Genomic DNA, 56,334 nt, shown 5'->3' on the forward strand with positions numbered 1-56,334 from the left:
GCGCCTTCATGGAGGCCTTCGTTGCCTCCGAGGTGGTGCTGCTGACCGGCAGCCTGGTAACCCCCGACGGCAGCGGCTTCGACCCGTTGCTGTTCGACAAGCAGGGCACCCTGCACGTGGCAGTGTTCACCGACCCGTCGCGGGTCGGCATTTACAGCCAGCAGGTCCCCCACCAGATCCGCTGGCTGATGCTGGACGTGCTGCGCCGCGTACCGGGTGGCTACGGCGTGGTGATCAACCCCGGCACGTCGCTGGGCTTCGAGATCTCGCCCAGCGGTATCGGCGAAATCCTGAAGGACTTCGCCCAGGGCTGATTGTCCTGTAGAGCCGAGCCCATGCTCGGCTGCCTTCCGCGCAATGCCTGATCAGTCGAGCACGGCTCGACGCTACAGAAGGCTTCCTTTCGAACGCCGTCCGTGATCCCCTTGGGCGACATCGGGATCGAGGCTTCGCCATGGAACTCAGAGGACTACCCGCCGACGCGCCGGCACGATCACGCCATTCCCGCTCGGCCCTGATCTTCCTGATCGCGGCCATCGTTGCCGCCCTGGTGGCCATGCCGCTGCTGCGCGCGGTGGGCATGGTGCTGTGGCCGGTGTTCGTCATTGCCTGGCTGATCAACCTGGGCGCTGCCTGGCATCTGGCCCAGTGGGCGCGGCAGCAGGGGCGCTCGGCGTGGGCATTCGGATTGTTGGCGGCGCTGGGTACCGTCGCCTCGATCGTGGTGTACGTACTGCTGGCGTTGCTGGGACCGAAGGCCGCGCGCTGAATCCGCGCGGCCAGTCCGGGCCATGTGCCGAGCATGGCTCGGCACTACAGTAGAGCCGAACCATGCTCGCCTGCTTGGGGCCTCACATCGTCACCTTGCGCCGGTTGTCGTCGCTCACCCGGTCGATCAGCTTGTTGTACGGGTCGAAGCCTGCTTCGTCCGGCTTTTCATCCACGGTCACCGTAATCTTCGGCTCGGCGCTGGTGATGTGGTGGCGCTGCAGGTACAGCACTTTCTGGTCGCGTTCCTTGCCGGAAGGGCCGTTGGCGAACACGCCGATCTCGACCCAGTCATCCATCTTCCCGTCGCTTTCCTGGCCCTTGCCGTCGGCATACTGCTTGGCCGCGTGCAGGTCCACGGTCACGTCGTAGCGGCCGTCATCGCGCTTGCGGGCGCTGGCGGCCATCACCCGGTTGTCGTAGAAGCTGATCTTCTCGAACAGGTCGGTAACCAGCTGCTGGCGGTCGGCCGGGGTCTCGGCGCGGATGTAGCCCAGCAATTCGCGCGAGGTGGTGTAGGGCGGTTGCTGGTAACCCTTGTCCTGCAGGAAACGCTTCAATGCCCGGTTAAGCGCCTGCTCGCCGATCTCCTCGCGCAGCCGGTAGAACACCAGCGAACCCTTCTGGTAGTGGATGTACTGCTGGTTCTCCACACGTTCCAGCGGCTGTTCCTCGATGGCCTCGCCACCACGCCCGGACAGGTAGCCGTCCAGTTCGCGCTTGAGGAACTGGCGCATGTGCTGGCGGCCGTACTCCTGCTCCATCACCATCAGTGCCGAATACTGCGACAGCGATTCGGACAGCACCGTCGCGCCCTGCACGTTGGCACCGATTACCTGGTGCGCCCACCACTGGTGTGCGATCTCGTGCGCGGTCACGTAGAAAACGTAGTCCACCTTGTCCGGGTCACGCAGGTCGGCGATGAAACCGATGGCCTCGGAGTAGGGGATGGTGTTGGCGAACGACTGCGCGAAGCGCGCATAGCCCGGGAACTCGATGATGCGTACCTGGCGGTGCTGGTACGGGGTGAAGTTCGCTTCGTAGTAGGCCAGCGACTTCTGCACCGCCTCGATCATCCGGTCCACGTTGTAGCCGTGCGCCGGGTCGAAGTAGACCTCGATCGGGATGTCCTTGTACTTCGCCTTGCGCACGTCCCAACGCGCCGACAGGTAGGCATAGAAGTTCAGCATCGGCCGGTCCATGGCATAGCTGAAGCAACGCCGGCCTTTCACCGTGGTCTCGTGCTGCAGGTAGCCCGGGGCCAGCGCGACCTGGTCAGCCGCGGTGCAGACGGTGGTGCGGAAATCGAGCCAGTCAGCATCATTGGAAATGTAGGTGTTGGCGCGCGCCGCTTCGTCTTCCAGCTTGGGCATGCGCCGCGGCTCGCCGAGATCACGCTTGCGCCGCTCGTTGCGGTCGGTGATCTCCGCGCCTTCGTTGTAGCCGAATGACGGCAGCACGCGGCTGTTGAAGAACGTGCCGTTGTCCACAAGGTTGCTCGGCGCCTGGCCGGCGGTGATGCCATTGGGCTTCTGCACCACCCGGAAATGGACACGGCGGCTTTCGCCCGGTTGCAGGGGCTTGTCCAGCCGGTAGATGCGATACCCCAGGTCCTTGTCATGGAAGGCCATCGTCTGTCCGCCAAGATCGGCGGCTACCAGCTGTTTGTCATCACCCATCGAGACATGCAGTTCCGGGATCGGCTGCGCGTGCAGGTTGCGGATCGTCCAGTTCGCATCGATCACCATCGACTGCGATTCGGGGGACAGGTCCACGCGGTTGTCTACCGCCACGATGCGCGGCTGCGGCAGGTTGCGGTACTTCGACAGCTCGCGCTCGTAGCGGGCCTGCAGGTCCAGCTGTTGATCCGGGGAAAGGAACTCGTTGCGGATGTTGGTGCTCCAGTACAGCCAGCCGCCCACGCCGACAAAGGCCAGGGCGGCCACTGCGGCGAAGACACCGGTCGGACCCCACAGGCGACGCCGGGCCAGGGCCAGGCGCTGGCGCAGGCCCTGGCTGACACCACGCACCCAGAACGCGGAGGCCACGCACATCATCGCGAGCAGGAACAACGCCCAATAGCCCTGGAACGCCAGCTGTCCGGTGAGGAAGTGGCCGTAGCCGTTCATATCCGAATAGGGAGCGATCGGCCAGCTGCCGAAGTTGTAGATGTTCTGCGTGTAGTCGAGCATGCCCAGCACGCCCTGGCCGATCATCACCACGATCAGCAGCGCGTAACCGACGAACTTGTTGTTGGTGAGCACCTGCAGCACCAGCGCCAGGCCCCCCATCAGGATGTAGACCACCGAATCCAGCGCCAGGCTGCGCAGGTAGAGCAGCGGCTCCAGGTGCGTATAGCCCTTGGCCAGCTGCACGCTCATCGCGGCCAGCGCGCCGGCCGCCTGGAAACAGGCGATCACCGCCACCAGCGCGACGAACTTGGCCAGCAGCGGTACCCAGTTCGGCACCGGCATGGCGTCGGTCACTTCATTGATGCGCGCGCCGCGTTCCTTCCAGACCAGCTCGCCGGCGAAGAACAGCACGATGATGATCAGCAGCCAGCTGAAGGCGCCCTGCAGGCCCATGATCATCTGTGAGGTGACCGGCCAGATCGAGGTGCCATACAGCGTCTGCCGGAACAGGGCGCTGGGCAGGAAGTTGGCCAGCCCCAGCACCAGCAGCACGATGAACGGGACGCTGCGCAGCACGCCGCCGGTGTCGAAACGCACCTGGCGCAGGAACTGGTGCCATGCGGTGCTGCCAGTGAACGCCGGTACCACGCGGGGTAGGGCTGCGCGGGCAGGACGAACAGTCACCGTATCGGCGGCCGCCAGCGTGAGCTTGCGTCCCCAGCGCCGGCGGCCGCTGCCGCTGCGTTCGGTGCGGAACAGCGCGAACGTGGCGGCGAACAGCACCGCGGCCACGCCCAGCCACAGGGCGCGGTTGGCCAGCAGGTAACCGGCCAGCGCCGGAATGCCGCTGTTGCGTTCGGCGGTGGACCAGTAGCGGATGGTGCGGCCCAGTGCACGCATGCCGAGCGGCTCGCTCAGTACCGCGATCCAGGTGTTGTCGATGTCGCGCAGCAGGGCGGCACTGGCGCCGTACAGCACCAGGTAGGCCACCAGGCCGATGTAGACCCACAGGATCGAGCGGGTCACCGCGGCCAGCAGTGACAGCAGCGCGGTGGTGAACAGCAGGTTGGGAATGACGATGACCGCAAAGGTCCAGGCATAGCCCTGCCAACTGATCGGGCCCACGCGTTCGGGATCGACCCAGGGCATGAACGGCGCCAGCCACAGGCCGAACGCGATCACTACATAGACCAGCAGTCCAGCCGCCAGTGCTGCGGCGATGCGTCCGGCAAGATAGTCGCGGCGCTTCACCGGGCTGGCGAAGATCAGTTCGGCGGTGCCGAGCTCGAAGTCACGCAGCAGCGCATTGCTGACGAACAGCGCGGTGACAAGCATGCCAAGCAGGGTGAAGATGCCCAGCATCTGCGCGATCACCGTCGGCGCGTTGCTATGCACGTTGCCGGTGCCGCCACCGATCTGCACCGCATCGCTGGAGGCCGCGGCGAAGGCGAGCAGGGCGAACAGCCCGGCCAGCAGCCACAGCAGTGGGGAACGCAGCTGCTCGCGCAGCTCGAAGCGGAAGAAGTTGAAGATCATGGCGTGCTCCGCTCAGGCTGCCGCGCGGGCACGGGCCTGCAGGCGCAGGCGCTGGAAGTACACGTCCTCGAGATCGGGGGCCACGGCTGCGAAACCGTCGCCGGGGTCATTGGCGCTGTGTACGTGAATCACCGGGCGACCACCGACCAGGCGGGTGGACAGCACCACGTAGCGTGCCTCGTGGTCGGCCAGTTCCGAAGGATCGACCTGCTTGCGCCAGACCTGCTGCTGCAGCGCGTCGATGGCATCGGCCGGGCGCCCGGTCAGCAGCACCTGGCCCTTGTTCATGATCGCCATCGTCGGGCAGAGGTCGGTCACGTCCTCGACGATGTGGGTGGACAGGATCACCGCCACGTTCTCGCCGATGGCCGCCAACAGGTTGAGGAAGCGGTTGCGTTCCTCGGGATCGAGGCCGGCGGTGGGTTCGTCGACGATCACCAGCCGCGGGTCGCCGAGCAGTGCCTGGGCGATGCCGAAACGCTGACGCATGCCGCCGGAGTACGTGCCGAGCTTACGCTTGCGCGCGTCCCACAGATTCACCTGCTGCAGCAGACCATCGACCACTTCGCGGCGCTGGGCGCGCTGGGTCAGGCCCTTGAGCACCGCGAAATGCTCCAGCAGGTCCAGCGCACTGACCTTCGGGTACACGCCGAAATCCTGCGGCAGGTAGCCCAGCCGGCGGCGCACGGCGTCTTTGTCGCGCAGTACGTCGATCGGAGTTTCGCCGGGGATGCTGAGCACGGCCGAGCCGCTGTCGGCTTCCTGCAGGGTGGACAGGGTGCGCATCAACGAGGATTTGCCCGCGCCGTTCGGCCCGAGCAGGCCGAACATCCCGCGCGGGATGTCCAGGCTGACATTGTTGAGAGCATGCACGCCGTTGGCGTACGTCTTGGACAGCGAATCGATCTTCAGCATGCGACGTACACCTTTCCGTGGGCGATGTCTGCGCGTTATCCGCGCATCGGCTTCCGTGCGCATCCGCCGTTGGTCATGGGGGGAGAATTCCGCCGTCGCACGTTGAGGCGTGGCGGGAGGTCTGGTGGCGCTTACCGGCGCAGCGACGATTCCCGCACCACCAGCTTCACCGGGATGCTCTGGCTGTCCACCGGCTGCCGGCCGATCAGCGCCAGCAGGCGTTCCACCAGCAGCTGCCCGGCCTGCTTGGTGTCCTGCTGCACCGTGGTCAGCGCCGGGGATACCGAGGCGGCCAGCGGGATGTCGTCGAAACCGGTCACTGCCACGTCCTGCGGCACCCGCAGCCCGGCCTCGCGCAGGGCACGCATTGCGCCGATGGCGATCAGGTCGCTGGCCGCGCAGATCGCATCGATCGGCTCGCCGCGTGCCAGCAGCGCCTGGCAGGCCTCCTGGCCGGAGGCCTCGGTGGTGATCGCATCGTGCTGCAGCGCCGGTTCGGCGGCCAGGCCGTGTTCCTGCAACGCCGCCACATGGCCGCGGTAACGCTCCTGGAATTCCGGGTAGTGGCTGGATGCGTGGCCAAGGAAGGCGATGCGGCGGCAGCCCTGCTGCAGCAGGTGGGTGGTGATGTCGTGCCCGCCCTGGAAGTTGTCGCTGCCGATCGACACGCCGGGCTGGCCGGGCAGGGCGGCGCCCCAGCGCACGAAATGCGTGCCCTGTTCGACCAGCCGCTGCAGGCGGTCGCGCGACTCGTGGTAGTCGCCATAGCCGAGCAGGATGATGCCGTCGGCCTTGTTGCTGTCCTCGTAATCGGCCTGCCAGTCGGTGGACAGCTGCTGGAACGAGACCAGCAGGTCCTGCCCGTGCAGGGCGCAGGCGCGGGTGATCGAGCCGAGCATCGAATGGAAGAACGGGTTGATCAGTGAATCGTCGTTGGTTGGGTCTTCGAAGAACAGCAGGGCCAGGGTGCCGGCGTTGCGCAGGCGCAGGCTGGAAGCGTTCTTGTCGACCTTGTAGTTCAGCTCGCGGGCGATGCGCAGGATGCGCTCGCGGGTCTCGGCGTTGACCATCGGGCTGCCGCGCAGGGCCCGCGACACGGTCGGCTGGGAGACCCCGGCCAGGTGGGCGATGTCCAGGGAGGTGGCTTTGCCTTTGATGGTCATGTGCGAACGGCAGGGGGCAGGTGGAAGGTGCCCGGGCATGATGCCATGGGCAGACGCGAATGCCCTTGCAGGCGTCCGTCGGGGCGGCGCTAAGTCATTGCCGTACAAGGAAATCAGTCTGAGCCCTGGCTGCGGTCAGGGACTTCTGACCGGGCGGATGGCGGCGGCAATGCTAAGATGCATCGTTCTCGCATTCCCCCAAATTTCAACAGGGGCGGCCCAGCGTACTGCACCCCTGCCCGGGGCTGTGCTATCACTGGCGGTCTGCCCTTGGACAACGGACGAAGGTACCTATGGCGCGCGGCATCAACAAAGTCATCCTGGTCGGCAATCTCGGCAACGACCCGGACGTGAAGTACACCCAGGGCGGCATGGCGATCACCCGCATCAGCCTGGCCACCACCAGCGTCCGCAAGGACAAGGATGGCAATCAGCAGGAACGTACCGAATGGCACCGCGTGGTGTTCTTCGGCAAGCTCGGCGAGATCGCCGGCGAGTACCTGCGCAAGGGCAGCTCGGTCTACGTCGAAGGCAGCCTGCGCTACGACAAGTACACCGGCCAGGACGGCGTGGAGAAGTACTCCACCGATATCATCGCCGATGAAATGCAGATGCTGGGCGGCCGCGGTGAAGGCGGCGGTGGTGGCGGTGGCGGCAACTACGGCGGCGATCGCCCGCAGCGCCAGCAGGCCCCGCGCCAGGAGTACGGCGGCGGTGGCGGCGGCCAGCGTGGCGGCCAGGGCGGTGGTTATGGCAACCAGGGCGGCAACCAGGGCGGCAACCAGGGCGGTGGCTACGGCAACCAGGGTGGCAACCAGCGCCCGCAGCCGCAGCAGGCGCCGCCGATGGACGACTTCGCTGACGACGATATTCCGTTCTAAGGAACACGCGAGTCACAAAAAAAGCCCTGGCATCTGCCGGGGCTTTTTTTATTGAGCTTCGTGCCGCTAACGTAAACTGATGGAGGGCAAGCAATGACAGAATGGATCCAGCACCAGTTTGCAGTGCTCAAGGCGTTGCCCATGTGGATCAGTTTCACCGGGTGCGCGCTGATAGCGGCAGGGGGGAGTCTCGCAGCGTATGCGGTGGCCGAACGCCTGTGCAATGCCCGAACCTATGCAATCACGCCGACTCGAGCGATGGAGCTGCTCTTCGCTGGCGTCTTGATCTCGTTGTTCTCGCCGATTGCGATGCGGATCGTCAACGGTGCGATCTACTCGTATCAGTTTGATGTCGCGTTGCTGTTCTACTTCGGGCCACTGATCCCCCTGGGCGTATGGCTTGTGGGTGTAATCATTGTGGGACGGGTCATGGTAGCCTCGAAACCAGAGCTTGAGGGGGGCGAAGCTCGCGATCAGTACAGATACAACCTTGAAGAGATCGGCCGATCGCGATATGGCCTGCACATCACGCCTCGACATCACAAACGCTGCTGCCGAATTTTTCGCATGCAAGTGTTCTGGCGCAAACCCTCAATTTCGAACGTGGGTGTGATGGCGAGGAGCACGTTGAAGACCTGCCTAATCAGTGAGCTGCAGTCGGGGGACACGGTTGAGATCGTTACACCCAATCAAAAGCTGGCCAAGTTGGTTGAATGGATGGCGGCGACCGGCATGCCAGCCGGCTACACCATTGCATCCATAGAGCGCCGGCTCGGGCGCGTGACAATGATGCTGGGTTATCTCAGCGGTTGCGGTTGGTCGTGGAGAACTGCGCTGAAGAACCCTTTGGTCAGAGGTTTCGAGATCACGAGGTCATGAACGTTGGAACTGCACCAGCACATGTTGATGCAGTTGGTGATGCCTCTTGCCTGACACGGTATCGGGAAGCAGAAATGGGTGGAGGGACTGGCCAGAATGAGACTGATTGAGTTGAAATTTTCCACGGTCTACGCGTCGACAAGGAAGTGGGGGATCTACGGATTCCGTTTGGTCTGTTGAAGAAGGAACGGTCGACGTGCTCTTTAAGTGAATGATTCAGTGTTTTTACCGCTCGACGGGTTTGGAGCTGAGTCATCAAATGTGCACAACCGTTCTGATCGAAAGCTCGTTCGCAGCAGAAAAGTAAGCCCCGCTCATGCGGGGCTTTTCTTTTTGCGCGATGTCGACTGCGTTGTGCTTCGCAGCATCAGTTTTCGTGCACCGCGACTTGCAAACAGGCAAATTCCTCCCCTATGGTGCAATCGATTGCATCGCTGTGAATTGTTGCGTTTGATACCGGTTGGGAGGCCGGAAGGTGGATGACCATCCATTCGATCAGACCGGCTCCTCCGAGGGGGCTCACGCGGCGCGATGCGCTGCGCATCGCAGTTGCCGGCGGCATTGGCCTGGGGGCCGGGACGATCGCGGGGACATTGCCCGCATTCGCCGCCACTGCACCGCTGAAGGGTAACCTGAAGCACTCCGTCGCCCGCTGGACCTTCCCGCAGCTGTCCGTCGCCCAGCTCTGCGCGACGGTGAAGGACATCGGCTTCGCCGCGATCGACCTGGTCGGCCCGGAAGACTGGCCCACGCTGAAGGCGAATGGCGTGTACAGCTCGATGTGCAACGGCGCGGAGCTGGGCCTGACCAAGGGCTTTGCCGGCCGTGAGTTCCACGACCAGCTGGTGGAGCGCTACACGCGGCACATCGATCTGGTGGCCGATGCCGGTTACCGTAATCTCATCTGCTTCTCAGGCAACCGCAACGGTATGGATCCGCAGGAAGGCATGGCCAATGCGGAGGCTGGCCTCAAGCGCATCCTCGGGCATGCCGAGAAGCGCGGTGTGGTACTGGTGATGGAGCTGCTGAACTCCAGGGTCGACCACCGCGACTACCTGTGCGACCACTCTGCGTGGGGCGTAGAGCTGTGCCAGCGGCTGGGCTCGGACAACTTCGGCCTGCTCTACGACATCTATCACATGCAGATCATGGAAGGCGACATCATCGCTACCATTGGAAAACACCACGCCTGCTTCAAGCATTACCACACCGCAGGCGTGCCTGGCCGGAACGAGATCGGAGACCAGCAGGAGCTCCACTATCCGGCCATCTGTCGCGCGATCCGCGACACCGGTTTCAAGGGGTATCTGGCGCAGGAGTTCACGCCTGCCGCGCCCGATCCCGTTGCCTCATTGCGCGAGGCGATCCGCCTCTGCGACGTCTGAAACGATATCCACCCAGGTAAGAAACCCATGGCAGATAATCACTACGACGCCATTGTTGTTGGCTCGGGAATCAGTGGCGGTTGGGCGGCGAAGGAGCTGACCGAGAAGGGCCTGAAGGTCCTGATGCTGGAACGCGGACGCAACATCGAGCACGTCAAGGATTACGTCAACGCGATGAAGGAGGCGTGGGATTTCCCGCACCGCAACCGGCCAACGCAGGCGATGAAGGCCGCGTTCCCGGTGCTGATGCGCGACTACGGACTGGCCGAGAACCTGGATGGAATGTGGGCCAACGAACAGGACTCGCCCTACATCGAGACCAAGCGCTTCGACTGGTTCCGCGGCTACCACGTCGGCGGTCGCTCGCTGCTGTGGGGGCGGCAGAGTTATCGCTTCTCCGATCTGGATTTCGAGGCGAACCTCAAGGACGGTATCGCCGCTGACTGGCCGATCCGATACGCCGATATCGCGCCCTGGTATGACCATGTGGAAAAGTTCGCCGGCATCGCCGGTACGCGCGAGGGACTTGATGTGCTGCCGGACGGCGAGTTCCTGCCGCCGATCCCGTTGAACATCGTCGAGAAGGATGTGGCCGCACGTATCAAGAAGGCGTTCGGCGGAACGCGGCACATGATCCACTCGCGCACCGCCAACATCACCAAGCCGATGCCCGAGCAGGGCCGCGTCAACTGCCAGTACCGCAACAAGTGCATCCTTGGCTGTCCCTTCGGTGCCTATTTCTCGACCCAGGCGGCGACACTGCCGGCGGCGATGAAGACCGGCAACCTGACGCTGCGTCCGTTCTCGATCGTCAAGGAAGTGCTGTACGACAAGGATCGCAAGCGTGCGCGCGGCGTGGAGGTCATCGACGCCGAAACCGGCCAGACCTACCAGTACACGGCCAAGGTTATTTTCCTCAATGCGTCGTCGTTCAACTCGACGTGGCTGCTGATGAACTCGGCAACCGATATCTGGGACGGAGGGCTGGGTTCCTCGTCCGGCGAGCTCGGGCACAACGTGATGGACCACCACTTCGGTGCGGGTGCTTCGGGCCGGGTCGAGGGCTATGAGGACAAGTACTACTTCGGCCGCCGCCCCTGCGGTTTCTATATTCCGCGGTTCCGCAACGTCGCTGCCGACAAGCGCGCCTACCTGCGCGGGTTCGGCTACCAGGGCGGTGCCAGCCGTACTGGCTGGTCGCGCGAGATCGCCGAACTGAACATCGGCGCCGACCTGAAGGAAGCGCTGACCGTGCCCGGTGACTGGCGCATCGGCATGACCGGTTTCGGTGAGATGCTGCCGCACCACGACAATACGATCCGCCTGGACCGCGAGCGCAAGGACAAGTGGGGGTTGCCGGTGCTGGCGATGGACGTTGCGATGCGTGCCAACGAACTGGCCATGCGCAAGGACATGGCCGCAGATGCTGCCGAGATGCTGGAAGCGGCCGGCGTCAAGGACGTGAAGATGCACGACAACGATTACGCCCCGGGCAAGGGCATCCATGAAATGGGAACGGCGCGGATGGGACGTGACCGCAGGAGCTCCGTATTGAACGCACACAACCAGGTCTGGGATGCGCCCAACGTCTATGTGACCGACGGCGCCTGCATGACCTCCAGCGCCTGCGTGAATCCGTCGCTGACCTACATGGCGCTGACCGCGCGGGCCGCCGATCATGCCGTGCGCGAACTGAAAGCGGGGAACCTGTGATGGATCGTCGCGAACTGTTGAAGATGATCGTGGCCGCCACCGGTGCGGCGATGGTCGGGTTGCCGGCGCTGGTGCATGGCAAAGCGCCAGCGGCGGGCGCGATGGCCGCGTTCTCCGATGCCGAAATCGGCACGCTGGACGAGATCGCCGAGACCATCCTGCCGCGGACCAGGACACCCGGGGCGAAGGACGCGGGCGCCGGTGCGTTCATGGCGACGTTCGTCAGCGACTGCTACACCGCCCGGCAGCAGGCGACGTTCCGCGCCGGCCTGGCCGATATCGACAGACGCGCCGGCGGCCGCTTCGTATCGCTCACACCGGAAGCCCGCACCGGGTTGCTGCGAACGTTGGACGCCGAAGCCAAGGCACGCAACGCTGACGTGACCGAGACCGGCACTCCCGAGGAAGGCGAGGCCATGCCGCATTACTTCACGATGATCAAGCAGCTGGCCATCTTCGGCTTCTTCACCTCCAAGGTCGGCGCGACCGGGGTGCTGCAGTACGTCGCCGTGCCGGGTCGCTACGAAGGCGACCTGGCCTATGTCCCAGGTACGCCTGCGTGGGGTACCAGCTGATGGAGCGCACGATGATGACCAGGCCGCTGCTGATCGTGGCCGGCGTACTGGCCGCTGCACCAGCCCTCGCACAGGACGCTGCCGATCCTGCACGCGATCCGAAGAAGACCGAGGTATGGACCCCTGTGCCCGCGGTCGTGGCGACGCCCCCGGGCAGGGCACCATCCGACGCGATCGTGCTGTTCGATGGCAAGGATGCCTCCGCATGGGAGGCGGAGCAGGGTGGGCGTGTGCCCTGGAAGATCGCGGACGGCGCGATGACCGTGGTGCCGGGCAGCAAGGGCATCCGCACCCGGCAACGCTTCTGCGATGTCCAGCTGCATGTCGAATGGCTTACACCCACCGAAACAAAGGGTTTCGACGGCCAGAACCGGGGCAACAGCGGCATCTTCCTGCAGGAACTCTACGAGCTGCAGGTGCTCGACAGTTACAACAACCCCACCTATGCCAACGGCCAGGCCGGCTCCATCTACAAGCAGGCCATGCCGCTGGTGAACGCCTCGCGCGCGCCGGGCCAGTGGCAGGCCTACGACATCATCTGGAAGGCACCGCGCTTCTCGCCAGGCGGCGGGCTTGTCTCGCCTGCGCGCATCACGGTGCTGCACAACGGCGTGCTGGTGCAGGATGACACCGTGCTGGCGGGGAAGACCGAGTACATCGGCGCACCGTCGTACTCACCCCACGCGTGTGCGCCGCTCTATCTGCAGGAGCATGATTCCAGGGTCAGCTACCGCAACATCTGGGTGCGGGAACTCTGATCCCACCTGGCTACTTCGCCAGGTAACTGGCGATGTCGTCGATTTCCTGCTGCGAAAGCTGGGGAAAGGGCGGCATCAGTCCGCCGCCCTTCCTGATCTTGTCCTTGATCTGCGCGGGATCCAACCGCTTGCTGACGTCGGTAAGCGCCGGGAACGCACCCGGCATGCCGGCGCGATCAGCGCCGTGGCAGGCCATGCAGTTCGCGCTGTAGAGCTTGGCGCCGGCGGCAGGATCGTCCTTGCACCAGGCAGTGGTGGCAAGCGTCGCGCCACAGAGCATCACAGCCAGTTTCAGCATCGTCTTCAAGCGGGGCTCCTTCGCGGGCTAGCGTTGTGCGCTGGCGTGCGGGCTGACGGTCAGGTGTTCACGCAGGTAGTCCGCACCGGTCTGGATCACCTTGGCCGGATCACGCGGTTGGTCGTGTTCGAGGATGTACCAGTGCACGCCCGCGGCGGCCGCGGCTGGCAGGATCGCGTTCCAGTCCAGCACGCCCTGGCCGACGGCGGCGAATCCACCTTCGTCCTGGGCCTGGCCCTTGGGCGCATTGTCCTTGGCGTGCACCGCGAACAGGCGGTCACGGAACTTGCCCAGCATCACCGCCGGGTCGTGTCCGGAGCGCGCCACCCAGGCCAGGTCCAGTTCGGTCTGCAGGTCGGGGCCGGCAGCAGCGAACAGCAGTTCCAGGCCGGTCCTTCCGTTGAAGTCGACCAGCTCGAAGTCGTGGTTGTGGTAGGCCAGGCGCATGCCCTTGGCCCGAACCTGTTTGGAAAGCCGGCCCAGCTCCTGGCCCAGTGCGGTCCAGCCTGCGGCATCGGTGGGCCGGTCCTTCGCGTCCAGGTAGGGCACCACCAGCGTGGCGTTGCCGATCGATCGGTTGAAGGCCACCACGCCGTCCAGGTCTCTGCGCAGCTCGGCCAGCGCAACGTGCGAGGAGATCGCCCTGATCGAATACCTGTCCAGCAACTGCTTGAGTTCGCTGGCGCTGACGCCCTGGGTCCCCACCGTTTCCACCGCGTGCACGCCCGCGTCGCGAACGATCTTCAACTGCTGGTCGAGCGATCCGGCATTGCGCAGTGAGTACATCTGCACTGCGATGGGCTTCTGCGCGGCGACGGCTTCGCTGGCGAGGCCGGGCAGTGCCGTGAGCAGCAGGAGTGCGAGGGCTGCGGCTCTGCGGACAGGGGTTTTCATCAGGCGTTCCTCCCGGGATTCAATCGATGGTGGTCCAGGCACGCGTCCTGGCCGATGCGATGACGCGGTCGACGATCCGTGCCGAGCGCACGCCGTCGTTGAAAGTGGGCAGGCCCTCGGGCCGTTCGCCGTCGATGGCGCGATAGCTGTCGGCAATGAACGCCTCGAAGCACTGGCCGTAGCCCTGCGCGTGACCGGCCGGCAGCACCGACAGCCGCCGTTGTTCGACACCGCCTGCACCAGGACCGCGCACGAAGATCTCCTCGCGCTGGCCAGGTCTTCCGATCCACAGCCGCTCGGCATCCTCCTGGTTGAAGGCCACGCTGGCCCTGGCACCGTCGATCTCGAACCAGAGGCGGTTGTGGCGTCCTGCGGAGACCTGGCTGACCGTCAATGACGCCAGTGTGCCGGCACCGGTCCTGAACATCGCCGCGGCCACGTCTTCGCTGGTGACCGTCTGCATCGCGTCGCTGGCTGTGGGCGTGCTGAAGCTCTGACCGGTGATGGCGCCGCGTTCGGCGATCACCGTCTCGAACGCCGCGTTGACCTCGGCGAAGCGCTCGCCGCTGATCCATTCCACCAGGTCGCACCAGTGCGAGCCGATGTCGGCGAACACGCGCGACGTACCGCCCAGTGCCGGATCCACGCGCCAGTTGTTGCTGGCCGGGTCCAGCAGCCAGTCCTGCAGGTAGCTCCCGTGGATCAGGTGCAGAGGCCCCAGCTCGCCGTGTGCGATGCGTGCGCGCGCCTCGCGCACCACCGGGTGGTAGCGGTAGACGAAGGGGACCGTGGCCACAAGGCCGCGCGAGGCCGCCAGCGCAGCCAACGCCTGTGCATCTTCCAGCGAGGTGGCCAGCGGCTTCTCGCAGATGACGTGCTTGCCGGCTTCCAATGCGGCCTGTGCCATCGGCCGGTGCAGATGATTGGGCGTACAGACGTGCACGACCTGCACCTGCGGATCGGCGATGACCTCGTCGATGTCCCGATAGGCGCGCGGGACATTCCAGGACTGCGCGACCTCATGTGCACGCTGCGCGGACGAGGCGGCCACGCCGCGGATCTGCGCACCGGCCAACAGCGCCGCGCGACGATGCACGGCGCCAATCATACCGGTGCCGACGATGGCGATTCCAAGCGTCGCCATCTACTGGATTCCTCGGGACGCAGACGGTGCCGCTGCGACCAGCGGCCGGTCGCGGAACAGCAGCAGGAAGGCGATCAGCACGACCAGCGCGACACCGGCCGGGAACAGCCAGATCTGTTGCCAGTCAGGTCCCGCCGCCGTGGTGAAGTGCTCCACCACCGCACCGGACAGGAAGGTGCCGATCAGCATGCCCACGCCATAGGTCGCCAGGGTGATGAAGCCCTGCGCGCTGCTGCGCGCGTCGGGGCCGGCATGCGCATCGGTGTAGATCTGGCCGGTGACGAAGAAGAAGTCGTAGCAGATGCCGTGCAGCACGATGCCGATCACCAGCAGCGAGAAGCCGCTACCGGCATCACCGAAGGCGAACAGGGCATAGCGCAGCACCCACGCAGCCATGCCCACCGCCAGCATCGTCTTCACCCCCAGCCGCACGAACAGGAATGGCATCGCCAGCATCAGCAGCACTTCGGACACCTGGCCCAGCGACTGCAGGCCCGCAGCGCCGCGCACGCCCAGGTCATTGAGGTACGGGTTGGTGAAGTTGTAGTAGAACGACAGCGGGATGCAGATGGCGATGGAGGCCAGGAAGAACACCAGGTACGCGCGCGACTTCAGCAACCGCAGCGAATCCAGCCCCAGAATCTGCCCGAGGCCGGCATCGCGCTGCTTCGCCAGCGGCGGCGTGTGCGGCAGGGTGAACGCGTACAGCCCCAGCACCAGTGATGCCACCGCCGCCATCTGGAAGGTGAGTTCGAGCCGATGCGCCTGTTCCCAGCCCAGCCAGCCGATCAGCACACCGGCCACGATCCAGCCGACGCTGCCGGCCACGCGCACCAGCGGGAACTGCTTCTCCGGCGACTGCATGTGCCGCATTGCCACGCTGTTGGCCAGCGCCAGCGTCGGCATGAACAGCAGCATGTAGCCCATCACGCAGGCGGAGAACGTGCTGAAGCTGTCCGCTGTGGAGGCCATCCAAAGCAGTACTGCGCCGGCCAGGTGCAGGACCGCAAGGATGCGCTGCGCGGCGAAGTAGCGATCGGCAATCAGGCCAACCAGGAAGGGTGCGACGATGGCGCCGATGGACTGGCTGAGGAAGGCCGTCGCCACCTGGCTGGCGCTGGCCTGCAGCGGGCCCTGCACCAGGTAGGTGCCCAAGGTCACGAACCACGCTCCCCAGATGAAGAACTGCAGAAACATCATCGCGCCCAAGCGCGACATGGCGTGCGTCATGGCTTGCCCTCCCGGGGCGGTATCGGCTCAGAGTCCCAGCATGCGGTGCAGTGATGCAGCGTCGGTGCCGCTGTCGGCAAAGTCGTCGAAGGCGCGTTCGGTCACGCGGATGATGTGGTCGCGGATGAAGGCCGCGCCCTCGCGTGCGCCGTCCTCCGGGTGTTTCAGGCAGCACTCCCATTCCAGTACCGCCCAGCCGGGGAAGTCGTACTGCGCGAACTTCGAGAAGATCGACTTGAAGTCGATCTGGCCGTCGCCGAGTGAGCGGAACCTGCCCGGGCGATCGATCCAGTCCTGGTAGCCGCCATACACGCCACTGCTGGCGCTGGCGCGGTACTCCGCGTCCTTGACGTGGAAGATGCCGATGCGCGCGTGGTAGCGGTCGATGAAACCGAGGTAATCCATCTGCTGCAGCAGCAGGTGGCTGGGGTCGTACAGGATCTTCGCGCGCGGATGATGGTCGACCACGTCGAGGAAGCGCTCGAAGGTCGCGCCGTCGTGCAGGTCCTCGCCGGGGTGGATCTCGAAGCACAGGTCCACGCCGGAGTCATCGAAGGCATCGAGGATCGGGCGCCAGCGCCGGCCGAGTTCGGCGAAGGCCTCTTCCACCAGGCCGGGCGGGCGCTGCGGCCAGGGATAGAAGTACGGCCAGGCCAGTGCGCCGGAGAAGGTCGCGTGTGCGGTCAGTCCCAGCCTCTGGCTGGCCTTGGCTGCCAGCAGCAGCTGCTCCACTGCCCAGGCTTGGCGCGCGGCCGGGTCGCCGCGCTTGTCCGGCGGTGCGAATCCGTCGAACAGGCTGTCATAGGCGGGATGGACGGCGACCAGCTGCCCCTGCAGGTGGGTGGACAGTTCGGTGATCTGCACACCCTGCCCGGCCAGCATGCCGGCAAGGTCGTCGCAGTACGCCTGGCTGCGTGCGGCCTCGGCCAGGTCGAACAGGTGGGGCGCGCTGGTCGGCACTTGTACGCCAGAATAGCCCAGGCCCGCGGCCCAGCCGGCCAGCGTGTCCAGCCGATCAAAAGGAGCTGTGTCGCCGATGAACTGCGCCAGGAACAGCGCTGGACCCTTGAGCGTCTTCAACGTGATTCGCCCTCGATGCAATCGATTGCATTATCCTAGCAGGGGCTTACGCAGGACCTGTTGTGCACTGCACAGCGGGCAGGAGAACTAACGCCATGGCCACCATCTACGACATTGCAAAGCACGTCGGCGTCTCTGCCGGCACCGTGTCACGTGCACTTTCGCGGCCGGACAAGGTGCTGCCGGCGACGCGCGCACGCATCGAGCAGGCCGCCGCAGCGCTGGGCTACGTGCCCAATACGGTCGCGCGCACGCTCAAGACCCAGCGCAGCGGCAAGATCCTGGTCACGGTGCCGGATATCGCCAACCCGTTCTTCGCCCAGATCCTGCAGGGGGCGGAAGACGCCGCACAGGCTGTCGGCTATGCGGTGCTGCTGGGCGATACCCAGGACCAACCCGACCGCGAGGAGCGCTACGCGCAGATGCTCCGGCGCAACGAGGCCGACGGCATGATCGTGCTCGGCCATCGCCTGCCACCGACGGCGCGCGAGATTGTCCAGCAGAGGGGAGCTGCTGCGCCGGTGGTCAACGGATGCGAGTTCGACCCCGCGCTGGGCCTGCCCAGTGTGCACATCGACAATGTGGCCGCTGCACGCGCCGTCATGGAGCACTTGTACGCACTGGGCCATGAACGGATCGCCGTGGTCGGCGGGCCGCCGGACAATCCCCTGCACCAGCAACGCCTGGAAGGGGTGCGGGCGGCCGGCAAGGCGCGCGGACGCCTGCGCCAGCTGAGCGTGGTGCCGGGCGATTTCTCGGTGGAATCCGGGCATGCCGCGGCCGTGGCGCTGCTGGTCGATGCGTCGGCGCCGACCGCAGTCTTCTGCTTCAGCGACCAGATGGCGCTGGGTGCGCTGGCGGCCTGCCGCGATCGGGGCATCCGCGTGCCGGACGAGTTGTCCATCGTCGGTTTCGATGACCTGGCGTCTTCGCGTTACCTCACGCCGCCGCTGACGACCATCCGGCAGCCGATGCGGGAGATCGGCGCGCGCGCGGTCAACCTGCTGCTCGCCATCATCGAACAGGTGGACGTTCCGCTTCAACAGACGCTGGATTTCAGCCTGATGGTGCGGGGATCGACGGCGGCGCCTGGGCCCAGGTGAGGCCAGGGACGCTGCAGGTTCGAGTCCTTGATCCCGAATTGACGTAAAGCTGTCAGACTCACGACAGGCAGCCCGGCAGGGGCCGGGGTGGAACGTGCGATCGCGCAGGGGGGTCGGCAATGCCGTTCTTGACTGACTCGACGGAGGTCGCGGTCGAAGGCGTCGGCGCGGCACGGCGCATCGGCTGGATGCGCTTCGTGGGCAATGGCCTGGGCGCGATCCCCATCGCCTCGATCATGCTGGAGCGCCAGGATGGCGCGCTGCCCTGGGTCCTGCTGCTGCTCAATGCGCTGGCATGGCCTGCGCTGGCGCTGGTGCTGACCCAACGCTCGCGCAAGCCGGCTGCGGTCCAGTTCCGTTGCATGGTGGCCGATTCCTTGTTCGGCGGCGGCTGGATCGCGTTCATGGCCCTGAGCGCCGTACCCAGCGCGTTGTTCGCCGCACTGCTGGTGGCCGACAAGATCGCGGCCGGCGGCGTGCGCCTGGCGATGCGGGCCACGCTGGCGCTGGTGGTGGGCTTCGCGCTCACCTGGTGGGCGCTCGGGTTTCCTTACCAACCCGTGTCGTCGCAACGCACGATCGTGCTCAGCGTGCCGTTCCTGTTCGTCTATGGCATCGGGCTCAGCATCCTCAGCTGGCAGCTGGCGCGTCGGGTGAAGTCGCAGAACCGCCAGTTGAAGCGGCTGAGCCGGATGGACCCGCTGGTGGAGCTGGCCAACCGCGGCTTCCTGATCGTCCGTGCGCAGCAGGCCCTGGACAAGGCGCAGGGGCAGGGTGGTTTCGCCTGCCTGCTGATGCTTGATGTGGATGACTTCAAGCGCATCAATGACTCGCATGGTCATCGTGCCGGGGACGAAGTGCTGCGCCATATCGCCTCCACCTTGCGCGCCTTCGCCCGGCCCGGCGACACCCCGGCGCGACTGGGCGGCGATGAGTTCGTCGTGCTGCTGCACGACTGCGCGCCCGTGGATGCGATGCACGTAGCCGAGCGGGTCCGCCTGCACCTGCTGGAAGCGGCGCGGCAGGCTACGCCAGGGGTGGAGTTCAGCGTGAGCATCGGCATTGCCGCCACCCCGCGTGGTGGCAGCGTGGAGGACTGGCTGGCCTTGGCCGACCGCGCGCTCTACCACGCCAAGCGGCAGGGCAAGAACACCGCCAGCTACGGCGAGTGAAGATGACGAGTCGAGGCCGCAGGCGCCTGCACGCGCTGCCAGACAGCCGTTCATCCTGCGCGCGGAATCGTCGCCGCCAATCCTCTACCATGGGCCACCCCGCCCGGACGTGCCCCCATGCAAGACGCCCTCGTTGCCCAGTCCAAGCCCCCTGTTCCGAGGATCGCGGCCTGGTTGATGATGCTGCTGGGCATGTGGCTGGCGCTGAAGCTGGGCCTGGTGGTGACCCTGCTGTCGGGCCTGCTGGTGTTCCAGCTGACCCACGTGCTGGCGTCCACGGTGGAGGGCAAGCTGCCGCCGGGACGTGCGCGGGCGATCGCGGTCATCGTGCTGTCGGCGGTGATCATCAGTGCGCTGGTGATGGCCGGCATCGGCGTCGCCTCGTTCTTCCGTACCGAGACCGGTGGCCCGGATGCACTGCTGGGGCATCTGATGGATATCCTCAACAGCTCGCGTCATCAGGTGCCGGCGCTGCTGCAGCCCTACATTCCCGAGGACATGCCCGCGCTGCGCACGGCGCTGAACGACTGGGCGGCAGAGCACCAGCGCCAGCTGGGCGTGGCCGGTACCTCGGCGGTGCAGATTGGCGTACGGGTACTGATCGGCATGGTGCTGGGCGCGATGATCGCGCTGTACGACGAACTGCCGCTGCCACAGATGGGACCGCTGGCGCAGGAGCTGATCGGCCGCACCAGCCGCCTGGCCACCGCGTTCCGCCAGGTGGTGTTCGCACAGGTGAAGATCTCGCTGCTCAACACCGTGTTCACGGCGATCTTCCTGCTGGGCGTGCTGCCGCTGTTCGGCGTGCACCTGCCGCTGTCCAAGACGCTGGTGCTGATCACCTTCATTGCCGGCCTGCTGCCGGTGGTGGGCAACATCATTTCCAACACCATCATCACCATCGTCGCGCTGTCGGTCTCGTTCTACGTGGCCGTGGCCGCGCTGCTGTACCTGATCGTGATCCACAAGCTGGAATACTTCCTCAATGCACGCATCGTCGGCGGGGAAATCCAGGCCCGTGCCTGGGAGCTGCTGCTGGCCATGCTGGTGATGGAAGCGGCGTTTGGCCTGCCCGGCCTGGTGGCGGCGCCGGTATTCTATGCCTACGTGAAGCGCGAGCTGGTCGACCAGCGCTGGATCTGACGCGGCCTGATGTGACATTCCCGCTACGATGAGGCGGGCCCTCCCGTCTTGTCGGCGCGTTCGCGGTCGATGTGCCATATCCATCGCAACGGTTCGCACGGCGCTGGCTTGGCGCTGCCGGGACCGGTCGTTACAGTGAACTGCACGTCAGGGGAAAATTCGCATGGCCGGCAAGGCATCGCCCATCGGGTTGCGGACCTGGGTCTGGATCCTGACCGGGCTGTTCGTGGTCTGCACCTTGCCCTTGATGGCCATTGCCCTGGTGCAGGGCACGCTGCGCTACAGCGGTGCCGAGGACAACCTGGCCAGCCTGCGCCAGCTGCGACAGACCTTCGATCTGGCCAACTTGGTGTCGGCCGAGCGCGGCCCGGCCAACAGCCTGCTCGGCGCCGACCCCCACGATGCTGCCGAGCAGGCGCGGCTTGGCGCCCAGCTGGCAGCGGCGCGCAGACGCGTGGATGCCGCGATGCTGCAGCTGGACACGGTGTTCAAGGCTGGCCCGGGCGTGGTCGACGAGCAGGGGTTGCTGGCCGACGCACGACGCCGGTTGCACTCGGCACGTGCCGCTGTCGACCGGGTTGTGGCACGGCCGCATGATGCGCGCCAGGTGGAAGAGGTGGAGCGTGCGATCAACAGCATGTTCGCCGTGGTCGATCGCCTGCATCGGCTCACCTCGGCGCAGATCAATGTGCTGGTCAGCGCCGATCGCGAAGCGGCGATTCCGGCGATGCAGGGCCAGGTACTGATCGACCTGCGCGAACACGGTGGCCGCTTGGCCTCGAACGTGATGGCACCGGTTGCGGTTCCCGGGGCGTGGCGTGACGAGCAGGTGCGGGCCGCATCGCAGACGGAGGGACGCCTGCTGGAGCTCTGGCGCTTGGCGGGCAGCCATGAGTCGGTGTTCCGGAGTGACCCGGCGCTGTCCTGGCACTGGGACATGGCGCGCCGCCAGTTCTTCGGCGAATCGCTGCCGATGATCGAGCAACTGATCGAAGACGGTCGCCGCGGCCTGCCGCCGCCATGGACCGCCGCGGAGTTCACCCAGCGCTACGTGCCGACCCTGCAGTCGCTGGAAGCATTGCGCGATGGCTACCTGAGCGTGTCCATCGCCCGCTTCGAACGCACCCGCAACCGTGAAGCGACGCGCCTGGTAGTGCTGGTGGCGACGGTGCTGGGTACGCTGCTGGTGCTGGGCGTGGCCCTGCGCATTGCCCACCGGCAGATCCTGCGGCCGCTGCTGCAGGCGCAGAAGCAGGTGATCCAGCTCGCCACGGATGCACCTGGCCCGGAGCAGCATGTCACCCATCCGCTGGCCGAGATGCAGCGCCTGTTCGACGCCATCGAAGTACTGCGTGAGAAATCGCGCGAGCGCTCGGCACTGACCAGCGAGCTGCGCCAGCTCGCCGGCACCGACGAGCTGACCGGACTGTTGAACAGGCGCGCGCTGGATGAGGTGGTGCAGCAGAGACACGCCGGAGGCGATGCAAGCGCCGTGGTGATCCTGCTGGATGTGGATCGCTTCAAGGCGATCAACGATGGCCATGGCCATGAAGCCGGCGACGAAGTGCTGGTGCAGGTGGCGCAGTTGCTGCAGCACCACCTGCGCCGCAGCGACAGCATCGCCCGCTATGGTGGTGAGGAGTTCCTGGTGCTGCTGGCCGACGGTGATCTGGCCGGTGGCCGCCAGCTGGCCGAGTCATTGCGATTGGCCCTGCAGCAGATGGACTTCGCGCTGGCCGGTGGCACCGTGCTGCGGGTGACCGCCAGTTTCGGCGTGGCCGAGGGCGGCACCGACGCGCTGGGCTGGCGCACCCTGCTGCGTGCCGCCGATGCGGCCATGTACCGGGCCAAGGCGCAGGGGCGCGATCGGGTACGGGTCGCGGGTGGCGGTCGCATCACGCGCTGATGGCACGCGTCAGCCAATGCGTGCATGCACCCGTCGCAGCGTCTGCAGGATCGCCCGGCGCGCGATGGGGCGTGCAGCTGCTGCAAACGCAGGTGGGGTGGTGAGCAGCGCGTCACGCACGCGCCACGCGCCCTATCTCGCTTTCTGTGAAGAAGCCGACATTGACCTTCCACGCTTCGGTCACCACTCTGCGCAGACGCTGGGATTTAACTTGATGAAGGACGACACCATGACCCAGCTCACACTGCCCGAACTGGCCAAGAAGATGGCCGACATCGATTTCACCATGCTGCAGACCCGCGCCGGCGGAGAAATTGCCGGTCGTCCGATGAGCAACAACGGTGACGTGGACTACGACGGTGACAGCTGGTTCTTCACCACAGAAGACACCGACATGGTGCACGAGATTGAGGCTGACCCCGCCGTTGCGCTGGGTTTTTCCGGCAGCAGGTCACTGCTGGGCAAGCCGCCGTTGTTCGTGCACGTGCAGGGAAGGGCGGCGCTGGTTCGCGATCGCGCTGTGATGCGCGCGCACTGGGTGAAGGATCTTGAGCGCTGGTTCGAGCAGGGCGTGGATACACCGGGGCTGGTACTGATTCACGTGCGCGCCAGCCGCATCCACTATTGGGATGGCGAGGACCAGGGTGAAATGGCAGTCTGACCCGGCAGCGGGAGGCTGGTGGCCATCGCGGCCATTGCGCGGCGCGCCAGGCCTTTGCCATCCTCCCTGCTGTTTTCCGTAGCGTGGAATCCCGATGCGTCCTGCGTTCTTCTGGCTGGCTTTGGCCCTGCTGCCCACCCTGGCGGTGGCGCAACCCGCGCGTACGCCCAAGGCCAAGGCCCCGGCGCAGGATCCCTTCAGCGAGCTGTTCGACACCGCCTGCATGCAGCACATCGGTGCCCCGGCGCGGTTGCAGTCGCTGATGGAATCCAATGGGCTGTCGCCGCTGCAGCCCGCCGAAGCCGCCACGCTGTTGCAGGGGCAATCGGGCGTGGCGTGGATGGTGCCGCTGGCCAGTGGCCGTTATGCGGTCAGTTGGGCCGATGATGGCACCTGCACGGTCTACGCCGAAAAGGCCGATGCGGCGGTGGTGCAGAAGGGCTTCGCGCGGCTCGTGCAGGCAGCGCCGAAGCCGTTGCAGGTGCGGTCGCTGCCGGGACGTGGGCCGCTGTCGGCCGATCAGGTAGCCATCCAGTACGGCTGGGCCACGCCGGGGCAGGGCAAGCTGCAGGTGCGCTTCCGCCTGGTCACGCGGCAGGCCGCCGATGCGGGCGTGCAGGCGATGGCCTCGGCGACGCCAGGTGAAGCGATGCTGGAGCAGGGCGCACCCGGGTCCTGACAGGAACCGCGCCTGCGATTCAGCCTTTCACGCGGGATGTGGTATATCGTTTATCGATAAATCCACTCCGGGGCGGCGAGGCCACCCCAATGCCGGAGGCCGCTTGACCGCTCGTCCCGCCCGCGCCAGACCCGCGCGAGGCTTGTTCACCCTGGCCCAGGCCGCCGTACAGGCCGTCCGGGCGATGTGCTGGCTGGGCATCCTGGCCGCACTGCTGGCGGTGCCGCTGGTGGCCCACGACCGCCGCTGGCTGCTCGACAGCGTGCACGACAGCGCCGCCGCCGCCGCGCACGGCAACGACCTGTTCCTGCACTTCTGCCTCGGCCTGGGCGCGATCGTCGCGCTGCTGGTGCTGTGCCTGCTGTTCCTGCGCCATCTGCTGCGGCTGCTGAAGTCGGCGGAGCGCGAGCGGCCGTTCACCCACGCCAACGCGCAGCGCCTGCAACGCATGGCGTGGTTGATGCTGGCGATGGAGCTGCTGTCGATCCTGATCGGCGCTTACGCGGCCTGGATGGGGCCCGACTTCAGCTGGATGGAGGTGGGCGGCGGCATGTCGATCACCGGCCTGGTGGCGGTGCTGATGCTGTTCGTGCTGGCGCGCGTGTTCGCCGTGGGCGCAGCGATGCGCGATGACCTCGATGGTGTCATCTGATGGCGATTGTCATCACCCTGGACCGCATGCTGCAGGAACGGGGCATGACCCTGTCCGAGCTGGCCGGGCGCATCGACATCACCCTGGCCAACCTGTCGATCCTGAAAACCGGCAAGGCGCGTGCCATCCGCTTTTCCACCCTGGATGCGATCTGCCGTGAGCTGCAGTGCACGCCCGGTGATCTGCTCGGGCATGACCCGACGCAGGCGCAGGACGCTGACTGAGTGCTTTCCCTTTTTCCCTACCTACTGACGAAACGGACCTGAAATGGAATGGTTGGCTGACCCCTCGATATGGATGGGCCTTGCAACCCTGGTCGTGCTGGAGATCGTTCTCGGCATCGACAACCTGGTGTTCATCGCGATCCTTGCCGACAAGCTTCCGCCGCACCAGCGTGACCGCGCGCGGGTGATCGGCCTGGCGCTGGCCCTGCTGATGCGGCTGGTGCTGCTGGCCGCGCTGGCCTGGATCATGAAGCTGACCGAGCCGCTGTTGACGCTGTTCGACCACAGTTTCTCCGGACGCGACCTGATCCTGCTGGGTGGCGGCCTGTTCCTGCTGTTCAAGGGCACCATGGAACTGCATGAGCGGCTGGAAGGCCGCCAGCACGAGGACAATGGCAAGAAGGTCTACGCCAGCTTCGCGATGGTCGTGGCACAGATCGTGGTACTCGACGCGGTGTTCTCGCTGGACTCGGTGATCACTGCGGTCGGCATGGTCGACAACCTGGGCGTGATGTACGCCGCGGTGACCATCGCGATGGCATTGATGCTGGTGGCCAGCAAGCCGCTGACCCGCTTCGTCAACAAGCATCCCACGGTGGTGGTGCTGTGCCTGGGCTTCCTCCTGATGATCGGTTTCAGCCTGGTGGCCGAGGGCCTGGGCTACAAGATCCCGAAGGGCTACCTGTACGCGGCCATCGCCTTCTCGATCCTGGTCGAGGCATTCAACCAGTGGGTACGTTTCAACCGCGAGCGCAACGAGCGCCGCCAGCCGTTCCGCCAACGTACTGCGGATGCGGTGCTGCGCATGCTGGGCGCGCGCCCGACCAATGGCCACGACGACGAAAGTGCTGACGAACACGTCGATGCCGAAGAGCGCCTGCAGCCGGCCGAGCACGAGATGATCCGCAGCGTGCTGGGGCTGGCGGATCGCCCGGTGTCGAGCGTGATGACCGTGCGCGCCGACGTGCAGTGGATCGACCTGGCGCGTGGACAGGACGACGTGGTGGCACGCCTGGTGGCATCGCCGCACACCCGCCTGCTGGTCGGCGATGGTGATCTGGACAGCCTGTGCGGTGTGGTGCAAAGCCGCGACCTGCTGGCCGACCTGCTGCAGGGCAAGCCGCTGCAGCTGGAAGGCAACCTGCGTGAGCCGCAGTACGTGCTGTCCAGCGCCAGTGCGCTGCAGGCGCTGGAACTGATCCGCCAGCACCCGGTGCCGTTGGCGGTGGCGGTGGACGAGTACGGCAGCGTGGAAGGCCTGGTGACGGCCAACGACCTGCTGGCGGCGATTGCTGGTGATCTGGTCGATACCCAGGACGAGCGCTATGGCGTGGTCGCGCAGGGGGAAGGCCAGTGGGAGGCCGATGGTGCCTTGACCCTGGACGACCTGCAGCGACTGGCCGGCGTGTCGCTGCCGCGCAGTACCGACTACATGACCATCTCCGGCCTGGTGCTGGAACAGTTGGGTCGCCTGCCGGACATCGGTGATGCGGTGGACGTGGCCGGCGTGCGCATCACCGTGCTGGCGATGGAAAAGCGCCGCATCGCCCGCCTGCGGTTGGAGCGCCTCGACCAGCCGTTGTAGAGCCGAGCCCATGCTCGGCTCCGCGGATGCAGCCGGGCATGCGCTCGGCTCTACATTCAAAGCAGCGCAGCATGGCTCGGCTCTACACAACACGGCCCGCAACCGTCACCATGGCGGGCCCGCTTTCCTTCCCGGATGGTTGCAGTGCTGAGTACGATCGGTTTGTTGATGGGCCTTTATGTGGCCTGGCGCCTGTTCTGGCCGCTGCGCATGCCCATCTGGATGAAAGTCGTGCTGTCACTGCTGTTGGTGGGCGTTGCCGTGCAGCTGCGCATCGTCGCCATGTTCTGGGGCACGATGGCCTCGCCCGAGATTCCGAAACTGGCCATCGCCACGCTGGCCACCGGCTCCACGGCGGTGTTGCTGCTGGCGTTGCTGATGCTGGCGCTGGACGTGAGCCTGCTTGCTTCCCGCCTGCTGCGCTGGCCACGCGCGGTAGCCGCATTGCGCACGCGGAGTCTGCGACCGGCGGCCGGCTTGCTGGCCCTGCTGGTCAGTGGTTATGGCATCAGCCATGGCATGGCGGTGCCCCAGCCTCGGCAGATCGACGTGGCGATCAAGGATCTGCCGGCCGCGTTCGACGGCTATCGCGTGCTGCAGCTGACCGACATCCACGCCAGCCGCCTGCTGACCGGTGACTGGGTGCGCAGGGTGGTGGACCAGAGCAACGCACTGACGCCGGACCTGATCGTGATCACCGGCGACCTGATCGACGGCAGTGTCGAGGCCCGCCGTGACGACGCGCGTCCACTCGTGGACCTGCGGGCGCCGGACGGCGTCGTCGCCATCACCGGCAACCACGAGTATTACGCGCAGTACCAGGCGTGGATGCAGGCGTTTCGCGCGCTGCACATGCAGGTGCTGGAGAACAGCCACATGCAGGTGCGGCGTGGCGATGCGGCGCTGACCATCGCCGGTGTCACCGACCCGGTGGCGGCACGCTACGGCCTGCCGCTGCCGGATATGGACGCTGCATTGGCTGGCGCCGATCCCTCCGCGCCGGTGATCCTGCTCGATCATCGCCCACGCAATGCGCGTGAGGCCGCTGCGCGCGGTGTGAAGCTGCAGTTGTCCGGGCATACCCACGGCGGCCAGATCATCGGCATGGACCAGCTGGTGAAGCGGGCCAACGGTGGCTATGTCTCCGGGCGTTACGAGGTGGACGGGATGACCCTGTACGTGAGCAATGGCGCTGGCCTGTGGGCCGGATTCCCGGCACGCATCGGCGTGCCTTCGGAAATCACCCTGATCACCCTGCGCCGCGCCCCGTGATCTGAAGTGGGGTCAGATCCCTTTCCGCGAGGAATTCGCTGTCTATCGTGCTGGGATCCCTCTGTAGAGCCGAGCCCATGCTCGGCTGAACCAGAGGCAGCCAAGCATGGGTTCGGCTCTACAGGTAACCGCCTCCTCAAGAACTCCGCAGCGGCGGCCGCGCATGCGCATTGCGCCGCAGCGACTGCGCCCGCTTGGCGATCGCGCGCACCACGACAGCGGTGAAGAGCAACGCGGAGGGCACCGCGTACCCGAAGTTGCCGGGCACGCGCTTGAAGTACGAATAGGTGAACACTGCGGCGATGATCCACATGCCGGTCACGTGCAGGCGACGCCACGCGGTGGGGCCCATGCGGCGGGCGATGCCACGATGCGAGGTGATGGCCAGGGCGAGGATGGCTACATAGCCGATCGTGCCCGGCAGGTTGGCCAGGGCCGAGCGCGCCGGCCAGAACGCGGGGTTGAGGATGCCGAAGGCGGTGATCGCCACCGCATGCAGCAGGTGCGAGAACGCGAACGACAGGCCGACGATGCGACGCTCGCGCAACAGGAAGCGGGTGACCGGGCCGGGCAGCAGGCTGGCGAACGAGGAGGCGGTGAAGGCGGCCAGGAACAGCAGGAACGATGTGCGTGCCGTCACCCGGATCGCCGTGCGGCTGCCCTCGACCACGTCGGGCTGCAGGGTGAATGCCGCCAGTGCGAATGCGATCAGGACCACGGCGATGGCCACGAACAGGCGCCAGCCGTGCAGGAAGGAGGTATTGGAAACAGCCATGATCAGACCTCGAAGAATGGAGATGGGGGGGCACTGGCCTCTGGCCGGCCAGGGAGTGGGTAGTGCCGGCCGCTGGCCGGCACCTTCAACAGTCGCTAGGCACCACCAGCACGCCGGCCGCGCACAGCTCGCCCAGCAGCGGAATGCAGGCTGTGCGCAGTTCGTCGGCGGCCACGCCATGCAGATCGGCCAGTACCTGCAGCGCGTCTTCCGCACGGGCGCCGTCATCGCCGAACGCCGACAGCAGCGCATATGCCAGCGGTGAAAGTTCCTGCACCTGCAGGCTGAAGTCACCCAGGCGTCGCAGCAGCAGCAACGTCGGCATCGCGGTAGGCGCGCCGTTCTGGCCGGCGTCCTCATGCACAGGCCACTGGTAGCCCAGCACCCGCACCAGTGGAGACAGCGCCAGCACGCTGCCTGCCTGTGGCGCATGCAATGGCTGCTGGCCGGTGTCCCGCGCTTCAATGTGCAGTGCCTGCTGCGTGCTTTCGTAATGCGCCAGTTCCGCCACCCAGCCCGGCAGCGCGAGGTCTGCCTGCACGCCCAGCCACGCGGCGAATTCGCCGGCGATCTGCGGGAACAGTGGGGTATGGCAGGCATGCCGCGCGTAGTAGTGCTCCACGGTGTCGCGCCAGCAGGCATCACCCAGTTGCGCCTGCAGGCGCGGCAGGCTGCCTGCCAGCAGGCTGTCCAGGCTGTCGATGCAGAGGCGGCGGTAGACCGCCATCCGCCGTGCATCGATGCCCTCAGGCGCGGGCATCGATGGGTCGCGTACATGGTCGGCCCAGCGCTGCTGCAGGGTGGCCAGCGGCTCAGCCATGGGCCACCTCGGGCAGCAGCACATCGGCCTGCGCGTGGCGGATCTGCTCGACCTCGGCCAGCAGCTCGGCCAAAGGCGGGAAGTTGAAATCGCGCTCCAGCAGGGTGGGGTGGACGCCGACACGTGCATAGGCCTCACGCAGCAGCGCCCAGACCACGCCTTTCACTGGCGCACCGTGGGTATCGATCTTGAAGCCATCGTCCTCGTCGAAGTGGCCGGCCACGTGCAGCGAGGCGACGCGATGCGCCGGCACGCGGGCCAGGAAATCGAAGGCGTCGTAACCGTTGTTGCAGGCGTTGACGAAGACGTTGTTGACGTCCAGCAGCAGGTCGCAGTCGGCTTCGGCGAGTACGGCGTTGATGAAGTCGATCTCGCTCATGTCCGCACCGGCAACGGCGTAGTAGGAGATGTTCTCCACGGCGATGCGTCGGCCCAGCATGTCCTGCACCTGGCGGATGCGAGCGGCAACATGGTGCACGGCCTCGGTGGTGAACGGCAACGGCAGCAGGTCATAGACATGGCCACCGGCGGCGCAGTAGCTCAGGTGTTCGCTGTACAGCTGCACCTGGTGCAGATCGAGGAAGGCGCGCGTCTGTCCCAGCAGCGTGCGATCCAGCGGATCCGGACCGCCCAGCGACAGCGACAGGCCGTGGCAGGTCAGGCGATGGCGCTCACTCAACTGGCGCAGCGCCGCGCCGTGGGCACCGCCAACCCCGATCCAGTTGTCCGGCGACACTTCGAGGAAGTCGATGGCATTGGCCGGCATCGCCAGCAGTTCATCGATCAGGCCACGGCGCAGGCCGAGACCAGCGCTGGCGGAAGACAGGGGCAGGGACATGCGACGGTACTCCAGGGCAGTGGCGCCGCCGCAAGGGCGGCGCCGGGTGGGGAACGATCAGTCGTTGACGCGGGAGAACAGGCCCTTCGGCATCGGCTTGCCGTTGGCGGTGTAGACACTGCGCAGGTAGTCGTGCGCTTCCTGTTCGCTGATGTAGCCGTCGTGGTCGGTGTCGATGCGGTCGAATTCGGCGGCGCGCTTGGCCGCCACGGCGTTGAACTCGGCACGCGAGACCCGGCCGTCGTGGTCTCGGTCGGTGCGGGCAAACGAGGCGTCGCCGCACTTGCCTTCGCCACACTGGCCTTCGACCACCTTGGCCTTGCCGGCAGGCTTGCCGGTGGCAGCCTTGTTGGCGCCGCACTTGCCTTCACCACACTTGCCTTCGGCGGCGGCGCTCATCGCCACGGCACCGATGGCCATTGGCTGGATCGCGGCGGCCTGGCCAGCCAGCAGCAGGCCACCGGCCAGGGCGATGCCGATGGCGCCGATGCGCGGCAGACGGGAAGCAGCGGTGTTCTTGGTCGAGACGGACATGATGATGACTCCTTGGGATTGGCACGCAGGGCGTGCGGGATGGACGCCGCCTGAAGGCGACGGAAACGAAGGGAAGAAGCGCGGGAAGGGGCGATGCGGATCAGGCGTTGCGGCGACGGCGCAGTACGTAGCCCAACAGCAGGGCGCCGCCGAGCAGCGCGCCACCGAAGCCGACGCCGGGCAGCAGCGCGGCGACCGGCAGCAGCAGGGCGATCAGGCTCACGCCCCAGCCGAGACCGTCGTTGCCCGCCGTGGGGCGCTGCGGGCCGGCCAGCAGGTGGTCCAGGCTGAGCGCACCGCCGCCGTTGAGGATCAGTGGGAGCAGCATGGCCAGGAAGAGCAGCGGCAGCTTGAAGTTGCCGTAGCCCTGGTCGGTGATCGCATAGCCCTGCCAGAGTTCGCCCAGGCCGTTCCACTGGTCGGGCCAGTGCACAGCGGCGATGGCAACAAGGGTCAGCACCCAGAAGATGTAGGCCACCGAGCGCGTGGCCAGGCCCAGCAGCAGCATTACAGCGCCCACCAGTTCCAGCCAGGTGGCCAGCTGCCAGTTGAGTGACGCAGGCAGGGTGGAGAACGGGAACGGGAAACGCCCTTCCAGGTCGGCGAACCAGTTCTGGCCGGCCAGCTTCTCGCGGCCGGATTCAAAGAACTCCCAAGCCAGCAGGATGCGCAGCGCCAATGGCGAGAGCCAGCGGCCGACGGCGTCCAGGCGGGGGGTAACGACGGAAGAGGCAGTGCTGATCATGGTGGTGTCCTGCGGGCCAGTGGTCGATGGAGGCCATTTCAGTCGGCGCAGGTATCGGCAACGTGTGCCGTTGCCCGGGGTTTTGTCAGCGACTGTGGCCGCAGCCCGGGTTTCGTACAGTCGGATACAAAGACGATGCGTGGATGCACATCGGGGCGTTGCGCGCACGCGTGCGGGGAGCCTGATCCACCCGGTAGCACCCAGCAAGGACCGGCGCGCGAATGTATCCCACTGTAGAAACCCGCCTGCGCCCTACAGTCCGGTACAACTCCGCGCCGTGGAGAAACAGCGCCGATACACCGGCAGATGGAAATGGCCACTCCCAACACCGGAGTGCCACCCATGATCCGTACCTCGTTGCTTGCCGCTGCTCTCGCCCTTGCCGGCGCCGCCGCCCCCGCCTTCGCTACCCAGGCCGATACCGCTGCACCGCCCACCGTCATCCTGGTGCACGGCGCCTTCGCCGATGGCTCCAGCTGGAGCAAGGTCATCAGTACCCTGCATGACTGGAAGCTGCCGGCGGTGGCCGTACAGAATCCACTCACCTCGTTGGCCGACGATGTCGCCGCCACCCGCCGCGCGATTGCCGCCGCGCCCGGCAAGGTGGTGCTGGTCGGCCACAGCTGGGGTGGCACGGTCATCACCGAAGCGGGCAATGACCCGAAGGTGCAGGCGCTGGTGTACGTGGCGGCCTTCGCGCCGGATGCAGGGCAGTCTTCGGCGCAACAGGGCGAAGGTTTCCCGGTCGGTCCGGGCTTGGCGCGACTGCAGGAAAGGGATGGCTACCTGACCTTGCCGGCGGATGCCATCGCCCAGGACTTCGCGCCGGACGTGATGAAAAAATCGGCCGCATTGCTGTACAGCACGCAGGTCCCGTTGAAGGCCAGTGCACTGGGCGAGGCGGTGAACGTTGCGGCGTGGCGCAGCAAGCCGAGCTGGTACGTGCTCAGCCGCGATGACCGCATGCTGTCGCCACAGCTGCAGGCCGCGACCGCACGTCGCATCGGTGCACAGCTGCAATCGATCGGCAGCAGCCATGTGTCGCTGCTTTCGCATCCGGCGCAGGTGGCCGACAGCATTCTGGAAGCGGCAGGGGTGAAGCCGGCGGAACTGCCGCTGGCCGAGCAGGGTGGCTGAGCGATGGCCGCACTGCGAGGGTACGCATTGCCGCTGTTGTTGGGCCTGCTGGGCGGAGCGGCGCTGTTGCTGGCATGGCCCGGCGCGGATGCCGGTGCGCAGCCGCTCGCTGCAGCACCGATGGCGGGGTTCGACGGTGGCGGACCCTGGCACAACAGCCCACCGCTCACACTGAAGCAGTTGCAGGGGCAGGTGGTGCTGGTCGAGTTCTGGACCTACACCTGCAGCAACTGCCTCAACGTGGCGCCCTACGTCCACCAGTGGCATACGCGATACGCGCCGCAGGGCCTGAAGGTGATCGGCGTGCACACGCCGGAATTTGCCTATGAAGGGCTGCCCAGCAACGTGCGCAGGGCCATCACACGGTTGGATATCACCTGGCCGGTGGTGCAGGACAACCAGTACCGGATCTGGAATGCCTGGGGCAACCGCTTCTGGCCGGCGCTGTACCTGCTCGACCGGCAGGGGCGGGTGGTCTACCGCCATTACGGCGAGGGCGACTACGCACGTACCGAAAGCGAGATCCAGCGCCTGCTGCCCAGCCCCTGAGCCGCGCTACCATGGCCGCGCAGCGCGGCCCTGACCGCCGTCTTCATCGAGAACGCAATGAACCACGTACCGCACATCCTGGTCGTCGACGATGACAGCGAGATCCGCCAGATGCTGGCCGACTACCTGCAACGCAGCGGCCTGCGTGTCAGCCAGGCCGATGGCGGCCGTGCGATGCGCGCGCTGATGGATACCCACGCGGTGGATCTGGTGGTGCTGGACGTGATGATGCCCGGCGAGGACGGGCTGAGCCTGTGCCGCAACCTGCGTGCCGGCAAGCATCGCGCGGTGCCGGTGGTGCTGCTGACCGCCCGCGACGATGAAACCGACCGCATCATCGGCCTTGAAATGGGCGCCGATGACTACGTGACCAAGCCGTTCTCCTCACGCGAACTACTGGCGCGCATCAATGCGGTGATCCGACGCACGCAGATGCTGCCGCCGAACCTGCAGGTGAGCGAAGCCGGCCGCCAGTTGGCCTTCGGCGACTGGCGCCTGGATACCACCGCCCGCCACCTGCTGGATGCGCAGGACACCGCCTATCCGCTCAGCGGTGCGGAATTCCGCCTGCTGCGCGTGTTTCTCGACCACGCCAACCGCGTGCTCAGCCGCGACCAGCTGCTCAGCCTTACCCAGGGCCGTGATGCAGAACTGTTCGATCGTTCCATCGATCTGCTGGTCAGCCGCGTGCGCCAGCGCCTGGGCGATGACGCGCGTGAGCCCACCTACATCAAGACCGTGCGCAGCGAAGGCTACGTGTTCAGCGTGCCGGTGCAGTTGCTGGGGCCGGACGAATGAATATCACCGCACGCCGCCCACGCTGGCCGCGCACGCTGTCGGCGCGGCTGCTGCTGGTGCTGCTGGGCGGACTGGCGCTGGCCCACGCACTGTCGTTCGGCCTGCTGTTCTTCGAACGCGACCAGTCCACCCGCAGCATGATGCTGCGCAACCTCGACGAGGATGTGGCCGTGAGCGTCGCGTTGCTGGAACACCTGCCCGCAGACCAGCGCGCGGCCTGGGTGCCGCGGCTGGAGCGGCGCACCTACCGTTACCTGCTGCGCCCGGTTGCGGCCGGACCCGGGCTGCAGACCGATCGCGCACGCCAGGTCACCACGGTCATCGATGACAGCCTGCAGCACCGCTATCCGTTGCAGGCGCGCCAGGTGGCTCGCCTGCCGGAGCGGTTCGAGGTGGAACTGCGCCTGCACGACGGCACCCCCGTGACCATTGAAGTCACGCCGTCGGGGCTGCCGCTGGCGCGTTGGTTGCCCGCCGTGCTGCTGGTGCAGCTGGCGCTGCTGCTGGTGTGCGCGTGGCTGGCGGTGCGCCTGGCCATGCGGCCGCTGCAGCAGCTCTCGCATGCGGTGGAGCATCTGCAGCCGGGCAAGGACGGGCCGGCACTGCCTGAAGATGGCCCTGCGGAAGTGGGCGGCGCGGCGGCCGCGCTCAACGCACTGCAGGCACGCATTCGTGGCCATGTCAGTGAGCGCCTGCAGATCCTGGCCGCGATCTCGCATGACCTGCAGACCCCCATCACGCGCATGAAGCTGCGGGTGGAGGCCCTGCCTGAAGACAGCACCCAGCAGCGGCTGCTGGCCGACCTCGACCACCTGGGGCAACTGGTGCGTGAGGGCGTGGCCTATGCGCGCAGCAGCCACGTCGCCAGTGGCGAGCCAGTGGCGATGGACCTGGGCGCATTCCTGGCCAGTGTGGTCGGCGACTACGAGGACATGGGCAAGCCGGTCAGTGGCGGTGCGCCCGCTGGACTGGTCGTGCAGACCTGGCCGCAGCCGCTGCGACGGGTGGTCGGCAATCTGGTCGACAACGCACTCCGCTACGCCGGTGCCGCCGAGATCGAGGCCGGCCGTGATGACGCCGGCAGAGTGTGGATCTGCATTTCCGACCGTGGCCCTGGCATTCCCGAGGACCAGCTGCAGGCAGTGCTGGCGCCGTTCCACCGGCTGGAAAGCTCACGCAATCGCGATACCGGCGGCACTGGCTTGGGCCTGGCCATCGCGGTGCAGCTGGCGCAGTCGCTGGGCGGCTCGCTGCGGTTGCACAACCGCGAGGGTGGCGGCCTGCGGGCGGAGCTGCAGCTGCCGGGGTAACTGGCGGGACCAGAGCATCCACACATAACGCGGATCCATGGCAATCCTGCACGGCTCCGGGATCGGCGATCATCTGCAGGGAGTGTCGAAATCAGGAAACACGCAATGCAGGGAACGCAGCATTCAATCCGGCGTCCGCGCCACGTCGCGCTGCTGGCAGGTCTACTCGTGCTGGCGGCCTGCCAGCGCACACCGGATGCACCAATCGAGGCACCCGTAGCGGGCACAACCCTTGCCGCCCCGGCCACCGCAACAGACCTCTCTCCGTTGCTGGATGCGCTGCCGACCTGTGCGCTGGACGGCTGGTATATCGACCCTCAGGCCGATCGCCCGGTCCATCCCTGGCTGGCCGCGAACGCGCCGAAACCCTGCAAGGTGGACGAGGAAAACGAGATCGCCACGTTCTGCATGCGTGGGCAATGGAAGGGATTGCCGGTGGAGGAGGTGATCCTGCCGACGATGACGCTCGTTTCGTTCCGCGGGGCGAAGATCGGCCTGCCGTTGGAGACCGCGCGCGTGATCGTTCACCAGCGCTTCGGCCGGGACTTTCCGGGTGGTACGGCTTACGAGCAGGGCCGGGAGCCGAAGCTGATGGCCGATCCCGAGGATGCACAGCGCTCGTGGCTGCTGTGCAGCACACCGGAACCGGGAGACGACCTGGGCAGCCAGGCAGGCGTGAGCTATTCGGGCATGAACCTGCCCTACGACCACAACGGGTGCAGCTATCGCTACAGCCCGGTCGATTTCTGCGATGCGCAGCACGTGGCGCGCATCGAGGAAGCCCTCAGGAACGAGACACCCAACTTCAACCAGCACTACCTGCTGGTGCAGGTCGATGATCGCCCCGAGTTCTTCCAGCGCTCGGTGGTACTGATCGACACCCGTACCGGACGCGCCACGCCATTGCCGATCGATGCTTTCACCGGGCCGGCGGGGAAGGGCGGAGACGCTACCCGCTATGGGACCCTGGACACGGGCGTGGACCAGCAGCAGTTCTGCCTGGATGGCGCGTTGCTTGTCTATCGCGCGTTTGAGGAGGGGCGGTTCTGCTTCGGCTTTGACGGTGAGCGCTTCACCGGGCATGAAACCCAGTACATGCAGCCGATGGATGGCCGATGACCGGCATTTCACCCCGGCCGTGACACCCTGCCTGGCACCTGCACCCACGGGAACGAGGCTGTTGAAGGCGAACACGCAATGACCGCGGCGCGGCAGCGCTCGATGTGGGTGGCCGGCCTGTCCACGGTAGTGGAGTGGTACGACTTCACCCTGTACCTGTACTTCGCCACGGTGCTGTCGCGGGTGTTCTTCGGCGGTGGCGAGCAGGCGCTGCTGGTGACACTGGCCGGCTTTGCGGTGTCCTACCTGATGCGCCCGCTGGGCGCGCTGTGTTTTGGCCATCTGGGCGATCGGCTCGGCCGGCGCTGGATGCTGCTGGCGTCGATGGCGTTGATGGCAGCGGCGATGCTGGCTACCGCGCTGCTGCCGACCGCCGCCACCGCCGGCGCCACCGCCGGCGTGCTGCTGCTGGTGCTGCGCTGCGTGATGGCGTTTTCGGTGGGCGGCGAATACACCGGCGTGGTGGCCTACCTGCTGGAAAGCGCACCCGTGCGGCGACGAGGCCTGGTGACCTCGCTGGCATCGGCCGCCAGTGAAGTGGGCGCGCTGCTGGCGGTGGCGATTTCCGCGCTCACGGTCGCGCTGCTGCCCGCCGCGCAGCTGGACAGCTGGGGGTGGCGCATTCCGTTCTTCGTCGGTGCCGCGCTGGCGCTGGTGATCCTGGTCGCGCGCTCGGGCATGCACGAATCGCCCGAGTTCGAGCGCCAGCGGCGCGAGGGCAGCATTCCCGCCACGCCGTTGCGGCATGTGCTGCGCAACCATCCGGCAGCAGTGGCGCGCACCTTCGCGATCTCGGCGCTGGGTTCGATCACCTACTACGTGGGCATCACCTACGTGCCGGCATTCCTGCATGCGCAGGGCCACGACGAAGGCGACGCGCTCTGGTTGTCGACGATTGCGGCGGTGGCGGTGATTGCGATCACCCCGCTGTGCGGCGCCTTGTCCGACCGCGTGGGGCGCCGGCCGATGCTGCTGGGCCTGACGTTGCTGGCGGCGCTGCTGCCGCTGTCGCTGTTTGCGTGGATGGCGCAGGCTTCGGTGTGGGGCATCGCGCTGGCCGCGGTGCTGCTGGCCTGCGTGGCCGGTGGTGTAAGTGCGGTCGCGGCCCCGGCCACGGCCGAGCAGTTCCCGGGCGAAGGCCGGGTCAGCGGGTTGGCACTGGGCGTGACCATGGCCACCGCGGTGTTCGGCGGCGCGACACCGTGGCTGGCGCAATGGTGGGTGGAACGCAGCGGCTGGGCGGCGGCGCCGGGCGCGATGATCGCGCTGGTGGCGGTGCTGGTGCTGCCGGTGCTGTGGACCCTGCCCGAGACCGTCCCGGGCAGGGCCAGACGCTAGCCGATCAGACCTTCAGGGTCTGCTCGATGTCGGCCAGTACCGCGGCCGCATCCACGCCGATGGCGACGGACTGCAGCACGTGGCCATCCCACACGCTGGGGCCGAAGCCCATGCCTTCCGGCTTCGGAATGGTCATGCCACGGGCAACGCCGTCGGTGGCCACGCGCACGCTGGCACGTTCGAACTGGAACAGCTCCGGGCGGGTCAGCGCGATGCAGGCGCAGCAGTCGTGCACGACCATGCCCTTGTGGCCAGCCTGCAGGTAGAAGTCCACGTAGTCCTGCGACAGCGCACGCACCAGCTCGGCGTCGGTACCGCCGAGGGCGGCCAGCTTGTCCAGGCCGTCGCGGTCCATTTCCACGCGGGTGGTCACGTCCAGGCCGATCGCGGTGACCGGCCAATCGGTGGTGAACACCACATCGGCCGCTTCGGCATCGCCCCAGATGTTGGCCTCGGCGGCCGGGGTGATGTTGCCGTTGACGTGGAAGGCGCCGCCCATGATCACCACGCCACGTACAAGCCCGGCGATGTCCGGCGCCTGCTGCAGGGCCAGGGCCAGGTTGGTCATGCGGCCCACGGCGACCAGGGTCACTTCGCCCGGATGGGCGCGGACCAGGTCGATGATCAGCTGCGCGGCGGAGCGCGCATCAGCGGCCACGTCCAGGCTGGCCGGCACCGGGTGGTTGCCCAGGCCGTTGTGGCCGTGGATGTGCACCGGCCAGGCTTCCGGGGTGGCTTCCGGCTGCAGCGGGCCTGCGGCGCCGCGTGCGACCGGGGCGGCAAAGCCCCAGGCCTGCTTCAGGTACAGCGCGTTGTGCGTGGTCGACTCCACCGAGGCGTTGCCGAAGGTGGTGGTGACGCCGATCAGGTCGATCTGCGGGTGCTTGTGCAGGTACAGCAGGGCCAGGGCGTCGTCGACGCCCGGGTCGGTATCGAAAATGACTTTCAGCATGTTGTTGTTCTTCTTCTTCCGTGTGGTGCGGGGGGCGCCGGCGGCCCGGAGACAGGCCGGCGCGCCCTACATTGTCCCATCTTCATGACAGGCAGGGCCAATGCCGGCGCGGCGGGCCATAATGCCCCCAGGTCCTGGCACGGAACTGCCGCATGCTGATCGTTGCCCTTCTGCTGGTCCTGCTGGTGCTGGGCCTGAACGTGGTAGCCACCGTGGTCATCATCAGGCGCGACGGGCTTTCGGCGGGCGGCCGGACGGTGCAGCTGTTGCTGGTCTGGTTGTTGCCGCTGGTGGGCGCAATCCTGTGCATGGCGGTAGCCACCGCCGATGGCTCGGGAAGCCGCGGGGAGGGGGGCGCAAGCTACGACAGCTCCGGTGGGTATTCCGGTGACAACTACAGCCATCACAGCCACGGCAGCTCCGACTGCAGCAGTGATGGGGGGAGTAGTGACAGCGGCAGCTGCGGCGATTGAAGCCCGGCGCCCGGCTGTAGCGCCGAACCATGCTCGGCGGCTTCTACCGCTCGCGTCGGGTGCCAGCCGAGCATGGCTCGGCTCTACAGAAGCCTGCTCAGCCGCCGCCCTCGGTCGGCAACGGCGCTGGCACGTTCAACAGGCCTCCCGCGGCCACATAGGCGGCCAGCGCCTGGCCCTGGCTGAGCAGGTGGCGCTCCATGGTGCGTTCGGCCGCGGCGGCATCGCGCTTGCGGAAGCATTCCATCAGTTCGCGGTGCTCGGCCAGCGACTGCGCGGTACGGCCCGGGGTCAGCAACTGGCGGCCACGGTGCATCTTCAGGATGCGGTGCAGGTCGTGGGTGATGCGGATCAGCCACGGGTTGCCGGCATAGTGCTGCACGGTTTCGTGGATGAGGTAGTTGTTGCGGTAGTACTCGGCGATATTGCCCTCGGCCGCAGCCGTTTCCATCGCCGAATGCAGGTCTTCCAGCCGCTGTACCCCAGCATGATCGATATGCCTGACCGCTTCATGCGCGCAGCGGCCTTCCAGCATCGCCATCACCGGGAACAGCTGGTTGAGATCTTCCAGCGTAAGCCGGGTGACCCGCGCGCCACGACCGGCATCGATCTGCACCAGGCCTTCGGCGGCCAGCAGCTTCAGCGCTTCGCGCAGCGGCGTGCGGCTGATGCCCAGTTCCTCGCACAGCGCGGGCTCGTCAATCCACTCGCCCGGCGGCAGCCGGTAATCGTAGATGTGCTCGCGCACGTGTTCGGCCACCTCTTCATACAAAGGGGCGCGCTTCTTCGGGGACCGTGGAGCAGGGGCAATGGCCATGCGCAGAGTGTAACGCCAGGTCGCGCCGGCCAGCGGCCGGCACGACCGGGTAGCGGCTACATCCAGCCCGGTACCACGAACACCAGCCAGGCCAGCAGCGGCCCCAGCGCGACCACCAGCCCGCTGTAGACCAGGAAACGACGGAACAGGGTTTCGCGCTCTTCCTTCGCTGCCGATGCCACCACCAGGGCGCCATTGGTCGAGAACGGGCTGACATCGACGATGGTGGACGACACTGCCAGTGCACAGATCACGCCGGCCGCGCTGAGGTGGCCCTGCATCAGGAACGGCACCGCCAACGGAATCGTGGCGCCCAGTACTGCGGCCGATGAAGCGAATGCAGAGACGATGCCGCCGACGTAGCAGACCAGCAGCGCACCGAGCAGCGGGATTCCGATGTCGGACACGCCGTTGCCGATGAAATCCACCGCGCCGGCATGTTCCAGCACGCCGATGTAGGTCACCACGCCGCAGATCAGCAGCACGGTGGACCAGCTGATGCCATCGACCGCGCCCTTCTGGCTCTGCGGTGACAGCAGCGCCAGCGCCACCGCCACGGTGATCGAGACCAGGCCAACGTTGAGGTTGTAGATCAGCGCAGCAACGCCCAGGCCCAGCAGGCCGATCAAGGTGAACAGCCGCTCGCGGGTCAGGTTCACTGCATCCAGCGCCGCCGGATCATTGGACAGGGTGCCCCCGCCAGCGGCAACCAGCGCGCCGTGGCCTTCGATGGCGAACTGGCGTGACGATGCCTGCGGGCCGCCGACCATTGCCAGTTCGGCAGTGCCGATCGTTCCGGCCGCGGTGATCGAGCCACGCCGCAGCAGGGCAATACCGCCGAACGCGAAGAAGCAGATCGTGGCCATCATGAAGTTGAAGCCCAGGCTGCTCAGGAACACCGCCATCTCAGTCACTTCCAGCCCGGCTTTCTGCACCACGCCGTTGGTGATGCTGCCGTACACGCTGATCGGCGAGAAGCCGCCGGCCTGCGCACCGTGGATCACCAGCAGGCCCATCATCAGCGGGTTGATGTTGTATTGCTTGGCAAAGCGCAGCGCGACCGGCCCGATGATCGCCACCGCGGCGGGACCGAGTGCGCCGAAGGCAGTGAGGACCGCGGTGATGACGAACATCACCCACGGAATGGCCACGATATGGCCACGTACCGCTTTCACCGCCCAGTGCACCAGCAGGTCGATGGTGCCGTTCTTCTGCGCGATGGCGAACAGGTAGGTGATACCGACCAGGGTCAGGAACAGATCGCCGGGGAATCCGGCCAGGACCTCCTTGCCCCCCATGTCGACCCACAGCCCGCCGATGATGAAGGCCAGCGCGAAGGCGACAGCACCCATGTTGATCGGCATCGCGGTGGCGACGATGAACATGATCACCAGGCCGATGATCGTTGCGATTTGTGGACTCATGCGCCCTCCCAGACACGTGACTCACTTACAGCGCGGATGGAGACCCGCCATCCCGGGGTAAGGCGACGTACTGCGTGTTGCGTGATACGTACTGCTCGAACCCGTTACTGCAGCCGTTCCAGCGCGCTGCGGACCCATGCCGCGGCGCCGTCCAGGCTCTGGAACTCTTCCACCGCGCGCACTTCACAGCACGGATAGTCGGACGCGACCATGCGCGCCAATGCGTTGCCCGGGCCCAGCTGCAGGAACACCCGCGCGCCGCGCTCGAAGGCCTGGCGCATCACCTGCGCCCATTCGATGGTCTGGGCCAGCTGTGCCGACAGGGTGTGCACCGCTGCGGCGCGATCACGTACCGGTCGTGCATCGATACCGGCCAGCAGCGGCAGGCGCGGGGCCTGCAGCGCGGAGGCATCAAGGGCCGCAGCGAACGGTGCGACCGCCGCTGCCAGCAGCGGTGTGTGCGCCGGAACGTGCACCGGCAGCGGGCGGATGTCCGCCCCCTGTGCACGCGCTGCATCGGCAAGGCCCTGCAGCGAGGCGGGCCTGCCGCCGACGATGAAATGATCCTGGCCGTTGGCGATGGCCACGTATGCGCCCTGCGCATCGCAGAGTGCCTGCAGGCTGCGGCGGTCCAGGCCGAGCACCGCCTGCAGGCCTGCATCGGCGGGACTGGCGCTATCCATCAACTGCGCGCGCCGAGCTGCGAGGGCCAGGCAGGTGGCGGCATCAACGCTGCTGGCGATCGCATGCGCGGCCAGTTCACCGATGCTGTAGCCGGCCACCAGCACCGGTGCTGGCACCGCCTCGCGAAGTCCCAGCCAGTGCGCGAGGCTGGCTGCACACAGCAGGGGCTGCGCGAGTGCATTGTCGAAGCGCGATTCGTCAGCGGCCGCCGCGAACACGTCGCGTCCAAGCAGTGTGCTGGCAGCCTCAAGTACGTTGCTCGCGGCAGGCAGCTCGCGCACGCGCTCGAACATCGCGGCGTGCTGCGCGCCTTGTCCGGGGCAGAGCAGGGCAAGGCTCATACGCCCTCCTGTTGCAGCAGGAACCAGCTGCAGGCCAGCAGATCAGCACTGCCACCGGGGCTCAGGCGGCGTGCGACGAAGCGCTCACCGATGCCGTGAAGGCGTGCCTGCCAACCGACTGCGAAGGCACCGCCGCTTTCCAGAAAGCCACGTGCCTCCTGCTGGGCCCAGTGCAGGCCTTCGGCGCCGCCACGGTGCAGCAGGTTGAGGTCATCGATCTGCGCGACCAGCTGCATCAGGGTCTGGCATAGCGCCGCATCGTGCGTCAGGCCTTCCTCCAGTGCATGACGCAGCGTGGGCATCGCCAGCTCGCGCAGCACCGGGTAGCCGGCCGCCGCCTGCTCGCGTACGCCCGGCACGCGGTGGCGCATACGTGCCCGCTGGCCCGGGCTGCTGGCATCCAGTGGTGCGCTGGCGAAGTCGGCTGCCCAGTGCGGCACGGCCAGGCACACCTGTGCAGCCGAACCCGCATGGCCGTGCAGTTGGCGGTAGCGTGCCGATGCAGCGACCAGCAGGCCCAGGCTGAAGATTGCACCACGATGGGTATTGATGCCGCCGGTGGCCCGCAGCATCGCGGCCTCGGCGGCCAGCCCATGCATGCGCAGGACCGCGAAGGGCGCATCGTCGACGCCAGCATGGGCGATCGCGGTGAAGTAGTGGCGCAGGGCAAACAGGCTGCGCAGGAAGGTGCCGGCGTCCATGTCGTCATGGCTGCCGGTATCAAAGGGGGTGACCAGCCCAGGCTTGGGTGTGCAGGCCAGTTCGGCGTGCAGGCTGGCGATGGCCAGGCGGCCCAGTCGCGCGCTGTCCACGCGGGGGCGACAGGGCCGCTCGGCGTGGACGACGGCGTTCATGCGGCCACCCCGTTGGCGATGAACAAGCGATCGCGGGCTTCCAGCGCAGCACCATCCACACGCTTGACCAGTACCTCGCGGCTGCATCCGGCGTACTCGCGCCAGTTCACCGCGCCACCGTCGGCCAGGCACAGCTCGCCATCGACGCGGCGCGCGTGCGTGCGTTCCCAGTCCTGCAGGCGCTCGACCAGGGCATCGGCCTGGCCTGCGGCCCTTATCTGCCACAACAGATCGATGTCCGAGCGCGGATGCACATACGGCAAACCGCTCAGATGCTGCCAGGCGAATGCACCGAACACGCGTGCCGGTGCCAGCCGCTGCATCGCCTGCAGTGCGCTTCGCCAGTCGTCGGGTACGCCGCTGGCAACGACCTCGTCCAGCGCGGGCGGTGGCTGCAGTCGACGTGCCTCGTGCGGAGCCACGCGCAGCGCCAGCCGCAGCTTGCCCTCGCTCGGCGGCAGCGGCACCCCCAGGCGCAGGCGCGGGTCGGGGTCATCCGCGGCGCGGCGCGCCACCATTGCAGGCAGGCCCTGCGCGAACCACGCCGCCAGGCGGGGTTCCTGCGCAGCCACGTCGGCGCGCCAGTCGGCGTGGGCCGACAACCAGGCCAGGGTGTGGCGGGCGGGCTGCTCAGGCATCGCCGCGGGCCACCGCATCGGCAACATCCGCCGCCAGTGCACGACCGCCGCGCTGTGCAGCCAGCGCGGCGCGCGCATCGCCGTCGCTGGGTGTGCGCAGCGCCTGCAGCAGGTGCTGCGCACGATCGCCATCCCACAGCGATTCCACCGCACCCATCGCCACGTAGTTGGCCACACCCGGTGCGAACACCGGTGAGCTCTGGCTGAGCGCCTGCAGTTTTTCCAGCGGCTGCTTGGTCACTCGCGCCATCGCACGTATGTCCATCACGCGTACCTGTGCATCGGGCAGGGCATGGATGTGGTCGGCCATCAGGCCGAAGGACAGGAATCCGCCGCTTACCGATTCGCCGTACACCAGGGTGACCAGGCGCGCGCCACGGCGGCGGGCCAGGTCGAGGGTTTGAGCCAGGTGCGCGAAGTAGCCATTGATGCCCAGCAGTTCATCGCGACGGGCCAGGCGCTGGCCGGCGGTGTCGACCAGCATCACGATCGGCCGTTGCGGGTGGGTGGCGGTGCTGGCCAGCACGGTCCCGGCCAGCGCCAGCGCGTGGTCGACGCCGACCTCGATGCGGTCGGTGGTGCCGATCACGGTCACCTCGCCATCCTCGGTGGTGGCCGTGCCGGTCAGTACCGAGTCGTGGATGTCGATGTGGTGGCCGCGCGGGAAGAGTGCATCGAGCAGGGACTGCAGCGGTGCGCTCATGGCAGCCTCCGGTCGGCGGTGGCGGCAAGGAAGGCGTCGGTGTCCAGTAGAGGCAGTCGTTCGGGCTCGGCGATGCCCTGCCAGGCCCAGATTTCCAGCCCATCACGGCAATCGCCCCAGGCCTGCACGCGGGCTTTCAATGCCGCATGGCGTTCCTGCAGCGCGGCCAGTGCAGCCTCGGTATCGGTGCTGGCGGCATCGGGCTGCAGCGCATCGCCTGCGGCCTGTGCGAAGGCTTCGATGGCGTCGGGTACCAGCACCTGCGCCTGGTCGATCAAATAGCGGTGCTTGCCACCGGTCACGCGCCAGACCAGCGCGCGGTCACGCGAGTCGAATTCCTCCACGCCGCGTACGGTCTCGATCACTTCCGGCCCGGACAGCGACAGCCGGCCTTCCTCGGACATGATCACCGTGGTGCAGCAGCGGGCGACGATGCCCATGCCGCCGAATGCGCCGTTGCCGCTGCCGATCAGCGCGACGACCGGTACGCCGGCCGCGCGTGCGCCAAAGGTCGCACGCATGATTTCGGAGATCGCGATCAGCCCGGCATTGGCTTCATGCAGGCGCACGCCACCGGTATCGAGCAGCAGCAGCACGCCATCGGGGCGGGTTTCCGCCGCGCGACGCAGCAATCCGGTCAGCTTGGCACCGTGTACTTCGCCCACGCCACCGCCCATGAACTGCCCCTGCTGCGCGGCCAGCAGTACGCGCTTGCCGCGCAGCGTGGCTTCGCCCACCACGACGCCATCGTCGAACGCGGCCGGCTGGTCCAGCTGGGCCAGGTGCGGGCTCATCGTCCTCCGCGCCGGGCCAAGGAATTCGCGGAACGAACCGGCGTCGACCAGTCCGGCGATGCGCTCGCGCGCATCGGCTTCGTAATAGCTGTGGCGCTGTACGTGGCTCATGGCGTGCCCCCGGCCAGCAGGGTTTCTACGGCCTGGTCCAGGCGCAGGCTGACTACCGCCGGGGTCGCACCGGCATCGTTGATGGATACGCGCACGTCGCGCAGCGGATGGCGCTGGGCGAAATCGGCGATCACCGCCTGCCAGATGGTGCCGAAGCCCTGCGCGGCGGTGATGATGCGCACGGTCATTGCGCCGTCCAGATCATCCGGTTCCAGCAGGATTTCCAGGTTGCCCGAGGCCAGCACGCCCACCAGCACCGCATCGCGCGGGAAGTGCACAGCGGTGCGGCCGTCGAATCGATAGTCGAGGGTTTCCATGCTCTTTCCCTTACCAGTTGCGGAAGCGCTTGGGCGGGTCGTACAGGCCGCCGGACCAGCGCACCAGGTCCTTCACCGAGCGCGCGGCCAGCAGGTCGCGGCTGGCATCGCGCGGCGAAATGCCCAGATCTTCCGGGCGGCGGATCACGCCACGGTCGCGCAGGTTTTCCACCATCGCGCGGTCGCGGCCAAGGCCGATGGCGGTGTAGCCGGATACGCCGCGGATCGCCTGTTCGCGTTCTTCCGGCGTGCGGCACAGCAGCAGGTTGGCGATGCCTTCCTCGGTCAGTACGTGGCTGACGTCGTCGCCGTAGATCATTACCGGCGGCAGCGGCATCTGTGCGCGCTCGGCCAGTTCCCAGGCGTCAAGACGTTCAACGAAGGCCGGTGCCATGTGCTCGCGGAAGGTTTCCACCATCTGCACCACCAGCTTGCGCCCGCGCGGCATTTCGCCAGGGCGGGCGGCCTGCTGGCCGGCCTTGGTCCAGGCATCGCTGGCGTGGCGGCGACCGCGTGCATCCGAGCCCATGTTCGGCGCGCCGCCAAAGCCGGCGATGCGGTCGCGGGTGGCGGTGGAGCTGTTGCCCTGCAGGTCGATCTGCAGGGTGGAGCCGATGAACATGTCGCAGGCGTACAGGCCGGCAGTCTGCGAGAACGCGCGGTTGGAACGCATCGAGCCATCGGCGCCGGTGAAGAACACATCGCCACGGGCAGCGATGTACTTCTCCATGCCCAGTTCCGAACCGAACGAGTGCACCGACTTCACGAACCCGGATTCAATGGCCGGAATCAGCGCCGGATGCGGGTTCAGTGCCCAGTGCTGGCAGATTTTTCCCTTCAGGCCGAGTGACTCGGCGTAGGTGGGCAGCAGCAGTTCGATCGCGGCGGTGTCGAAGCCGATGCCATGGTTCAGGCGGTTCACGCCGTACTCGGCGTAGATGCCCTTGATCGCCATCATCGCCATCAACACCTGGATCTCGGAAATCTGCGCCGGATCGCGGGTGAACAACGGCTCGATATGGTTCGGCTTCGGTGCCTGCACCACGAAGTTGACCCAGTCGGCGGGTATATCGACGCGGGGCAGGGTGTCGACGATCTCGTTGACCTGGGCGATGACGATGCCGCCCCGGAACGCAGTGGCTTCGACGATCACCGGGGTGTCCTCGGTGTTCGGGCCGGTGTAGAGGTTGCCGTGGCGGTCGGCGGCCTGCGCCGCCACCAGGGCCACGCGCGGGGTCAGGTCGATGAAGTACCGGCCGAACAGCTCCAGGTAGGTGTGGATGGCGCCGATCTGGATGCGCCCTTCGGCCACCAGGTTGGCCAGCCGCACCGACTGCGGACCGGAGAAGGAGAAATCGAGCCTGGAGGCGACGCCGCGCTCGAACACATCCAGGTGCGAGGGCAGCGACAGCACCGACTGCACCATGTGCAGGTCGTGCACCCGTGCCGGGTCGAGGCCGGCCAGCACCTGGGCCAGGAAGTCGGCCTGCTTCTGGTTGTTGCCCTCCAGACAGACCTTGTCACCCGGCTCCAGCAGCGCGTGCAGCAGTTCGCGCACGTCGTCGGCCGCGACCTGGTGCCCGCGCGCCCACGGCGCGGCGCGCTCCAGGCGCGACTGGCGACTGCGCTCCAACGTATCCCAGCTCGGGTTCATCGACCGGCGTCCGATTGGCGTTGTAATAATTACGGCATAATTACGACGTGGGGTGCAACTCGCAGTGCAGCAAAAGGAAGGGCCCGCGCGGAGGCGGGCCCTTTCGTGTTGCCTGGGGTCAGAGCCCTTTTCTGCGGAAAGGGATCCGACCCCGGGGCGCATCTACCGTGTCGACCAAGGTCGACACCTACCGGCGGCAGCGCGGATCTGCGGCCGGTAGTTCGGCCGCCTCGCAGCTGCCTCAGAACGTCCAGCGCAGGCTGGCCGACACGAATCGCGGCTCGCCGAAGTTGTTGTAGTCCAGGTTGGCCCAGTAGGTCTTGTCCAGCGCATTGCGCACGCTCAGCGTCGCCGTCCAGTTGTCGCTGATGCGGTAGTTGGCGTTGAACTGCACCAGCGAGTACGCCGGCTGGTTGACCGTGACCGTGCCGCCCAGCGGGTAGGCGATGTTGTAGCCCTGTACCTTGCTCTGCCACTGCACGCCGCCACCGATGCTCAGCCGTTCCAGCGCGCCGCGCAGCTGCAGCTGCGTGTTGAGCTGCAGCAGATCCTTGGGCGGGTTGGCGTACAGCAGATCGGTGGCGGCGCGGGTCACTTTGACGTGGGTGTAGCCGGCGTTGACCGTCCAGCCCGGCAGGATCTCGCCGTTGACGTCCATCTCCCAGCCGCGCGCCTTGGTGCCGTTGACGCCGATGTAGGCCGAGGTGCCATCGCTCAGCGAGCCTTCCGGCACGCCCATGTCACGCACCGCGTAGTTGTCCTGCTTGGCTTCGAACACGGCGGCATTGGCGGTCAGGCGGCCATCGAACCACTGCGTCTTGATGCCCGCCTCCAGGTTCGAGCCCTGTACCGGTGCCAGCAGGTTCTCGTTGCGGTCCTTGTAGTTCTGCGGATTGAAGATCTCGGTGTAGCTGGCGTAGGCCGACACGTTGGGGGTGATGTCGTAGACCAGGCCCACGTACGGAGTGACTTCATCGCTCACCTTGTAGGCGCCGCTGGTGCCGGTATACGCGCCTGCCGCGTTGTAGGAGCGGCTGAGGGTTTCCCAGCGGCTCAGCCGCGCACCGGCAATCAGCGACAGCGGATCGGCCAGGCGCAGGCGGGTGGCCAGGTAGACGCCACTCTGCGTGGTCTTGGCGACGCGACGTGCGCCGGTGCGACGGTAGGTCACTTCGGAGATGTCGCCGTTCCAGCTGTACACATTGGGGATGTAGTAGCAGCGTTCGCTGCCACAGCGCGCCCAGTCGGTCGGGTAGTTCAGCGCCAGGGTGTTGGTGGTGCCTTCCAGGTCCGACCACTGTGCACCGAGGGTCACGTCGTGATCACGGCCGAACAGATCGAAACTGCCGGCCAGGTAGGCATCGACATTACGGCGGGTGTCCTTGGAATCACCGGCGGCCGCGCGCAGGAAGATGCCCGAGCCGGTCACCGGGTCCGGGTTGCCGGTGCCGTACAGGCGCACGTTCTGTACGTTGCCACGGGTGTAGGCGGTGTTGATCTTCAGCAGCCAGTTGTCACCGAAGCGCTGTTCGAGGTTGGCGAACGCGGTGTTGCTCTCGCGCTTCCAGTAGCTCCACTTCGGCGACAGGTTGGTCGAACGCGGCAGGTGGGCGAAGTTGCCCTGGTTGTCGAAGAACGGCACGGTGCCCCAGGTCGAGCCGGTCGGGTTGTTGTCCTGGCTCTGGTAACCGAGGGTGATCGTCGTGCTGTCGGTGACGTCGCCCTCCAGCACCGCCATGCCGGCCATCTTGTTCTCGTCGTAGCGGTCGTAATACAGGCCACGATCGGTATAGGCGGCGACCACGCGGCTGCGGAAACGGCCGTCATCGGTCAGCGGTGCGGTCACGTCCGCCTCCATGCGCCGATAGTCCCAGCTGCCGGCGCTGACCGCGAACGAGGCATCGAACTCCTTGCCCGGGCGCTTGCGCAGCAGGTTCACCGTGGCCGACGGCACGCCGGCGCCACTGAGCAGGCCGTTGGCGCCGCGGATCACTTCGATGCGGTCGTAGAAGGCGGTGTCGTATTCCTGGTTGGTCGAACCGCTGTAGGTCGGGATGCCGTCGACCTGGAAGTCAGTGATGGCGAAGCCGCGTGCGTAGTACAGCGGGCGCTGGGTGTCATAGAAGGACACGCTGACGCCGGTGACGTTGCGCATCACGTCGTTGATGCTGAACAGCGATTCGTCCTGCAGGCGCTTCAGGCTGATCGCAGTGGCCGACTGCGGGGTTTCCTGCAGCGTGATCGGCAGGCGGGTGGTGCTGGATGGCGGAGCGGACTGCTCGGCATGGACGCTGACCCGGTCCAGGGTCTTGGCATCGGCGGCGCCATCGGCCGCAGCGAACGCACTGGGTGCGGCCAGCAGGGACAGCGACGAAAGCAGGGCAGCCGGCAGCAGCGCGCGGCGGGGCAGGCGGTTGGGCAGGGTCGGAAACATGGTGGGCTCGAAGCTCGGAAGCGGGGGAAGGGCGGCAACAGTCGTCAAGCACCCGGGGCGGCGGCTTCGGGCACATCAGGTCCATCTGGGAGGGGCGCGGTCACTGCGCAGGGTGCCAATGTAAATGCTTCTTAACAACATTACAATTCGCGTTATTGTGCGCAGGGTTCCCGGCGCGGGGCATCGCTTTCTGTAGAGCCGAGCCATGCTCGGCTGCTTTTTGCCGGAGCCGAGCATGGGCTCGGCTCTACAGGCGGTGGCCCGCCCAAACGCAAACGGCCACCCGAAGGTGGCCGTCCGTCTGCATCTCAAGGAACGCGCAGGCTTACAGTGCCTGCAGTTCCTCATTGGCGTTGCGCTTTTCCTTGGCCGGCGTCGGAACCGGGGCCGGAACTGCGGCCGGTGCAGGCGCTGCCGCGTTGCCATCCACCGGTACTTCAAGGTAGGGCAGGTGCAGGGTCTGGCTGGTCAGTGTGCGGATCTCGTTCACCAGCGCCGCGCTGTCGTTGAGCTTGCGCCCGTACGACGGCACGATCTCGCGCAGGCGGGTCTCCCAGCCGGCCTTCATCTGGTCCGGGAAGGCCTTGGCCATCAGGTCCAGCATGATCGGCGGCGAGGTCGACGCACCCGGCGAAGCGCCGAGCAGGGCGGCGAGGGTGTGGTCCTTGTCGGTCACGATCTCGGTACCGAACTGCAGCACCGCGCCCTTCAGCGGGTCACGCTTGATGATCTGCACGCGCTGGCCGGCGGTGACCAGCTTCCAGTCGCCCGGCTTGGCGTTGGGGAAGTACTTGACCAGCTCGGCCTGGCGATCGGCATCGTTCAGGCGCGCCTGGCCCATCAGGTACTGCACCAGGTCCAGGTTGTCCTTGCCCACTTCCAGCATCGGGCCGACGTTGTTGTGGGTGACCGACGAGTACAGGTCCCACCACGAGCCGTGCTTGAGGAACTTGGTGCTGTACAGCGCGAACGGCCCGAACAGGACCACCGGCTTGCCATCCAGCTTGCGCGCATCCAGGTGCGGCACCGACATCGGCGGCGAACCGGTTTCGGCCATGCCGTAGGCCTTCACGCCGTGGCGCGAAGTCACGTCCTGGCCCTGGAAGGCGAGGAACTGGCCACCGACCGGGAAGCCGGCGTAGTCCTTCGATTCCGGGATGCCCGACATCTGCAGCAGCTTCAGCGCGGCGCCACCGGCACCGATGAACACGAAGCGGGCGTGGGTCGTGGACTCGGTGCCGGCCTTGAGGTCCTTCACCGTTACGTTCCAGCTCTTGTCGGCGTTCTGCCGCAGCGCGCTCACTTCATGGTTCAGGTGCAGGCTGAAGTTCGGGCTGCGCTGCAGGCCGGTGGTCAGCTGGCGGGTGATCACACCGAAGTTGACGTCGGTGCCGAGCGGCATCCAGGTCGCGGCAACCTTCTACTTCGGGTCACGGCCTTCCATCAGCAGCGGGGCCCACTGCTTGATCTGCGCCGGATCTTCCGAGTACTGCATGCCGTAGAACAGCGGATTCTTCACCAGGGCCTGCTGGCGCTTGTGCAGGTAGGCGATGTTGTCATCGCCCCAGACGAAGCTCATGTGCGGGGTCGGGTTGATGAAGTCGCTGGGCTGGCTCAGCCGGCCTTGCTTGACCTGGTGCGACCAGAACTGGCGCGAGACCTCGAACGATTCGGCGATGCCGACCGCGCGCTTGGTCTCGATGCTGCCGTCGGGCAGTTCCGGGGTGTAGTTCAGTTCGGCGAACGCCGAGTGGCCGGTGCCGGCGTTGTTCCAGCCATCGGAGCTTTCACCGGCGACGCCGTCGAGGCGTTCGTAGACCTGGATGTTCCAGTCCGGCTGCAGTTCCTGCAGGTAGGTGGCCAGGGTGATGCTCATGATGCCGGCGCCGACCAGCACAACGTCGACGGGCTTGTCGTTGCTGGCGGCGGGCACCGAGCGCTGGGTCAGCGGCCAGTACAGGAACAGCGCGGCGGCCAGCAACAGCAGCACGAGCAGGGCGAGAAGAGCCTTGCCAAATTTCTTCATGGGGGCGGGATCGTTGGCGGAGGGGAGGAGTTCAGGATGCGCATGCAGCAGGGAAAGGGCGTGAAGAAACAACGCCTTGCAGCATCCAGACGCGATTCTAACCGGTTCCGGTCCTTTTTTGATGCAACGCAGCATCCGGCGCTTCGCGCCATCCTCACCCGGTAGCGCCGGGCGATGCCTGGCGGCGCCGTCAATCAAACCAACTCAAGAATCTCGTCACCGGCCTCGTCGATGTCTCCGGTCGGACGCCAGCCCAGGCGCCGATAGAAGCCGTGCGAGCGCGATCGCGGGTCGGCCGAGCAGGCCAGGAACAGGCGCCGGTGGCCGGCGTCGCGGGTCAGGCTGACCACCTCCTGCAGCAGCTGGCGGCCGATGCCACGGCCTTCGTAATCCGGCAGCAGGGCCAGCACCAGCACTTCACCGCTGTCGCGGTCGGCGAAGCAGTAGCCGGCCATGCGCTCGCCGTCCCAGGCGATGCGGCCGATGAAATCGCCACCGGAGATGCCTTCGGCCCATGTCTGCGCGGTGATGCCCAGCTCCGCCAGCTGCAAGGCACTGAAGGCGTTTTCGCGGGTACGCCCACGCAGGTCGATGCAGGCGGCAGCGTCTTCAGGGCGCGCATCGCGGACGAATACAGGCATGCAGGGCTTCCTTGCAGTGATCGGCCGGCCAGTATCCGCATCACGCATGGACCTGGTGTGTAGGGCGCATGGAGATTGGATGGAGAAAAAGGGGACGGAGGGGATTAAGTCGTTTAAGGCCCAAACGTCATACAGGGCAAAGACGAATTAATCCCCTCCGTCCCCTTTTTCTCAGCGCTTGCGCCGGATCAGCGCGGAGGACGCGTCCAGCACCGCGCGGGTCAGCAGCGCCATGGTCTGCACGTCGCCTTTCCAGTGCTGCCAGTACAGCGGTACGTCTTCCCACGCGCGCTGGCGCACATAGACCAGGCGTCCAGCATCCAGGTGCCGCTTGACCAGCGGCAGGGGGTTCATGGTCCAACCCATGCCGCCCAGGTTGGCCTGCACGAAAGCGCGGGTGGACGGGATCCACCAGGTCGGCGCGGTGCTGGGCAGATCGTCGCCGGCCATGCGCCGGGCAAAGCGCGACTGCATGTCGTCCTTGCGGTTGAACACCAGCACCGGGGCCTGTGCCAACGCCTGCGCGGTCACGCCCTTGGCGAAGTGGCGCTCGCGGAACTCGGGCGTACAGGTCGCTGCGTAGCGGATGCTGCCCAGCGCGTGGATCTGGCAACCCTGCACCGGCTCGTCCAGCGTCGTCACCGCGCCCAGCACCGTGCCCTGGCGCAGCAGTTCGACGGTGTGGTCCTGGTCCTCCACGCGCAGGTCCAGGGTGGTGCCGGTGGTCTGCGCGAACTGGTAGGCCGCCTGCGGGAACCAGGTTTCCAGGCTGTCGTGGTTCACCGCCACCGGGATGCTGGCCTGTGGCAGATCCTCGTCGGCCAGGCCCATCCGGTGCAGTGCATCATGCTCGAGCAGGGCGGTCTGCTCGGCCAGCTGCACCAGCAGCTGCCCCTCCGCGGTGGCGGTGGCCGGGGTGCCGCGCTTGACCAGCAGCCGGCCGATCCGATCTTCCAGCGCTTTGACCCGCTGCGAGATGGCCGAGGGCGTGACATTCAGCGACTGCGCGGCGCGGTCGAAGCTGCCTTCGCGGATCACCGCGGCCAGGGCGCGCAGCTGGGCATGATCGATACGCATCGAATTAAGCTCCGCTAATGTTGGTTTAGAAAGTTTAGCTCGTCTTTTTCATGTTGCGGCGCGACAATGGCGCTCGTTCCGGTGCTGTCCGCCTTCGCGAGGCACCGTCCCCCAAGCAAGTAAAGGCAGTGAATCCCATGTTCTCGGTCATCTCCGCCAGCACCGGCCTCGGTGCCTGGTTCTCTGGTGCAGCTACCGGCATCGGCCTGTTCGCCGTGGTCGGGGCCCAGAGCGCCTTCATCCTGCGCCAGGGCATCCTGCGCAAGCACATCGTGCCGGTGGTTGCCACCTGTGCGGCCATCGATGCGATCTTCATCTTCGCCAGCGTGGCCGGCCTGCGCACGCTCACCTCGGCACTGCCGTGGCTGACCACCGCCGTGCTGTGGACGGGTGTCGCGTTCCTGGCCTGGTACGCAATGAAGTCGGCACGCCGTGCGATCGCCGGTGGCGGCGGCATGGGCGAGGCCGACAGCGACGACGGCAGCCGCCGCGCGGTGCTGATGGCCGCGGTCGGTTTCTCGCTGATCAACCCGCACTTCTGGCTGGACATGATGGTGATCGGTTCGATCGCCGAGAACTTCGGCAATGCCCGCATGGCCTTCGCTGCCGGCGTGGTCACCGCCAGCTGCCTGTGGCTGACCGCGCAGGGCCTGGGCGCGCGCCTGCTGGCGCCGCTGTTCACCAAGCCCAGCACCTGGCGCGTGCTCGACGGCACCATCGCGGTGATCCTCAGCATCCTGGCCCTCACGTTGGCGGTGCGCGGGGTCCATTGACCTGGCGCACGCCCCCCGAACCCACGTCCTGACTCTCTCTCCAAGGTAGTGGTAACGACGGCACCGGCAACGGTGCCGTCGTTTTTTGTGCGCCACTGGCGGGCCGGGCACCGGCCTGCCTAGAATCGGCCAGCCGGGACAAGGGGTCCAGGCAGGGGAGAGAAGGATGCACAAGCGCTGGCTGGCCGCCCTCATCGTGGCGGGATTGTGGTGTGGAACCGCTGCTGCGATCGATCTGGGCGCCTATGTGCGGGCGGACAAGTTCGGCGATGTCGTGCTGTCTCCCGGGGGCGACTATCTGGCCGCGACCGTGCCTGCGGACGGCTTCACCGCTGTGATCATCCTTCGTACGGACGACAACACGCCGGTGGGCAACCTGCGCCCACCCCTCAATTCGCATGTCTTCAACATGCACTGGGTCAACAACGATCAGGTGATGTTCGGTCTGGCGCAGAAGTTCGGCACCCGCGATGCGCCCTGGGCCACCGGCGAACTGCTGACACTCGATGCGCGCACCGGGCGACCGGAACTACTGGTGGGCTACCGCGATCTTGGCCTGCGCGTGCGGCCCAAGTACCGGACGTCGGCTGCGGCGTTCCTCAGTGACGCCCTGCCCGGCGATGATGCCCACGTGGTCATCGCGGTAGGCGGATCGCGGCTGGATGCCAATGGCTATGCGGCCCAGCTGGAACTGGCAAGCGGCAAGCAGCGGCTGCTGGCCCGCGCGCCGATGCCGGGTGCCTCCTATGTGGTGGATGCCCGAGGCGACGTGCGTTTCGTCCAGGGCGCCGGTACCGATAATGTCCATCGGCTCTACCACCGCAACGGTGGTGACTGGGTGCTGGTCAATGATGAGAAACGCAGCGGCCGCGCCGAGGCGGCGCTGGGCTTTTCCGCCGACGGCCAGTTGGCCTACCTGCTCAGTGAGCAGGCCAGCGGCCCCGATGCCATCGTCAGCTGGAACCCGGCCACGCAGGAGCGCAAGGTCGTGCTGCGCGACGAGGTCGTCGATCCAGCGCGACTGATCCGCCGCCCGGGCAGCACCGTGCCGGTCGGCGCACTGTTCCAGGGAAACACACCGCATACCCGGTTCTTCGACGAAAGCTCGGACGAGGCGCGCCTGTACCGCAGCCTGGAAGCAGCCTTCCCCGGCCGTGCAGTGTTCATCACTTCCAGTACCCGCGACGGTCGCCGCCTGCTGGTGGAAACCGGGTCCGGTTCCAATCCGGGCGAGTTCTACCTGTACGACCGCGACCGCAACCAGGCGCGCTTCCTGATGGCGCGCAGCGAATGGATTGACCCGGAGACCACTGCGTCGGTGCGGCCGGTCCTGCTGAAGGCGCGCGATGGGTTGGAGCTCCATGGATTCCTGACAGTCCCGCATGGCAGTACCGGCCGTGACCTGCCGATGGTGGTGGTGCCGCATGGTGGGCCGATCGGGATATTCGACAACGGCAGTTTCGATCACGAGAACCAGTTGCTGGCCGCTGCCGGCTACGCCGTGCTGCAGATCAATTTCCGCGGCTCGGGCAACTATGGCCGTGCCCACAGCCGGGCAGCACTGAAACAGTGGGGTGGCGCGATGCAGGACGACGTGACCGACGCGACGCGATGGGCAATCAGCGAAGGCATTGCCGATCCCCGGCGCATCTGCATCTACGGTGCCAGCTACGGGGCCTACTCGGCGATGATGGGTGCTGCCCGCGAGCCAGGGCTGTACCGGTGCGCGGCCGGCTATGTGGGCGTCTACGACCTGCCGCTGATGTTCACCGGCGGCGATATCCAGGGCCGGAACTCCGGGATGAGCTACCTGCGCGAGTGGCTGGGTGATCCAGCCACGTTGGGCGCGGTCTCGCCGGTCAACCTGGCCGGTCAGATCAAGGTTCCAGTGTTCCTGGCGGCCGGTGGTC

General features: G+C 66.7%; 53 protein-coding genes and 1 pseudogene (1 of these 54 only partly in view). 27 read left to right on the top strand and 27 right to left on the bottom strand.

Translation table 11 applies throughout. From position 1 onward, the window contains the following. Both QRO91_RS04340 and QRO91_RS04345 read left to right on the top strand, forming a co-directional pair. Positions 1-314: SseB family protein (locus tag QRO91_RS04340; protein ID WP_285310295.1), on the top strand; the 314-nt coding region annotated here is incomplete at its 5' end. A gap of 140 nt (positions 315-454) precedes the next feature. After that, complete coding sequence (locus tag QRO91_RS04345; RefSeq protein WP_049430031.1) at positions 455-769, top strand: hypothetical protein; 315 nt, start codon at positions 455-457, stop codon at positions 767-769. A gap of 82 nt (positions 770-851) precedes the next feature. Here the strand turns inward: QRO91_RS04345 and QRO91_RS04350 are convergent, their stop codons facing one another. From QRO91_RS04350 to QRO91_RS04360, 3 genes are all read right to left on the bottom strand, one after another. Then, positions 852-4,436: a M1 family aminopeptidase gene (locus QRO91_RS04350; protein WP_049430030.1), complete on the bottom strand. Its 3,585-nt coding sequence runs from the start codon at positions 4,434-4,436 to the stop codon at positions 852-854. A 12-nt stretch (positions 4,437-4,448) separates the two neighbouring features. Continuing rightward, positions 4,449-5,351, bottom strand: coding sequence for an ABC transporter ATP-binding protein (locus QRO91_RS04355; RefSeq protein WP_049430029.1), 903 nt, complete (start codon positions 5,349-5,351; stop codon positions 4,449-4,451). 131 nt (positions 5,352-5,482) lie between these two features. Next, positions 5,483-6,514 carry a LacI family DNA-binding transcriptional regulator gene (locus tag QRO91_RS04360; protein ID WP_049430028.1) on the bottom strand — a complete coding sequence of 344 codons (1,032 nt, stop codon included), beginning with the start codon at positions 6,512-6,514 and terminating at the stop codon, positions 5,483-5,485. 293 nt (positions 6,515-6,807) lie between these two features. On the opposite strand from QRO91_RS04360, the gene QRO91_RS04365 reads away from it, so the two are divergent. The 6 genes from QRO91_RS04365 to QRO91_RS04390 all read left to right on the top strand — a co-directional run bounded on the left by QRO91_RS04365 (position 6,808) and on the right by QRO91_RS04390 (position 12,705). Further along, the gene (locus QRO91_RS04365) at positions 6,808-7,395 is read left to right on the top strand and encodes a single-stranded DNA-binding protein (protein ID WP_049430027.1); all 588 of its coding nucleotides are present in this window, start codon (positions 6,808-6,810) and stop codon (positions 7,393-7,395) included. Positions 7,396-7,488: 93 nt separating this feature from the next. Further along, on the top strand, positions 7,489-8,274 hold the full coding sequence (locus QRO91_RS04370) for a hypothetical protein (protein WP_049430026.1): 786 nt from the start codon (positions 7,489-7,491) through the stop codon (positions 8,272-8,274). Positions 8,275-8,753: 479 nt separating this feature from the next. Further along, a complete protein-coding gene (locus tag QRO91_RS04375) occupies positions 8,754-9,659 on the top strand; it encodes a hydroxypyruvate isomerase family protein (protein ID WP_049430025.1) in 906 nt (301 codons plus the stop codon). A 27-nt stretch (positions 9,660-9,686) separates the two neighbouring features. Continuing rightward, positions 9,687-11,372 carry a GMC oxidoreductase gene (locus QRO91_RS04380; RefSeq protein ID WP_049430024.1) on the top strand — a complete coding sequence of 562 codons (1,686 nt, stop codon included), beginning with the start codon at positions 9,687-9,689 and terminating at the stop codon, positions 11,370-11,372. Further along, on the top strand, positions 11,372-11,947 hold the full coding sequence (locus tag QRO91_RS04385) for a gluconate 2-dehydrogenase subunit 3 family protein (RefSeq protein WP_049430023.1): 576 nt from the start codon (positions 11,372-11,374) through the stop codon (positions 11,945-11,947). Before QRO91_RS04380 ends, QRO91_RS04385 begins: the two co-directional genes overlap by 1 nt. Before the next feature lie 14 nt (positions 11,948-11,961). Further along, positions 11,962-12,705 (top strand): DUF1080 domain-containing protein, encoded by a 744-nt coding sequence (locus QRO91_RS04390; RefSeq protein ID WP_370671852.1) that lies wholly within the window; start codon positions 11,962-11,964, stop codon positions 12,703-12,705. A gap of 10 nt (positions 12,706-12,715) precedes the next feature. On the opposite strand, the gene QRO91_RS04395 is transcribed toward QRO91_RS04390, so the two are convergent. Genes QRO91_RS04395 through QRO91_RS04415 form a run of 5 tightly spaced genes read right to left on the bottom strand, consistent with a single transcriptional unit; the run spans position 12,716 to position 17,351 of the window. Further along, positions 12,716-13,003: a cytochrome c gene (locus QRO91_RS04395; protein WP_049430054.1), complete on the bottom strand. Its 288-nt coding sequence runs from the start codon at positions 13,001-13,003 to the stop codon at positions 12,716-12,718. A gap of 27 nt (positions 13,004-13,030) precedes the next feature. Then, a complete protein-coding gene (locus QRO91_RS04400) occupies positions 13,031-13,897 on the bottom strand; it encodes a sugar phosphate isomerase/epimerase (protein ID WP_049430022.1) in 867 nt (288 codons plus the stop codon). Positions 13,898-13,916: 19 nt separating this feature from the next. Beyond that, entirely contained in the window at positions 13,917-15,041 is a 1,125-nt protein-coding gene (locus QRO91_RS04405) for a Gfo/Idh/MocA family protein (protein WP_049430021.1), read from the bottom strand. Continuing rightward, the gene (locus QRO91_RS04410; protein ID WP_100443778.1) at positions 15,042-16,271 is read right to left on the bottom strand and encodes a nucleoside permease; all 1,230 of its coding nucleotides are present in this window, start codon (positions 16,269-16,271) and stop codon (positions 15,042-15,044) included. Between the two features lie 27 nt (positions 16,272-16,298). Then, on the bottom strand, positions 16,299-17,351 hold the full coding sequence (locus QRO91_RS04415; RefSeq protein WP_100443779.1) for a sugar phosphate isomerase/epimerase: 1,053 nt from the start codon (positions 17,349-17,351) through the stop codon (positions 16,299-16,301). A gap of 95 nt (positions 17,352-17,446) precedes the next feature. Here QRO91_RS04415 and QRO91_RS04420 point away from each other — a divergent pair, with 95 nt between their 5' ends. From QRO91_RS04420 to QRO91_RS04465, 10 genes are all read left to right on the top strand, one after another. Further along, complete coding sequence (locus QRO91_RS04420; protein ID WP_049430019.1) at positions 17,447-18,454, top strand: LacI family DNA-binding transcriptional regulator; 1,008 nt, start codon at positions 17,447-17,449, stop codon at positions 18,452-18,454. Between the two features lie 119 nt (positions 18,455-18,573). Then, positions 18,574-19,626: a sensor domain-containing diguanylate cyclase gene (locus QRO91_RS04425; RefSeq protein WP_049430018.1), complete on the top strand. Its 1,053-nt coding sequence runs from the start codon at positions 18,574-18,576 to the stop codon at positions 19,624-19,626. Between the two features lie 117 nt (positions 19,627-19,743). Beyond that, positions 19,744-20,769: an AI-2E family transporter gene (locus QRO91_RS04430; protein WP_049430017.1), complete on the top strand. Its 1,026-nt coding sequence runs from the start codon at positions 19,744-19,746 to the stop codon at positions 20,767-20,769. Between the two features lie 163 nt (positions 20,770-20,932). Next, positions 20,933-22,675 carry a diguanylate cyclase gene (locus QRO91_RS04435; protein ID WP_049430016.1) on the top strand — a complete coding sequence of 581 codons (1,743 nt, stop codon included), beginning with the start codon at positions 20,933-20,935 and terminating at the stop codon, positions 22,673-22,675. Between the two features lie 229 nt (positions 22,676-22,904). Next, on the top strand, positions 22,905-23,336 hold the full coding sequence (locus QRO91_RS04440) for a pyridoxamine 5'-phosphate oxidase family protein (protein WP_180849188.1): 432 nt from the start codon (positions 22,905-22,907) through the stop codon (positions 23,334-23,336). A 94-nt stretch (positions 23,337-23,430) separates the two neighbouring features. Beyond that, a complete protein-coding gene (locus QRO91_RS04445; RefSeq protein ID WP_049430014.1) occupies positions 23,431-24,015 on the top strand; it encodes an NMCC_0638 family (lipo)protein in 585 nt (194 codons plus the stop codon). 184 nt (positions 24,016-24,199) lie between these two features. Further along, positions 24,200-24,667 carry a DUF2975 domain-containing protein gene (locus QRO91_RS04450; RefSeq protein WP_049430053.1) on the top strand — a complete coding sequence of 156 codons (468 nt, stop codon included), beginning with the start codon at positions 24,200-24,202 and terminating at the stop codon, positions 24,665-24,667. After that, positions 24,667-24,891, top strand: a complete 225-nt coding sequence (locus QRO91_RS04455) for a helix-turn-helix transcriptional regulator (RefSeq protein ID WP_010483459.1) — start codon at positions 24,667-24,669, stop codon at positions 24,889-24,891. Before QRO91_RS04450 ends, QRO91_RS04455 begins: the two co-directional genes overlap by 1 nt. A gap of 43 nt (positions 24,892-24,934) precedes the next feature. Continuing rightward, complete coding sequence (locus tag QRO91_RS04460; RefSeq protein WP_049430013.1) at positions 24,935-26,476, top strand: TerC family protein; 1,542 nt, start codon at positions 24,935-24,937, stop codon at positions 26,474-26,476. 135 nt (positions 26,477-26,611) lie between these two features. Beyond that, positions 26,612-27,748 (top strand): metallophosphoesterase, encoded by a 1,137-nt coding sequence (locus QRO91_RS04465; protein WP_049430012.1) that lies wholly within the window; start codon positions 26,612-26,614, stop codon positions 27,746-27,748. A 136-nt stretch (positions 27,749-27,884) separates the two neighbouring features. Here the strand turns inward: QRO91_RS04465 and QRO91_RS04470 are convergent, their stop codons facing one another. The 5 genes from QRO91_RS04470 to QRO91_RS04490 all read right to left on the bottom strand — a co-directional run bounded on the left by QRO91_RS04470 (position 27,885) and on the right by QRO91_RS04490 (position 31,460). After that, positions 27,885-28,523, bottom strand: a complete 639-nt coding sequence (locus QRO91_RS04470; RefSeq protein WP_049430011.1) for a ferric reductase-like transmembrane domain-containing protein — start codon at positions 28,521-28,523, stop codon at positions 27,885-27,887. An 85-nt stretch (positions 28,524-28,608) separates the two neighbouring features. Then, complete coding sequence (locus tag QRO91_RS04475) at positions 28,609-29,343, bottom strand: DUF2063 domain-containing protein (RefSeq protein ID WP_049430010.1); 735 nt, start codon at positions 29,341-29,343, stop codon at positions 28,609-28,611. Beyond that, complete coding sequence (locus tag QRO91_RS04480) at positions 29,336-30,181, bottom strand: DUF692 domain-containing protein (RefSeq protein WP_049430009.1); 846 nt, start codon at positions 30,179-30,181, stop codon at positions 29,336-29,338. Before QRO91_RS04480 ends, QRO91_RS04475 begins: the two co-directional genes overlap by 8 nt. Positions 30,182-30,238: 57 nt before the next feature. Further along, on the bottom strand, positions 30,239-30,715 hold the full coding sequence (locus QRO91_RS04485) for an EF-hand domain-containing protein (protein ID WP_049430008.1): 477 nt from the start codon (positions 30,713-30,715) through the stop codon (positions 30,239-30,241). Between the two features lie 100 nt (positions 30,716-30,815). Then, a complete protein-coding gene (locus QRO91_RS04490; RefSeq protein ID WP_049430007.1) occupies positions 30,816-31,460 on the bottom strand; it encodes a DoxX family protein in 645 nt (214 codons plus the stop codon). Positions 31,461-31,802: 342 nt separating this feature from the next. Between QRO91_RS04490 and QRO91_RS04495 the strand changes: the two genes are divergently transcribed. From QRO91_RS04495 to QRO91_RS04520, 6 genes are all read left to right on the top strand, one after another. After that, positions 31,803-32,597, top strand: a complete 795-nt coding sequence (locus QRO91_RS04495; protein WP_049430006.1) for an alpha/beta fold hydrolase — start codon at positions 31,803-31,805, stop codon at positions 32,595-32,597. A gap of 3 nt (positions 32,598-32,600) precedes the next feature. Further along, positions 32,601-33,146, top strand: coding sequence for a redoxin family protein (locus QRO91_RS04500; protein WP_049430005.1), 546 nt, complete (start codon positions 32,601-32,603; stop codon positions 33,144-33,146). A gap of 57 nt (positions 33,147-33,203) precedes the next feature. Continuing rightward, the gene (locus tag QRO91_RS04505; RefSeq protein ID WP_049430004.1) at positions 33,204-33,944 is read left to right on the top strand and encodes a response regulator; all 741 of its coding nucleotides are present in this window, start codon (positions 33,204-33,206) and stop codon (positions 33,942-33,944) included. Next, positions 33,941-35,254, top strand: coding sequence for a HAMP domain-containing sensor histidine kinase (locus QRO91_RS04510; protein ID WP_049430003.1), 1,314 nt, complete (start codon positions 33,941-33,943; stop codon positions 35,252-35,254). The genes QRO91_RS04505 and QRO91_RS04510 overlap by 4 nt, the downstream gene beginning before the upstream one ends. Positions 35,255-35,359: 105 nt before the next feature. Next, positions 35,360-36,373 carry a hypothetical protein gene (locus QRO91_RS04515; protein ID WP_049430002.1) on the top strand — a complete coding sequence of 338 codons (1,014 nt, stop codon included), beginning with the start codon at positions 35,360-35,362 and terminating at the stop codon, positions 36,371-36,373. 78 nt (positions 36,374-36,451) lie between these two features. After that, on the top strand, positions 36,452-37,711 hold the full coding sequence (locus tag QRO91_RS04520) for an MFS transporter (RefSeq protein WP_049430001.1): 1,260 nt from the start codon (positions 36,452-36,454) through the stop codon (positions 37,709-37,711). A 4-nt stretch (positions 37,712-37,715) separates the two neighbouring features. Here QRO91_RS04520 and QRO91_RS04525 read toward each other — a convergent pair whose 3' ends face one another. Then, a complete protein-coding gene (locus QRO91_RS04525) occupies positions 37,716-38,663 on the bottom strand; it encodes a nucleoside hydrolase (RefSeq protein WP_049430000.1) in 948 nt (315 codons plus the stop codon). A 152-nt stretch (positions 38,664-38,815) separates the two neighbouring features. Here QRO91_RS04525 and QRO91_RS04530 point away from each other — a divergent pair, with 152 nt between their 5' ends. Further along, on the top strand, positions 38,816-39,136 hold the full coding sequence (locus QRO91_RS04530; RefSeq protein ID WP_049429999.1) for a hypothetical protein: 321 nt from the start codon (positions 38,816-38,818) through the stop codon (positions 39,134-39,136). Positions 39,137-39,233: 97 nt separating this feature from the next. Here QRO91_RS04530 and QRO91_RS04535 read toward each other — a convergent pair whose 3' ends face one another. From QRO91_RS04535 to QRO91_RS04595, 13 genes and pseudogenes are all read right to left on the bottom strand, one after another. After that, positions 39,234-39,953 carry a GntR family transcriptional regulator gene (locus tag QRO91_RS04535; RefSeq protein ID WP_049429998.1) on the bottom strand — a complete coding sequence of 240 codons (720 nt, stop codon included), beginning with the start codon at positions 39,951-39,953 and terminating at the stop codon, positions 39,234-39,236. A gap of 56 nt (positions 39,954-40,009) precedes the next feature. Then, complete coding sequence (locus QRO91_RS04540) at positions 40,010-41,377, bottom strand: SLC13 family permease (RefSeq protein ID WP_049429997.1); 1,368 nt, start codon at positions 41,375-41,377, stop codon at positions 40,010-40,012. Positions 41,378-41,481: 104 nt separating this feature from the next. Continuing rightward, entirely contained in the window at positions 41,482-42,402 is a 921-nt protein-coding gene (mdcH, locus tag QRO91_RS04545) for a malonate decarboxylase subunit epsilon (RefSeq protein ID WP_049429996.1), read from the bottom strand. Then, on the bottom strand, positions 42,399-43,256 hold the full coding sequence (gene mdcB / locus QRO91_RS04550) for a triphosphoribosyl-dephospho-CoA synthase MdcB (RefSeq protein ID WP_197619884.1): 858 nt from the start codon (positions 43,254-43,256) through the stop codon (positions 42,399-42,401). The genes mdcH and mdcB overlap by 4 nt, the downstream gene beginning before the upstream one ends. Next, positions 43,253-43,894 carry a malonate decarboxylase holo-[acyl-carrier-protein] synthase gene (mdcG, locus tag QRO91_RS04555; protein WP_049430052.1) on the bottom strand — a complete coding sequence of 214 codons (642 nt, stop codon included), beginning with the start codon at positions 43,892-43,894 and terminating at the stop codon, positions 43,253-43,255. The genes mdcB and mdcG overlap by 4 nt, the downstream gene beginning before the upstream one ends. Then, complete coding sequence (gene mdcE, locus QRO91_RS04560; RefSeq protein WP_049429994.1) at positions 43,887-44,597, bottom strand: biotin-independent malonate decarboxylase subunit gamma; 711 nt, start codon at positions 44,595-44,597, stop codon at positions 43,887-43,889. Before mdcE ends, mdcG begins: the two co-directional genes overlap by 8 nt. Further along, positions 44,594-45,502: a biotin-independent malonate decarboxylase subunit beta gene (locus QRO91_RS04565; RefSeq protein WP_197619885.1), complete on the bottom strand. Its 909-nt coding sequence runs from the start codon at positions 45,500-45,502 to the stop codon at positions 44,594-44,596. The genes mdcE and QRO91_RS04565 overlap by 4 nt, the downstream gene beginning before the upstream one ends. Continuing rightward, on the bottom strand, positions 45,499-45,819 hold the full coding sequence (mdcC, locus tag QRO91_RS04570) for a malonate decarboxylase acyl carrier protein (RefSeq protein WP_049429992.1): 321 nt from the start codon (positions 45,817-45,819) through the stop codon (positions 45,499-45,501). Before mdcC ends, QRO91_RS04565 begins: the two co-directional genes overlap by 4 nt. A 10-nt stretch (positions 45,820-45,829) precedes the next feature. Continuing rightward, positions 45,830-47,473: a malonate decarboxylase subunit alpha gene (gene mdcA, locus QRO91_RS04575; RefSeq protein ID WP_197619886.1), complete on the bottom strand. Its 1,644-nt coding sequence runs from the start codon at positions 47,471-47,473 to the stop codon at positions 45,830-45,832. A gap of 241 nt (positions 47,474-47,714) precedes the next feature. Continuing rightward, the gene (locus tag QRO91_RS04580; RefSeq protein WP_197619887.1) at positions 47,715-49,907 is read right to left on the bottom strand and encodes a TonB-dependent siderophore receptor; all 2,193 of its coding nucleotides are present in this window, start codon (positions 49,905-49,907) and stop codon (positions 47,715-47,717) included. A gap of 325 nt (positions 49,908-50,232) precedes the next feature. Then, positions 50,233-51,933 (bottom strand): annotated as a pseudogene (gene mqo / locus QRO91_RS04585) (malate dehydrogenase (quinone)). 194 nt (positions 51,934-52,127) lie between these two features. After that, positions 52,128-52,574, bottom strand: coding sequence for a GNAT family N-acetyltransferase (locus QRO91_RS04590; RefSeq protein ID WP_049429988.1), 447 nt, complete (start codon positions 52,572-52,574; stop codon positions 52,128-52,130). A gap of 171 nt (positions 52,575-52,745) precedes the next feature. Beyond that, on the bottom strand, positions 52,746-53,651 hold the full coding sequence (locus tag QRO91_RS04595; protein WP_005412604.1) for a LysR family transcriptional regulator ArgP: 906 nt from the start codon (positions 53,649-53,651) through the stop codon (positions 52,746-52,748). A gap of 137 nt (positions 53,652-53,788) precedes the next feature. Here QRO91_RS04595 and QRO91_RS04600 point away from each other — a divergent pair, with 137 nt between their 5' ends. Further along, the gene (locus QRO91_RS04600) at positions 53,789-54,424 is read left to right on the top strand and encodes a LysE/ArgO family amino acid transporter (RefSeq protein ID WP_005408523.1); all 636 of its coding nucleotides are present in this window, start codon (positions 53,789-53,791) and stop codon (positions 54,422-54,424) included. A gap of 166 nt (positions 54,425-54,590) precedes the next feature. Then, a protein-coding gene (locus tag QRO91_RS04605; protein ID WP_197619889.1) for a S9 family peptidase crosses the window boundary here: on the top strand, positions 54,591-56,334 show its 5' portion. 224 nt of this gene lie beyond the right edge of the window; the window shows 1,744 of its 1,968 coding nt (coding positions 1-1,744); its start codon is at positions 54,591-54,593; its stop codon lies beyond the right edge, outside the window.

Origin of the sequence: Stenotrophomonas maltophilia group sp. Smal32 (assembly GCF_030237085.1) — a bacterium.
Taxonomy (GTDB): domain Bacteria; phylum Pseudomonadota; class Gammaproteobacteria; order Xanthomonadales; family Xanthomonadaceae; genus Stenotrophomonas; species Stenotrophomonas maltophilia_Q.

Coding starts and splice junctions, on each gene's coding strand:
- QRO91_RS04345 (WP_049430031.1), top strand. CDS start 455: ATGGAACTCAGAGGACTACCCGCCGACGCGCCGGCACGATCACGCCAT.
- QRO91_RS04350 (WP_049430030.1), bottom strand. CDS start 4,436: ATGATCTTCAACTTCTTCCGCTTCGAGCTGCGCGAGCAGCTGCGTTCC.
- QRO91_RS04355 (WP_049430029.1), bottom strand. CDS start 5,351: ATGCTGAAGATCGATTCGCTGTCCAAGACGTACGCCAACGGCGTGCAT.
- QRO91_RS04360 (WP_049430028.1), bottom strand. CDS start 6,514: ATGACCATCAAAGGCAAAGCCACCTCCCTGGACATCGCCCACCTGGCC.
- QRO91_RS04365 (WP_049430027.1), top strand. CDS start 6,808: ATGGCGCGCGGCATCAACAAAGTCATCCTGGTCGGCAATCTCGGCAAC.
- QRO91_RS04370 (WP_049430026.1), top strand. CDS start 7,489: ATGACAGAATGGATCCAGCACCAGTTTGCAGTGCTCAAGGCGTTGCCC.
- QRO91_RS04375 (WP_049430025.1), top strand. CDS start 8,754: ATGACCATCCATTCGATCAGACCGGCTCCTCCGAGGGGGCTCACGCGG.
- QRO91_RS04380 (WP_049430024.1), top strand. CDS start 9,687: ATGGCAGATAATCACTACGACGCCATTGTTGTTGGCTCGGGAATCAGT.
- QRO91_RS04385 (WP_049430023.1), top strand. CDS start 11,372: ATGGATCGTCGCGAACTGTTGAAGATGATCGTGGCCGCCACCGGTGCG.
- QRO91_RS04390 (WP_370671852.1), top strand. CDS start 11,962: ATGACCAGGCCGCTGCTGATCGTGGCCGGCGTACTGGCCGCTGCACCA.
- QRO91_RS04395 (WP_049430054.1), bottom strand. CDS start 13,003: ATGCTGAAACTGGCTGTGATGCTCTGTGGCGCGACGCTTGCCACCACT.
- QRO91_RS04400 (WP_049430022.1), bottom strand. CDS start 13,897: ATGAAAACCCCTGTCCGCAGAGCCGCAGCCCTCGCACTCCTGCTGCTC.
- QRO91_RS04405 (WP_049430021.1), bottom strand. CDS start 15,041: ATGGCGACGCTTGGAATCGCCATCGTCGGCACCGGTATGATTGGCGCC.
- QRO91_RS04410 (WP_100443778.1), bottom strand. CDS start 16,271: ATGACGCACGCCATGTCGCGCTTGGGCGCGATGATGTTTCTGCAGTTC.
- QRO91_RS04420 (WP_049430019.1), top strand. CDS start 17,447: ATGGCCACCATCTACGACATTGCAAAGCACGTCGGCGTCTCTGCCGGC.
- QRO91_RS04425 (WP_049430018.1), top strand. CDS start 18,574: ATGCCGTTCTTGACTGACTCGACGGAGGTCGCGGTCGAAGGCGTCGGC.
- QRO91_RS04430 (WP_049430017.1), top strand. CDS start 19,744: ATGCAAGACGCCCTCGTTGCCCAGTCCAAGCCCCCTGTTCCGAGGATC.
- QRO91_RS04435 (WP_049430016.1), top strand. CDS start 20,933: ATGGCCGGCAAGGCATCGCCCATCGGGTTGCGGACCTGGGTCTGGATC.
- QRO91_RS04440 (WP_180849188.1), top strand. CDS start 22,905: ATGACCCAGCTCACACTGCCCGAACTGGCCAAGAAGATGGCCGACATC.
- QRO91_RS04445 (WP_049430014.1), top strand. CDS start 23,431: ATGCGTCCTGCGTTCTTCTGGCTGGCTTTGGCCCTGCTGCCCACCCTG.
- QRO91_RS04450 (WP_049430053.1), top strand. CDS start 24,200: ATGTGCTGGCTGGGCATCCTGGCCGCACTGCTGGCGGTGCCGCTGGTG.
- QRO91_RS04455 (WP_010483459.1), top strand. CDS start 24,667: ATGGCGATTGTCATCACCCTGGACCGCATGCTGCAGGAACGGGGCATG.
- QRO91_RS04460 (WP_049430013.1), top strand. CDS start 24,935: ATGGAATGGTTGGCTGACCCCTCGATATGGATGGGCCTTGCAACCCTG.
- QRO91_RS04465 (WP_049430012.1), top strand. CDS start 26,612: ATGGTTGCAGTGCTGAGTACGATCGGTTTGTTGATGGGCCTTTATGTG.
- QRO91_RS04470 (WP_049430011.1), bottom strand. CDS start 28,523: ATGGCTGTTTCCAATACCTCCTTCCTGCACGGCTGGCGCCTGTTCGTG.
- QRO91_RS04475 (WP_049430010.1), bottom strand. CDS start 29,343: ATGGCTGAGCCGCTGGCCACCCTGCAGCAGCGCTGGGCCGACCATGTA.
- QRO91_RS04480 (WP_049430009.1), bottom strand. CDS start 30,181: ATGTCCCTGCCCCTGTCTTCCGCCAGCGCTGGTCTCGGCCTGCGCCGT.
- QRO91_RS04485 (WP_049430008.1), bottom strand. CDS start 30,715: ATGTCCGTCTCGACCAAGAACACCGCTGCTTCCCGTCTGCCGCGCATC.
- QRO91_RS04490 (WP_049430007.1), bottom strand. CDS start 31,460: ATGATCAGCACTGCCTCTTCCGTCGTTACCCCCCGCCTGGACGCCGTC.
- QRO91_RS04495 (WP_049430006.1), top strand. CDS start 31,803: ATGATCCGTACCTCGTTGCTTGCCGCTGCTCTCGCCCTTGCCGGCGCC.
- QRO91_RS04500 (WP_049430005.1), top strand. CDS start 32,601: ATGGCCGCACTGCGAGGGTACGCATTGCCGCTGTTGTTGGGCCTGCTG.
- QRO91_RS04505 (WP_049430004.1), top strand. CDS start 33,204: ATGAACCACGTACCGCACATCCTGGTCGTCGACGATGACAGCGAGATC.
- QRO91_RS04510 (WP_049430003.1), top strand. CDS start 33,941: ATGAATATCACCGCACGCCGCCCACGCTGGCCGCGCACGCTGTCGGCG.
- QRO91_RS04515 (WP_049430002.1), top strand. CDS start 35,360: ATGCAGGGAACGCAGCATTCAATCCGGCGTCCGCGCCACGTCGCGCTG.
- QRO91_RS04520 (WP_049430001.1), top strand. CDS start 36,452: ATGACCGCGGCGCGGCAGCGCTCGATGTGGGTGGCCGGCCTGTCCACG.
- QRO91_RS04525 (WP_049430000.1), bottom strand. CDS start 38,663: ATGCTGAAAGTCATTTTCGATACCGACCCGGGCGTCGACGACGCCCTG.
- QRO91_RS04530 (WP_049429999.1), top strand. CDS start 38,816: ATGCTGATCGTTGCCCTTCTGCTGGTCCTGCTGGTGCTGGGCCTGAAC.
- QRO91_RS04535 (WP_049429998.1), bottom strand. CDS start 39,953: ATGGCCATTGCCCCTGCTCCACGGTCCCCGAAGAAGCGCGCCCCTTTG.
- QRO91_RS04540 (WP_049429997.1), bottom strand. CDS start 41,377: ATGAGTCCACAAATCGCAACGATCATCGGCCTGGTGATCATGTTCATC.
- mdcH (WP_049429996.1), bottom strand. CDS start 42,402: ATGAGCCTTGCCCTGCTCTGCCCCGGACAAGGCGCGCAGCACGCCGCG.
- mdcB (WP_197619884.1), bottom strand. CDS start 43,256: ATGAACGCCGTCGTCCACGCCGAGCGGCCCTGTCGCCCCCGCGTGGAC.
- mdcG (WP_049430052.1), bottom strand. CDS start 43,894: ATGCCTGAGCAGCCCGCCCGCCACACCCTGGCCTGGTTGTCGGCCCAC.
- mdcE (WP_049429994.1), bottom strand. CDS start 44,597: ATGAGCGCACCGCTGCAGTCCCTGCTCGATGCACTCTTCCCGCGCGGC.
- QRO91_RS04565 (WP_197619885.1), bottom strand. CDS start 45,502: ATGAGCCACGTACAGCGCCACAGCTATTACGAAGCCGATGCGCGCGAG.
- mdcC (WP_049429992.1), bottom strand. CDS start 45,819: ATGGAAACCCTCGACTATCGATTCGACGGCCGCACCGCTGTGCACTTC.
- mdcA (WP_197619886.1), bottom strand. CDS start 47,473: ATGAACCCGAGCTGGGATACGTTGGAGCGCAGTCGCCAGTCGCGCCTG.
- QRO91_RS04580 (WP_197619887.1), bottom strand. CDS start 49,907: ATGTTTCCGACCCTGCCCAACCGCCTGCCCCGCCGCGCGCTGCTGCCG.
- QRO91_RS04590 (WP_049429988.1), bottom strand. CDS start 52,574: ATGCCTGTATTCGTCCGCGATGCGCGCCCTGAAGACGCTGCCGCCTGC.
- QRO91_RS04595 (WP_005412604.1), bottom strand. CDS start 53,651: ATGCGTATCGATCATGCCCAGCTGCGCGCCCTGGCCGCGGTGATCCGC.
- QRO91_RS04600 (WP_005408523.1), top strand. CDS start 53,789: ATGTTCTCGGTCATCTCCGCCAGCACCGGCCTCGGTGCCTGGTTCTCT.